Source organism: Mycobacterium botniense (genome assembly GCF_010723305.1).
GTDB classification, from domain to species: domain Bacteria; phylum Actinomycetota; class Actinomycetes; order Mycobacteriales; family Mycobacteriaceae; genus Mycobacterium; species Mycobacterium botniense.
On sequence record NZ_BLKW01000002.1, the window covers coordinates 741,925 to 799,595 of the forward strand.

44 protein-coding genes and 1 pseudogene (2 of these 45 only partly in view) are annotated in these 57,671 nt (G+C 68.0%); 23 read left to right on the top strand and 22 right to left on the bottom strand.

Annotation, left to right across the window (positions count from 1 at the left end):
* Positions 1 to 272: the end of a carboxymuconolactone decarboxylase family protein gene (locus tag G6N08_RS03805; RefSeq protein WP_163754504.1), read on the top strand. The gene continues 295 nt to the left of window position 1, outside the view; only the last 272 of its 567 coding nucleotides appear in the window; the start codon falls outside the window, past its left edge; it ends in the stop codon at positions 270 to 272.
* A 460-nt stretch (positions 273 to 732) separates the two neighbouring features.
* Complete coding sequence (locus tag G6N08_RS21245) at positions 733 to 6,333, top strand: PGRS repeat-containing protein (protein WP_163754506.1); 5,601 nt, start codon at positions 733 to 735, stop codon at positions 6,331 to 6,333.
* An 81-nt stretch (positions 6,334 to 6,414) separates the two neighbouring features.
* On the opposite strand, the gene G6N08_RS03815 is transcribed toward G6N08_RS21245, so the two are convergent.
* The 4 genes from G6N08_RS03815 to lpdA all read right to left on the bottom strand — a co-directional run bounded on the left by G6N08_RS03815 (position 6,415) and on the right by lpdA (position 12,294).
* Positions 6,415 to 9,438 (bottom strand): MMPL/RND family transporter, encoded by a 3,024-nt coding sequence (locus G6N08_RS03815; protein ID WP_246216686.1) that lies wholly within the window; start codon positions 9,436 to 9,438, stop codon positions 6,415 to 6,417.
* 91 nt (positions 9,439 to 9,529) lie between these two features.
* Positions 9,530 to 10,216: a TetR/AcrR family transcriptional regulator gene (locus tag G6N08_RS03820; RefSeq protein ID WP_163754512.1), complete on the bottom strand. Its 687-nt coding sequence runs from the start codon at positions 10,214 to 10,216 to the stop codon at positions 9,530 to 9,532.
* A gap of 396 nt (positions 10,217 to 10,612) precedes the next feature.
* Complete coding sequence (locus G6N08_RS03825) at positions 10,613 to 10,891, bottom strand: hypothetical protein (RefSeq protein WP_163754516.1); 279 nt, start codon at positions 10,889 to 10,891, stop codon at positions 10,613 to 10,615.
* An 8-nt stretch (positions 10,892 to 10,899) separates the two neighbouring features.
* Entirely contained in the window at positions 10,900 to 12,294 is a 1,395-nt protein-coding gene (gene lpdA, locus G6N08_RS03830) for a dihydrolipoyl dehydrogenase (RefSeq protein WP_163754519.1), read from the bottom strand.
* Between the two features lie 322 nt (positions 12,295 to 12,616).
* On the opposite strand from lpdA, the gene G6N08_RS03835 reads away from it, so the two are divergent.
* On the top strand, positions 12,617 to 14,677 hold the full coding sequence (locus G6N08_RS03835; protein WP_163756643.1) for an MMPL family transporter: 2,061 nt from the start codon (positions 12,617 to 12,619) through the stop codon (positions 14,675 to 14,677).
* Between the two features lie 350 nt (positions 14,678 to 15,027).
* Positions 15,028 to 15,369 (top strand): DUF3024 domain-containing protein, encoded by a 342-nt coding sequence (locus G6N08_RS03840; protein ID WP_246216557.1) that lies wholly within the window; start codon positions 15,028 to 15,030, stop codon positions 15,367 to 15,369.
* 13 nt (positions 15,370 to 15,382) lie between these two features.
* Here G6N08_RS03840 and G6N08_RS03845 read toward each other — a convergent pair whose 3' ends face one another.
* The 5 genes from G6N08_RS03845 to exaC are packed head-to-tail and all read right to left on the bottom strand — an operon-like array spanning position 15,383 to position 19,507.
* Positions 15,383 to 16,585, bottom strand: a complete 1,203-nt coding sequence (locus G6N08_RS03845; RefSeq protein ID WP_163753247.1) for an IS30 family transposase — start codon at positions 16,583 to 16,585, stop codon at positions 15,383 to 15,385.
* 51 nt (positions 16,586 to 16,636) lie between these two features.
* The gene (locus G6N08_RS03850) at positions 16,637 to 17,191 is read right to left on the bottom strand and encodes a hypothetical protein (RefSeq protein ID WP_163754522.1); all 555 of its coding nucleotides are present in this window, start codon (positions 17,189 to 17,191) and stop codon (positions 16,637 to 16,639) included.
* Positions 17,184 to 17,462 (bottom strand): putative holin, encoded by a 279-nt coding sequence (locus G6N08_RS03855; protein ID WP_174813246.1) that lies wholly within the window; start codon positions 17,460 to 17,462, stop codon positions 17,184 to 17,186. The genes G6N08_RS03850 and G6N08_RS03855 overlap by 8 nt, the downstream gene beginning before the upstream one ends.
* Positions 17,463 to 17,465: 3 nt before the next feature.
* Positions 17,466 to 17,984, bottom strand: coding sequence for a DUF779 domain-containing protein (locus G6N08_RS03860; protein ID WP_163754537.1), 519 nt, complete (start codon positions 17,982 to 17,984; stop codon positions 17,466 to 17,468).
* Positions 17,984 to 19,507 (bottom strand): acetaldehyde dehydrogenase ExaC, encoded by a 1,524-nt coding sequence (gene exaC / locus G6N08_RS03865; protein ID WP_163754538.1) that lies wholly within the window; start codon positions 19,505 to 19,507, stop codon positions 17,984 to 17,986. The genes G6N08_RS03860 and exaC overlap by 1 nt, the downstream gene beginning before the upstream one ends.
* 57 nt (positions 19,508 to 19,564) lie before the next feature.
* Here exaC and G6N08_RS03870 point away from each other — a divergent pair, with 57 nt between their 5' ends.
* From G6N08_RS03870 to G6N08_RS03880, 3 genes are all read left to right on the top strand, one after another.
* Complete coding sequence (locus G6N08_RS03870; protein WP_163754540.1) at positions 19,565 to 21,613, top strand: prolyl oligopeptidase family serine peptidase; 2,049 nt, start codon at positions 19,565 to 19,567, stop codon at positions 21,611 to 21,613.
* A 110-nt stretch (positions 21,614 to 21,723) separates the two neighbouring features.
* A complete protein-coding gene (locus G6N08_RS03875) occupies positions 21,724 to 22,173 on the top strand; it encodes a DUF5078 domain-containing protein (protein WP_174813247.1) in 450 nt (149 codons plus the stop codon).
* 408 nt (positions 22,174 to 22,581) lie between these two features.
* Entirely contained in the window at positions 22,582 to 24,447 is a 1,866-nt protein-coding gene (locus G6N08_RS03880) for a fatty acyl-AMP ligase (RefSeq protein ID WP_163754546.1), read from the top strand.
* A gap of 45 nt (positions 24,448 to 24,492) precedes the next feature.
* On the opposite strand, the gene G6N08_RS03885 is transcribed toward G6N08_RS03880, so the two are convergent.
* Positions 24,493 to 27,393, bottom strand: coding sequence for an MMPL/RND family transporter (locus tag G6N08_RS03885; protein ID WP_163754549.1), 2,901 nt, complete (start codon positions 27,391 to 27,393; stop codon positions 24,493 to 24,495).
* The gene (locus G6N08_RS03890; protein ID WP_163754552.1) at positions 27,390 to 27,821 is read right to left on the bottom strand and encodes an MmpS family transport accessory protein; all 432 of its coding nucleotides are present in this window, start codon (positions 27,819 to 27,821) and stop codon (positions 27,390 to 27,392) included. The genes G6N08_RS03885 and G6N08_RS03890 overlap by 4 nt, the downstream gene beginning before the upstream one ends.
* A gap of 1,082 nt (positions 27,822 to 28,903) precedes the next feature.
* Between G6N08_RS03890 and G6N08_RS03895 the strand changes: the two genes are divergently transcribed.
* Both G6N08_RS03895 and G6N08_RS03900 read left to right on the top strand, forming a co-directional pair.
* Positions 28,904 to 29,467: a sigma-70 family RNA polymerase sigma factor gene (locus G6N08_RS03895; protein ID WP_163754555.1), complete on the top strand. Its 564-nt coding sequence runs from the start codon at positions 28,904 to 28,906 to the stop codon at positions 29,465 to 29,467.
* The gene (locus G6N08_RS03900) at positions 29,464 to 30,153 is read left to right on the top strand and encodes an anti-sigma factor (RefSeq protein ID WP_163754558.1); all 690 of its coding nucleotides are present in this window, start codon (positions 29,464 to 29,466) and stop codon (positions 30,151 to 30,153) included. The genes G6N08_RS03895 and G6N08_RS03900 overlap by 4 nt, the downstream gene beginning before the upstream one ends.
* 62 nt (positions 30,154 to 30,215) lie before the next feature.
* Here the strand turns inward: G6N08_RS03900 and G6N08_RS03905 are convergent, their stop codons facing one another.
* Entirely contained in the window at positions 30,216 to 31,052 is an 837-nt protein-coding gene (locus G6N08_RS03905) for a hypothetical protein (protein ID WP_163754562.1), read from the bottom strand.
* A gap of 339 nt (positions 31,053 to 31,391) precedes the next feature.
* Positions 31,392 to 31,907: a mycothiol transferase gene (locus G6N08_RS03910; RefSeq protein WP_163754566.1), complete on the bottom strand. Its 516-nt coding sequence runs from the start codon at positions 31,905 to 31,907 to the stop codon at positions 31,392 to 31,394.
* Positions 31,908 to 32,085: 178 nt separating this feature from the next.
* On the opposite strand from G6N08_RS03910, the gene G6N08_RS03915 reads away from it, so the two are divergent.
* Together G6N08_RS03915 and G6N08_RS03920 are read left to right on the top strand one after the other, a co-directional pair.
* Positions 32,086 to 33,822, top strand: a complete 1,737-nt coding sequence (locus G6N08_RS03915; protein WP_163754570.1) for an N-acyl-D-amino-acid deacylase family protein — start codon at positions 32,086 to 32,088, stop codon at positions 33,820 to 33,822.
* A gap of 112 nt (positions 33,823 to 33,934) precedes the next feature.
* A complete protein-coding gene (locus G6N08_RS03920; protein WP_163754572.1) occupies positions 33,935 to 34,330 on the top strand; it encodes a pyridoxamine 5'-phosphate oxidase family protein in 396 nt (131 codons plus the stop codon).
* A 61-nt stretch (positions 34,331 to 34,391) separates the two neighbouring features.
* Here G6N08_RS03920 and G6N08_RS03925 read toward each other — a convergent pair whose 3' ends face one another.
* The 3 genes from G6N08_RS03925 to G6N08_RS03935 all read right to left on the bottom strand — a co-directional run bounded on the left by G6N08_RS03925 (position 34,392) and on the right by G6N08_RS03935 (position 38,708).
* On the bottom strand, positions 34,392 to 34,790 hold the full coding sequence (locus G6N08_RS03925) for a heme-binding protein (protein ID WP_163754575.1): 399 nt from the start codon (positions 34,788 to 34,790) through the stop codon (positions 34,392 to 34,394).
* Between the two features lie 341 nt (positions 34,791 to 35,131).
* On the bottom strand, positions 35,132 to 36,754 hold the full coding sequence (groL, locus tag G6N08_RS03930; protein WP_163754578.1) for a chaperonin GroEL: 1,623 nt from the start codon (positions 36,752 to 36,754) through the stop codon (positions 35,132 to 35,134).
* 241 nt (positions 36,755 to 36,995) lie between these two features.
* Entirely contained in the window at positions 36,996 to 38,708 is a 1,713-nt protein-coding gene (locus G6N08_RS03935; RefSeq protein WP_163754581.1) for a right-handed parallel beta-helix repeat-containing protein, read from the bottom strand.
* A gap of 370 nt (positions 38,709 to 39,078) precedes the next feature.
* Here G6N08_RS03935 and G6N08_RS20225 point away from each other — a divergent pair, with 370 nt between their 5' ends.
* The 6 genes from G6N08_RS20225 to G6N08_RS03965 all read left to right on the top strand — a co-directional run bounded on the left by G6N08_RS20225 (position 39,079) and on the right by G6N08_RS03965 (position 46,248).
* Positions 39,079 to 41,301 carry a PE family protein gene (locus G6N08_RS20225; RefSeq protein WP_163753150.1) on the top strand — a complete coding sequence of 741 codons (2,223 nt, stop codon included), beginning with the start codon at positions 39,079 to 39,081 and terminating at the stop codon, positions 41,299 to 41,301.
* A 169-nt stretch (positions 41,302 to 41,470) separates the two neighbouring features.
* Positions 41,471 to 42,394: an SDR family NAD(P)-dependent oxidoreductase gene (locus G6N08_RS03945; RefSeq protein WP_163754584.1), complete on the top strand. Its 924-nt coding sequence runs from the start codon at positions 41,471 to 41,473 to the stop codon at positions 42,392 to 42,394.
* A 32-nt stretch (positions 42,395 to 42,426) separates the two neighbouring features.
* Positions 42,427 to 43,641: a molybdopterin molybdotransferase MoeA gene (gene moeA, locus G6N08_RS03950; RefSeq protein ID WP_163754586.1), complete on the top strand. Its 1,215-nt coding sequence runs from the start codon at positions 42,427 to 42,429 to the stop codon at positions 43,639 to 43,641.
* A gap of 4 nt (positions 43,642 to 43,645) precedes the next feature.
* The gene (locus G6N08_RS03955) at positions 43,646 to 44,371 is read left to right on the top strand and encodes a phosphatidylserine decarboxylase (RefSeq protein ID WP_371868950.1); all 726 of its coding nucleotides are present in this window, start codon (positions 43,646 to 43,648) and stop codon (positions 44,369 to 44,371) included.
* Positions 44,368 to 45,222 (top strand): CDP-diacylglycerol--serine O-phosphatidyltransferase, encoded by an 855-nt coding sequence (gene pssA, locus G6N08_RS03960; RefSeq protein ID WP_163754589.1) that lies wholly within the window; start codon positions 44,368 to 44,370, stop codon positions 45,220 to 45,222. The genes G6N08_RS03955 and pssA overlap by 4 nt, the downstream gene beginning before the upstream one ends.
* Positions 45,223 to 45,468: 246 nt before the next feature.
* A complete protein-coding gene (locus G6N08_RS03965; RefSeq protein WP_163754592.1) occupies positions 45,469 to 46,248 on the top strand; it encodes an SAM-dependent methyltransferase in 780 nt (259 codons plus the stop codon).
* On the opposite strand, the gene G6N08_RS03970 is transcribed toward G6N08_RS03965, so the two are convergent.
* From G6N08_RS03970 to napA, 5 genes are all read right to left on the bottom strand, one after another.
* Positions 46,245 to 46,862: an LON peptidase substrate-binding domain-containing protein gene (locus G6N08_RS03970; protein WP_163756648.1), complete on the bottom strand. Its 618-nt coding sequence runs from the start codon at positions 46,860 to 46,862 to the stop codon at positions 46,245 to 46,247. The genes G6N08_RS03965 and G6N08_RS03970 overlap by 4 nt on opposite strands.
* 32 nt (positions 46,863 to 46,894) lie before the next feature.
* Positions 46,895 to 48,046, bottom strand: a complete 1,152-nt coding sequence (locus tag G6N08_RS03975; RefSeq protein WP_163754595.1) for a glutamate--cysteine ligase — start codon at positions 48,044 to 48,046, stop codon at positions 46,895 to 46,897.
* Positions 48,027 to 48,731: a superoxide dismutase[Cu-Zn] gene (gene sodC, locus G6N08_RS03980; protein ID WP_163754598.1), complete on the bottom strand. Its 705-nt coding sequence runs from the start codon at positions 48,729 to 48,731 to the stop codon at positions 48,027 to 48,029. Before sodC ends, G6N08_RS03975 begins: the two co-directional genes overlap by 20 nt.
* 141 nt (positions 48,732 to 48,872) lie before the next feature.
* The gene (locus G6N08_RS03985) at positions 48,873 to 49,346 is read right to left on the bottom strand and encodes a LytR C-terminal domain-containing protein (RefSeq protein ID WP_163754601.1); all 474 of its coding nucleotides are present in this window, start codon (positions 49,344 to 49,346) and stop codon (positions 48,873 to 48,875) included.
* 54 nt (positions 49,347 to 49,400) lie between these two features.
* On the bottom strand, positions 49,401 to 49,709 hold the full coding sequence (napA, locus tag G6N08_RS03990; protein ID WP_163754604.1) for a nucleoid-associated protein NapA: 309 nt from the start codon (positions 49,707 to 49,709) through the stop codon (positions 49,401 to 49,403).
* Positions 49,710 to 50,039: 330 nt separating this feature from the next.
* Between napA and G6N08_RS03995 the strand changes: the two genes are divergently transcribed.
* The 5 genes and pseudogenes from G6N08_RS03995 to G6N08_RS21250 all read left to right on the top strand — a co-directional run.
* On the top strand, positions 50,040 to 50,636 hold the full coding sequence (locus tag G6N08_RS03995; RefSeq protein WP_163754607.1) for a peptide deformylase: 597 nt from the start codon (positions 50,040 to 50,042) through the stop codon (positions 50,634 to 50,636).
* Positions 50,633 to 51,526, top strand: coding sequence for an N-acetylglutamate synthase, CG3035 family (locus tag G6N08_RS04000; RefSeq protein WP_163754610.1), 894 nt, complete (start codon positions 50,633 to 50,635; stop codon positions 51,524 to 51,526). The genes G6N08_RS03995 and G6N08_RS04000 overlap by 4 nt, the downstream gene beginning before the upstream one ends.
* A 10-nt stretch (positions 51,527 to 51,536) precedes the next feature.
* Positions 51,537 to 52,358 carry an exodeoxyribonuclease III gene (locus tag G6N08_RS04005; protein WP_163754613.1) on the top strand — a complete coding sequence of 274 codons (822 nt, stop codon included), beginning with the start codon at positions 51,537 to 51,539 and terminating at the stop codon, positions 52,356 to 52,358.
* 182 nt (positions 52,359 to 52,540) lie between these two features.
* Positions 52,541 to 52,954, top strand: a complete 414-nt coding sequence (locus tag G6N08_RS04010; protein WP_163754616.1) for a hypothetical protein — start codon at positions 52,541 to 52,543, stop codon at positions 52,952 to 52,954.
* Between the two features lie 2,141 nt (positions 52,955 to 55,095).
* Positions 55,096 to 57,255, top strand: a pseudogene (locus G6N08_RS21250) (cation-translocating P-type ATPase); the annotation flags it as partial.
* Positions 57,256 to 57,316: 61 nt separating this feature from the next.
* Here the strand turns inward: G6N08_RS21250 and G6N08_RS21255 are convergent.
* Positions 57,317 to 57,505, bottom strand: coding sequence for an Rv1535 domain-containing protein (locus tag G6N08_RS21255; RefSeq protein WP_371868989.1), 189 nt, complete (start codon positions 57,503 to 57,505; stop codon positions 57,317 to 57,319).
* A 63-nt stretch (positions 57,506 to 57,568) separates the two neighbouring features.
* Here G6N08_RS21255 and G6N08_RS04020 point away from each other — a divergent pair, with 63 nt between their 5' ends.
* A protein-coding gene (locus G6N08_RS04020; RefSeq protein ID WP_163756652.1) for a hypothetical protein crosses the window boundary here: on the top strand, positions 57,569 to 57,671 show its start. 173 nt of this gene lie beyond the right edge of the window; only the first 103 of its 276 coding nucleotides appear in the window; its start codon is at positions 57,569 to 57,571; its stop codon lies beyond the right edge, outside the window.

Sequence of the window (57,671 nt, forward strand, 5' to 3'; positions counted from 1 at the left end):
GCCGCCGGGGGCTGGATGACACGAGCCAAGACGCGATCTTCAGCTGGCCCCACAGCTCCGGCAGCCTCAGCCCCAGACAACGGGCGCTGTTGGCCGCCACCGACGAATTCGTCACCACCCGGTCGGTCAGCGAGGACGCGTGGAAGCAACTCTCAAATCATCTCGATCGGCGCCAGCTCATCGAATTCTGCATGCTCGCAGGCCAATACGACGGTCTGGCCGCAACAATGTCGGCCCTCGAGATCCCGTTGGACCATCCGGGTCACGGGTAGAGGCCCGTGTCGGCGTTGCCGGCACCGCACCAGGCGTACGCCAGATCACTTCGATAACCACGATGTATTGCGAGACTTGGGTTTAACCCGAAGTCCGCGTCAACTTCTGAACCCGTTTCACGGTGGGCGTGCGGGTTTGTTGACAGTGTGGCCACATCCGTGCGCTGTCTTCGGTGTCACCCGCGGGCGCGACGCTGGACGCGCCACCGCCCCACCGAGAACCGGGGCCGCGGCAGTAAGTCGAAAAGCAAAGCGATGCAATGGTTTTCTGTGATATTTCGGTGGGCGCTGTTCGCCTGCGGACCGCTCGTGGCCAGGCAACGGCAACAGCTTGGCGCGGATGTTCGTGGTGCCGGCCGCTGGGCAGGCTGCACCCAGGGATGATGGATGAGCCGACGCGAGCTCTTGACAGGTTCCGGCCACGTTGGTGAGACTGATCGAGCCGCCACGCAAATCACACATGGAGCCCGAATCCAAAGGAGCATCAGGGCTGGTGGGTGTGGTGTGGGCGCACAGGTGTGCTTGCCGGTTAGCCGCAGCGGCGGCGATGGTGGCGGCATGGGGGGTGCCGGCGTTGGCTGTCACGCGGCCGGCGCACGCCGATGTGATTGATCTGTTCATCGATCCGATCATCGAACCCCTGCAGGCGGCGTTAGCGGGTTTAACCGATTCGGCGGCGGGTTTGGATTCGGCCGCCAACGTGCCGGGGTTGGATCTGAGCAGTTCAGGCGCGGAAAACGCCGTGGTCAACACCGTGGTCGATCTGCTCGAAACCTATTGGGCGAGTGCGGATGCGGTGGACTCGGCGCTGACGGAAGCGTCGAGTTCTGCCGCGGCCACGATTCCCACGGTGCTGCACGCGTTGGAACAAGGTTGGATCAACAGTCCGCTGGGCACCCGGGTCGATACCGCGCTCAACGGGTTCTGGCACGACGTCGGTGGTCCCGGCATTGTGATCGGCAATGGCGCCAACGGTGTTGGGGGTGGAACGTTGGCCCAAGCCGATGGTGGTGCCGGTGGGTTGCTATTCGGTGATGGGGGCGCCGGGGCTACCGACGCGGCCGGTCAGGGCGGGGCCGGCGGGGCTGCAGGGTTGTTCGGTAACGGCGGGGCCGGCGGGGCCGGGGCCGACGCTGCGACCTCCGGTGTCGCCGGCGGTGACGGGGGCGCTGGCGGGGCGGGCGGGATTCTGGTCGGCGACGGCGGGCCCGGCGGCGCCGGCGGGGCCGGGGGGGTTGGTGCCGCCGGCGGTACCGGCGGGGCCGGCGGTGCTGCCATCGGGGTGTTGGGTGTGGGCGGTCACGGCGGTGCCGGTGGTAATGGCGGCGCCGGCGGTGCCGGGGGTGACGGGGGCACCGGCGCGGGGTTATTCGTCGACGGCGGCAACGGCGGCGCCGGCGGCGACGGCAGCAACCCCGCCGCGCTGCCCGCCCTGGGTGGGGCCGGCGGCACCGGCGGCGTGTTCGGCGTGTTGGGCAGCCACGGCGCCGTCGGCAACCCGGGCACCGTGCCCGGCGCCGCGTCGAGCGCCCAAACCGGCAGCGGAGTGCTGACCATCAGCACCACCGGCACCTGGCTGACCAACAGCGACGGCCAGGTCGTGATGCTGCACGGAACCAACCAGGCGGTCAAGGTGCCGCCGTTCGAGCCATCCGCTGACGGGTTCAACGCCCAAGACGCACAATTCTTGGAGGACAACGGCTTTAACTTTGTGCGGCTGGCTATTTACTGGGCCGCGATCGAGCCCGAGCCCGGCGTCTTCAACGAGGCCTACCTGGCCTCGGTCGCCCAGACCATCCAGATGCTGGCCGATCACCACATCTACGTGCTGCTCGGCGGCGCTGATGAGGACTCCTTCAGCAGCACGTTCATGGGCGAAGGTGCGCCGGCCTGGGCGACCGAAACCGGCGGGCTGCCCAATATCAACTTCGGTTTTCCGTATAACAACTTGATCGACCCCGCCAACCTCTACGCCTGGTCTGCGTTTTTTGCCAACGCGAAAGCACCGGATGGGGTGGGGCTGGAGGACAGTTACGCACAGATGTGGGAATACGTTGCCAACTACTTCAACGGCAACCCCGACATCGTCGGCTACGAGATCATGGACGAACCGTGGCCGGGCTTGTCGTGGCCGCTGATTCCGCTGGGCAGCCCGGCCTTCGGCGCCCAGGAGCTGACTCCGTTCTTCGATCAGGTGACCGCGGCGATGCGCGCCGTCGACCCGACCACCCCGGTGTTCACCGAACCCAACCTGCTCTACGAACTCGGGTTGACTCCCATCACCCAGGGCACGGTGAACTACCCGCACATTGTCTTCGGCTTCGAGGATTACTGCGTCCTCGGTATTTTCGGCATTACCAGCGGTTGCGGGGCGCTCACCGACGCCGTCGCGAATCATGCTGTGGCGTACGCCGACGCGCACAACATGCCGGCACTGTTGGAAGAATTCGGTGCCGGCGACAACCAAACCATCAACGCCGAGGGTGTGCACGCCGCCGACCGGGATTTGATCGGTTGGTCGGAGTGGGCGTTCACCGGCCAAGGGGACATCACGACCACGTCGTCTCCCTCGAGTTTGGAGTCGCTGGTGTACAACCCCAGCCAGCCGCCGGTGGGCGCCAATGTCAATACCGCAACCCTGGACACCCTCGCCGAGCCGTATCCGCAGACGATTTCGGGAACCCCGAATTCGTTTTCGTTTGACCATGGGGTTTTCCAGTTCAGCTACTCCACCGAAAGGGCTGACGGTCTGGGCAGTTTCCCGGTGGGCTCGCAGACCACCATCGCGGTGCCGACAATCGACTTCCCGCACGGCTATCAGGTGAGTGTGACTGGTGGGCAGGTGGTGTCGGCTCCCGATGCCCCGGAATTAGTGATCGTTTCCACCGGTAGCGCCCACACCGTCGATATCACGGTGAGCCCGGCGGGCGGGGCTAATCAGGTGGCGCCTGCGGTGTCGGGGTCGTTGGTTTCGGGGTTGACCGGCGTGTTCGACCGCGAGGTGTATACCCCGCTGCACACCGGTATTGAGGACTGGATTTCCAGCCCGGTCGGTCAGCGGGTCGACGGGTTCATCAATGAGGTGGCGGGCTCGTATGTGATCGGCAACGGCGCACCCGGCACAGCGGCTGACCCCAACGGCGGCGCCGCGGGGTGGTTGTTCGGCGATGGCGGAGCGGGCTGGAACAGCACAACGGCCGGGGTGGCCGGTGGTCACGGCGGAGCGGCCGGTCTCATCGGAAATGGTGGACCCGGCGGGGCCGGCGGAGTGGGCGCGGCCGGGGGTGCCGGGGGTGCGGGGGGATCGTTGATGGGTGTGGGCGGGGCCGGCGGGGAGGGCGGTGCCGGTGTTGCTGCGGGCGTGCAGGGCTCCGGTGGTACCGGTGGTGTGGGCGGCGCCGGCGGTAACGCGCCGGGCCTGGTGTTCGGGGTGGGCGGTGCCGGCGGTGCGGGCGGGGCCGGGGGCCACGGTGTCGACGGCGCGGCGGGCAGTTTCGCCAACGGCGGCAACGGTGATGGCGGCGCGGGGGGCAGTAACGGCGGCGATGGGGGCGCCGGCGGCGCCGGCGGTAACGCCACGGGACTGTTCGGCAGCGGCGGCGCCGGGGGCGCCGGCGGGGATGGCGGTGCCGGCGGTAATGGCGGCAACGGTGCCGCGGGCACCGCCGCGCACCCTGACGGCGGTAACGGCGGCGCGGGCGGCAACCCGGGTGGTCACGGCGGCCCGGGTGGGGCCGGCGGGACCGGCGGGCTGCTCGGCGGCCCCGGCGCAGCCGGCCGGGACGGGGTGATGGCCACCAGTGGGGGTAACGGCGGCAATGGGGGTAACGGGTTTAACGCCACCGCCACGGTCGGGCCCGGGAATGGGGGTAACGGCGGGCCCGGCGGGGCGGTCGGCAACGGTGGGAACGGCGGCAACGGCGGCGCGGGCGCGCCCGGGCAGGCCGGTACCGACGGTGTCACGCCGACGACCTTAGGTGCGGCCGGCACCAATGGGACCGCTGGGCACCCCGGTGGGAACGGCGGCGCCGGGGGTAACGGCGGCGCGGGCGGCTCGCAGTGGGGTTACGGCGGTCACGGCGGGGCCGGCGGGGCGGGCGGTCCCGGCGGGGCCGGCGGCAACGGTGGAGCCGGCGCGGCCGGCAACCCGGCCGGCAGCGGGACCGGCGGTACCGGTGGCGCCGGCGGGGCCGGGGGGGCCGGTGGTGCGGGCGGGCCCGGGGGTGCGGGCGGGGCGGCGGTCGATGGTGCCCACGGCCTCGGCGGGGTCGGCGGAGCCGGTGGGGCAGCCGGGCCCGGCGGCAACGGCGGAGCCGGCGGCCCGGGGGTCTTCACCACGGCCGGTGCCGCCGGCGCTGGCGGGACCGGCGGCATGGGCGGCAACCCCGGCGCCGCCGGGGCCGGCGGCCCGGGTGGCGGCAGCGGCGCCTTCCACGGCGCAGCGGGTGTGACCGGCGCCACGCCGCACGGGGGTAACGGCGGGGACGGCGGGGCCGGGGCGGGTTCCACCAACCCTGCTGTGGCCGGCGGCACCGGCGGGGCCGGCGGTGCGGGTGGCGCCTATGGTCACGGCGGCACCGGCGGGGCGGGCGGGGCCGGTGCGAACGGCAGCGTCACGCATCCCGATGGCGGCGCCGGCGGCGCCGGCGGAGCCGGCGGTTTGGGTGGGGCATTCGGTAACGGCGGTAACGGCGGGGCCGGCGGAGCCGGCGGCAACGCCGGTCCGGTCGGCGACGGCGGGAACGGCGGGGCCGGCGGGCCCGGCGCGCCCGGCACCGACGGCATGGCCGGCAGCACCGGCGGCGCCGGCAGCGCTCCGGCGGCCGGGGGTAACGGCACCAACGGCACCAACGGCGGGGCCGGCGGGGCCGGCGGGGCCGGGGGCGCGGGCGGCTCGATCTCGGGCAATGGCGGTGACGGTGGTGCGGGCGGGGCCGGCGGGGCCGGCGGGAACGGCGGTAACGGCGGGGCTGGCAGCAACGGCAGCACCGCCACTCTGTTGGGCAACGGCCACAACGGCGGTAACGGCGGTAACGGCGGCAACGGCGGGGCCGGTGGCGCGGGCGGGGCCGGCGGGGACGCCACGGCCGGGGTCAACGGCAACGGCGGGGCCGGCGGGCGCGGCGGTGACGCCGGTGACGCCGGGAACGGAGGAGCCGGCGGCGACTCGGTGATCGGCACCAACGGGGCTCCCGGGCAAGGCGGCTACGGCGGGAACGGCGGAAATGTCGGTGACCCCGGTGCGGGCGGGATCGGCGGGCCCGCCGGCACCGGCGGAACCGGCGGTACAGCCGGTGCACCCGGTGCGGCCGGGCAGGCCGGCAGCGGCGGCAACGGCGGTGACGGCGGCAACGGCGCCAACGCCGTCAACCCCCCGGGCTACCACGGAGCGGGCTTCCCCGGCGGTGACGGCGGCAACGGCGGCAACGGCGGCGATGTCGGCAACGGCGGCAACGGCGGGGCGGGCGGCAATGGTTCGCCCGGCGGTACGGGGGCCACCGGTGCGGCCGGCGGCCCCGGACAGCCCGGCCTGACCGGTGGCACCGGCGCATCCGGTGGCCGGGGCGGCTCGGGCGGTAACGGCGGCCTGGGCGGCTCGATATCGGGCAACGGCGGTGACGGTGGCGCGGGCGGCAACGGCGCCAGCGGCGGTGTCGGCGGCCCCGGCGGTGACGGCGGCGCCGGTAATCCCGCCACCACCGGTGACGGCGGCCCAGGCGGGCGCGGCGGTGTCGGCGGCACCGGCGGCCCCGGCGGTAACGGCGGTGATGGCGGCGGTGTCGCACCCGGCGGATCCGGGCACTCCGGCGACGGCGGGGCCGGCGGGCACGGCGGAGCCGGCGGCACCGGCGGTGACGGCGGTGACGGCGGCGCGGGCACCCTCACCACCACCGGACAGGTTGGCCACGCCGGAGCCGGCGGAGCCGGCGGAGCCGCCGGTATCGGCGCTCCCGGGGGAAGCGGCGGCAGCGGTGCCGTTACCGGCGCCACCGGCGCAAGCGGCGCGTCCGGTCACACGGGCACCGCCGCACCGGGCGGTGCCGCCCAGACCAGCGGCTGACCCGTCGTCGCCCGATGCCCCGGGGGGTTGTCGCCGGCGAAGATCCCGGCGTTGCGCGGCGGCACCATCTCGGTGCACCGCCTACGCCCGGTCAGCCCAGCGCCGGTGCGGCCACCAACTGGCATCGCGCAGCAGCGTCGCGATCGCCGGGACGGTGAGCGTGCGCACCACGAAAGTGTCGAGCAGCAGTCCGCACCCGACGATCAGTCCCGCCTGGATCATGATCGCGATCGAACCGGCCATGAGGCCGAACATGCTGGCGGCGAAGATGAGCCCGGCCGAGGTGATCACCGAGCCGGTGTTGGCCACGGTTCGCAGCACACCCACACGGATGTTGCGTGCCGACTCCTCGCGTAGCCGCGAAACCAGCAACATGTTGTAGTCGGCGCCGACTGCCACCAAGATGATGAACGCGACCAGCGGCACCGGCCAGGCGATCTGCTGCCCGAGCCCGTATTGAAAAACTAGCACCCCGATGCCAAGTGCGGCCGCGTAGTTGAGCACCACGGTGCCCAGCAGATAAAGCGGGGCCAGGACAGCGCGCAGCAGCAGGACCAAGATGACACCGACGATGACGAGGGTGGCGATAGCGAGCTGGTGAAAGTCGGCCGCAAGTAAGCGTTGAATGTCGGAGTTGACGGCCGGAAACCCGGCTATGGACACGGTCGCGTCGGCCAGCGAGGTGTTGGGCCGGGCCGCGTTGGCGACGTCGGTGATCGTGTGGGCGAGCGCCATCGCGTCACGGGTGTAGGGGTCGTAGGAGGATTCGATCGCGAAACGAGCGGTTTTGCCGTCTTCTGATAGGAATTGGCTTGCGACGTCGCTGAATTGGCGGTTCTCGAAGACGTTGTCCGGCAGGTAGAACCCGGTTGAGGAGTCTGATCCGGTACTGGCACGGGCCGCATTGTGCAGCTGGGCGGCAATCTGGCTCATCCCGGCCAGCAGCTGAATATTGCTGTCAGCCAACGCGTGGACTCCGCTGGCCAGTGCTTGTGCTCCAGCGGCGAGTTGGCTGACACCGTTTTGCAGCCGGTGCATGCTGTCGGCCACATCGGTCGGGCCGCCGATAGCTCCGAAGGCCGCATCAAGCGCGCCGACGGCGTTCTGCACCCCGGCCACCGTGGCCCCGACAGTGGCGTTCTGGCTGAATTGATCGGAAAGACAAGCGATTTCGTCGAAAAAGCCGGTATCGCGCAAGGCGACGAGGGCCTGGATGTGGTCGCGGATCTGTGCGCAGTGCGGCGTGGTCGCACACCATGGTGTGCTGTCAAGGGTTTTCGCCAGGGGGTCGATGGCGCCGATCGCCGTTTTGGCCTGCTCAGCCAGCGGGCGCAGTCCGGGACCCGACTGAAGCGCTTGGTCGATGGCGGGCGCCGCGGCGCCGAGTTGGCCCAGCAGCGGCCGGAAACGCTGCGCCTGTGCTCCGGCGTGCTGCATGTGGGTCAGCGTGTCGGCCAGCGGCGTGAGCACAGCGTGCAGCGTCGTGTCGAGCCGGGCCAGCCCGCTGGCGAGCTGGTCGGCGCCGCTGGTCAAGGTGGCCAGGTCACCGCGGTGCGCTTGGCCGTCGGCGACCGCGTCGGCGATCTTGTCGCCGATTCGGCGGTTCTGCCAGGACAGTTGAGCCTGTTCGAGGCGGGTACCGCCGGGGCGGGTCACACCCGATACTTTGGTGACCCCGGGTATCTGCGCGACCCGCGAGGCCATCTCGTCGAGGTCGGCCAGCCCCTTGCCGCTGCGCAGATCGGTCGGCGAGGTGACGACCAGAAATTCCGTGATGGTGGCGTCTTTGCGAAAGTGCCTGTCCAGCAGTCGATAGCCCTCATTGCTGGCGGTGGAAGCCGGTTGGCCTTTGCGATCGTCGTAGCTGATGCGCATCGTCACAGCCACCGAGCCCAACGCCGACAGCACGGCCAGGCTGGCGGCCAGCAGGCATACCGGCCGACGGACCACCGCCACAGCGATGCGGTTCCAGTAGTGGCGGGTCCGGTCGGGTTTGGGCTCACCAATGCCGCGGCAGGCGGCCAGTGCCAGTACCGGGGGAAGCAGCGTCACGGTGGCCATGAATCCGGCGAAAACCGCCACTGCGCACGCCGGCCCCAGCGCGGCGAATACCGGCAGACGTGCGAAAACCATTGCCAGGAGCGCGAATGCAACGGTAGCGGCCGATGCCAGGATCACCCGCCCGATAGTCGCGGTCGCGTTGACGACGGCGGTCTCCGCGGCGACACCCCGCCGCCGCTGCTCGTGGTATCGGCTGATCAAGAACACGGTGTAGTCGGTGCCGGCGCCCAGCAGGATCACGGTCATGAAGGCGATGGTGAACTGCGACACCGGCATGCCCAGCTCGCCCAGTGCGGACAGCGCGCCGCGGCCGACGGCCAGGCTCAACCCGATGACCAGCAGCGGCAGCAAGGCGGTGAACACTGACCGGTACACCACCAACAAGACCGCGGCGATCAACACCGCTGTGGCGACCGAGATGACGGCGAGATCCTTTTCAACGAAATCGATTTGGTCGTTGAAAGTGGCTGGTGGACCGGTGACGCGCACCCGTGTCGGCGTGCCGTCGAAGGTCCGGGCAGCGTGGTGGCGGACCGCCTGGACCGACGCGGCTGCGGTCGGATCCCCCAGTGTCCCAGCGATACCCACGGGCAGATACCAGGCTTTGCCGTCGTGGCTGACCGCTTGCGCGGCGGTCGCCGGATCAGCCAGCAGATCATGCACGGTCAGCACGTGTTTGGTGTCGGCGCGCAACCGCGACACCAGTGTGTTGTACCGGGCGCGCGCCACCGCCGTCAGCCCGGCGGGGTCTTCCAACGCGACGATGACCGTCGTTTTCGACCCTTGCTCGCCGAATGCCGTGCTCATCCGATCCAGCGCCTGAAACGAGGGAATATCGCGCGGGATCAAATCCACCGATTGCCGTTTGACGACGGTTTCCAGCTGCGGAAAGACCATTGCCAAGACGGCCGCCAACGTGATCCATCCGCCGATCACCAGTGCTTTGTGGGCAACGGTGAAGCGCGCCAGCGCGGCCAGCCCGGCGCTGTACTCACCGCTGCGCTCGGCTCGCGTCGTGAGCTTGTCCCGCAACCGCGGCACCATTGCCGCACCGGCGGCACGGAAGCGCTGCTCTGCCATGACACCTCCACCCCGACCAAGCGATACTAGCGATATCGCAACGATACTGGTAGTACTACTTGGCTGCCGGGTGTCCGGCGCGGGGCCGCCGACCCGGCTCCGGCCGCGGCCGGTGCGCCCGCAAAAAACCGTCGACGATGTGGACGCGGTCGCGGGAGGTCAGCGCTCTCATGCCGGTGAGTTTGGCGAAAACGATGGGGCCGACCAGCTGGATGATGGCCAGGGTGATGTCGATGTCGCCGAGTTCGGCACGGGCCTTCGGACTAGTCAGCAGCGTGTCGAACGGTTGCCGGTACTGGTCGATGACACGTTTACTGAGGCCCGCCAGTGGTTTGCGCCGGTCGCTGTCCGGACCGCCGGGCCCCAACGCGAGCCAGGCCAGCGCGGTCAGGTGCAGCGGCGCCTCGTCGATCAGCGCGGCCTGGCGGTGCACCAGGTCAATCAACTGTTGACGCAGGTCGCCGGTGGCAGGCGGCGGCGTGACCTGGGGCAGCAGCCGCTCGAAGGCGGCGGCCAGCAGGTGGGTGGTGCTGGTGAAGTGCCGATATAGCGTGGTGCGCGCCACCCTGGACAAGCGCGTGACCGCATCGACGGTGACCGCTTCGACCCCGCCGCTCACCAGTAACGACGTGGCCGCGTCCAATAACCTCGCGCGAGACCGGAGTTTCCGCGGGTCGACGTCGTCATCGGCGATGTCGTCAAACCCGGGTGCCGGCTCTCCGCCCGGATTGGCTGCGGCCATCGGCAGGTGCACTCCTGGCTAATGATTTGCCGTCATGAAACCGTCGGTCCTGCACGTAGCGTAGTGCTACCGGCACTGTTTCTGCGGACGCGAAACGACCGGTTGCGGTGCCGCTCGCCGGCGCGCGCCGAGAATCGCGGGAAGCCGCGGGCTCAGGCCGGAACCATCGGCCCGGATCCGCCGGGTCGATCGCCAGCAGGCGGCCTCATCCAGGCGCCGGCGCACTGCTGCCGGGGAGGCCCGCTGCCCGAGCCAGGCCACCAGGTGGGACAGCCACACACGCAGACGACCCGGGCGAGCTCGCGGTTCTCCTCGGTGGGTGCGCCGCCATTTCCTGCACCAGGTTTCCGGCGAGCTGGCCAAGACGGAGTTGTTCGACACACGTGAGAAGTGCACTCACAGGTAGGTGTCGGCCAGCACACCCACCGTGAGCAGCACCGGCAGAACCGGCAGTGCGAACGTAAAGGCGGCCCACGGATAGCTGCGGCGTCGACGAAGCCACCAGCCCCACGCGCCCGCGCAGATCGCCAGCACGGCCGACCACGCCAAGACGGCCCAGCTCCAGGTGCTCACCGTCGTCATAGCTTCTCCGACAGAAATCGCCACCAGCCACCCCATATAGCCGATGAGCACGCCGCCGAGCACACCCAGAACCGTCTCTCCGCGAATCATCATGAGCCGCTTCAGAAGTTGATCATGTGACCGACCAGACCGTGAAAACACTCCTGCAGGGCCTCCGACATCGTCGGGTGAGTATGGACGTTGCGTGCCAACTCATACGCCGTCAGATCCCACTTCTGCGCCACAGTGAGCTCCGGCAACAGCTCGGAGACATCGTGACCGATCAGATGTCCGCCGAGCAGTTCGCCATATTTGGCGTCGGCCACCAGCTTGACGAAGCCGCTGGGGTCTCCGAGACCGTGCGCCTTGCCGTTGGCGGTGAACGGAAACTTGGCGACCTTGACGTCATAACCTTCGTCGCGGGCCTGCTGTTCGGTGAGCCCGAAGCTGGCCACCTGGGGCTGGCAGAATGTCGCCCGGGGCAGCATGCGGTAATCACCGAGCGGCATCGTCTCTGCGCCGGCTATGGTTTCGGCGGCCACCACAGCCTGGGCTTCGGCAACATGCGCCAGCATCGCCTTGCCGGTTACATCCCCAATCGCATAGATATGGCCCACGTTGGTGCGCATGTAGTCGTCGATGCCTATGGCCTTCTGCCCGGTCAGCGCCACCCCGGCCTGATCCAGCCCGTAGCCCTCGACATTGGGCGCGAATCCGATGGCCTGCAAGACTTTTGCAGCCTTGAGCTCCTCGGGCTGGCCGTTTTTGCTGACGGTCACCGTCACCGCGGTACCTTCGTCGCGGATGGCTTCCACTTTGGTTCCGGTGAGGATTTTGACACCCAGCTTTTTGAACTGCCGCTCGATCTCCGTGGACACCTCGGCATCCTCGTTGGGCAGCGCTCTCGGCAGGAACTCCACAATGGTGACGTCGACACCGTAATTGCTGAGCACGTAGCCGAACTCCATGCCGATGGCGCCAGCGCCGGCGATGATGATCGACTCCGGCAGGTCCCGACTCAGAATCAGCTCCTGGTAGGTGACGACGTTCCGGCTCAGTGAGGTACCCGGAATCAACCGAGTGCTGCTGCCGGTGGCGATGATGGCGTTGTCGAAGGTGACGGTGGCGGTGCCGCCGTCATTGAGCTGCACCGACAGGGTGTTGGCGTCGGTGAAGCGGCCATACCCGTGGATTTCGGTGATCTTGTTTTTCGTCATCAAAAAGTGCACCCCGGCGACACGGCCCTCGGCCACCTTGCGGCTGCGGTCATAGGCCACGCCGTAGTCGAAGGTCACCTCGCCGCTGATGCCGAAGGTTTTGGCCTGCCTGGTGACAATGTGGACGAGTTCGGCGTTGCGCAGCAGGGCCTTGGACGGGATGCAGCCGACATTGAGGCAGACCCCGCCCCAGTACCTGGGTTCGACGATTGCGGTGTTCAAACCGAGTTGAGCGGCACGAATCGCCGCGACATACCCGCCGGGACCGGCTCCAAGGACAACGACGTCGTAGTGGGTCACGTGCCCACCCTAGTGGGGCGTGGGCATGCAGAACCGAATCACCCACGAACCGTCGGGTCCGGTGTGCGGAGACACCGGCGCTGTCATCCGCGCACCGCCGGAGTCCCGGTGCCGGCTCACCAACGCGGTCGTCTCGACCCCGATGGTGTCGTGGTGGGCGTCGATGAGGGACGCGGCACGCCGCCGGAACCCGACGCTGCCGGATTTTAATTTGATGAATATTTCAATTTCTGAAATAGTATCCGATGTGCACCGGCTGGACACTGAACGGCTGCCCCGCTGGGAGCGATTCTCCGCCGCGGTCACTGGCCCGCGCTGCTGGATGGCGGCGCTCGCGGTGACCCTGGTCGCGAGCACGTTCATCGCGGTGAGCGGGAGCAGCGACGCGGCCGATCGCTCACCGGTGTCGCTGCCCCCCGCCGCCGAGTCCGCACACGCCGACACCGCGCGCGCAGCTTTTCCCGGTGGCGACCGGATCCCGGTCATCCTGGTGGTCCGCCGCACCGACGGCTCGGCCCTCTCCGCCGCGGACCTTGACGCGGCCGCTCAGGCCCGGCGGCGGATGCTGATGGCCGCGGGTCAGCCGGTTGCAGCACCAGCGCTGGTGGTCTCCGGTGACCGGCAGGTTGCGCTGGCTTCAATACCGTTGAGCGCCAGTCTTTCCGGCTTCGCGCTCAGCGACGCCGTCCAGATGCTGCGCCGCGCCGCCGCAGCCGGGCTGCCGGGGGGCCTGCGCGCACACGTCACCGGTGGTCCGGCGTTCGGCGCAGACATCGCCAACGCGTTCACCAACGCCAACATCGCGCTGCTGGTGATCACCACGCTGGTGGTGGCGCTCCTGCTGATCGTCACCTACCGCTCCCCGATCCTGTGGGTGGTGCCGCTGACGGTGATCGGCTTCGCCGACCGGGTCTCAGCGGTCGTGGGCGCCGCGATCGCACGGCACGCCGGCCTGACCGTCGACGGAGCCACCGCGGGCATCACCAGCGTGCTGGTGTTCGGCGCCGGCACCAACTACGCGTTGTTGCTGATCTCGCGCTATCGCGAGGAGTTGGCCCGCACCCGGCAGCACCGCGCCGCGCTGCGCACCGCGGTCAGAACCGCCGGCCCGGCGATCGTGGCCAGCAACGCCACCGTGGTACTGGCGTTGCTGATGCTGCTGTTCGCGTCGTCGCCGAGCACCCGCAGCCTCGGTGTTCAGGGCAGCTGCGGGCTTGTGGTCGCGGCCCTTTTCGTGCTGGTCGTGCTGCCGCCGCTGCTTGCCGTCTTGGGGGTGCGGGTGTTCTGGCCGTTCATCCCCCGGCTGGGCAGCCCGGATTTGGCCACTGCGGGAGTGTGGCACCGCATCGCCGATCCGGTGACCCGCCACCCGGTTCGGGTGGCAGTGACCGCGATTGCCGCGCTTGCTCTGTTGACCACCGGGCTGGTGGGCACCCCGTTTGGCCTGACCCAGACCCAGCAGTTCCGGGTGCGCGCCGACTCGGTCGCCGGCTATGAGACACTGGCCGCGCATTTTCCCGGCGGTGTCAGCGATCCCGCTGTCGTCATCGGCGCAACCGACCGCGCGACCGCGATCCAACGCGCGATCACCGCCACGCCCGGCGTGGTATCGGTGACCAACGCCGGCCACACCGCCCAGGGCCTCACCCAATGGTCGGTGGTGATCGACGCCGCCCCCGCCTCCGGGCGCTCGTTCACCACTATTCGAGCTCTGCGAGCGGCGGTGAAAGCCGCCGACCCGCACGCCCTGGTGGGCGGGTCGGACGCGGCCGCCCTGGACACCCGCGACGCGGCCACCCGAGACCGTCTGGTGGTGATCCCGGCCATTCTGGCCGTTGTGCTCGCTGTGCTCTCCGCGCTGCTGCGCGCGGCACTGGCCCCGCCGATCCTGGTTGCGATCACCGCATTGAGCGCGGTGGCGGCGCTGGGCCTGGGCGGGTGGGCCAGCGTGCATGTCGTCGGGTTCCCCGCGCTGGACCAGACCACGCCACTGTTCGCGCTGCTATTCCTCATCGCGCTCGGCGTCGACTACACGATCTTCCTGGTCACCCGCGCCCGCGAAGAAACCCCCCAGCACGGCACGCGCGACGGCATCGTCCGCGCCGTGTCGGCCACCGGCGGGGTGATCACCAGCGCGGGAATCGTGCTGGCCGCGGTGTTCTGCGTGCTCGGCGTGCTCCCGCTGATCGTGCTGACCCAACTGGGCATCATCGTGGGGCTCGGTATCCTGCTGGACACCTTCGTGGTGCGCACATTAGTGGTTCCCGCGGTGTTCACCATGATCGGGCCGCCCATTTGGTGGCCTGCCCTGCAGACCGCCGCCCCGGCACCCGCGGCCACCGCGACCGCACCGGCTCCCCGGGAGCTCACGGACACGGAGTAAACATGCGCCGATCGCCACCGACTATGTGGCGCGCTCGGCGCCTCGACGCCGACGACCTCACCGGCACGCTCGACGACCTGCGCGCCGCGCGCCTGACCTGACATCTTTGCCGTCGGCTCTACACCGGCGCAGCAGCGGATGCCGCGGCAGCGTTTGTTGTGCGGAAACAGCAGCCCACCAGTTGCGATCGGCTGCTTGTTGTGACCACCCATCAGCGCGACCACAACGCGTGGACTGACCGTGCCCGCGGCGCGGACACCGTTGGTATCCTCGGCGAGCGCGTCAATAAGGGTCAATAAGGGGGCGGATTCCAGTGAACGTCGCAACGGGACGGTTGCAACACTAGTGGAGTGGAGGGTCTGCCGGAGATGGATGTGGCGCGGGTGCGGCGGTGGTGTCGGGACAGGGTGCCTGCCCAGATCCGTGACGGGGTCCGCGTTGAGGTCGACGTTGCTGAGCGTCATCTGACGATCGTGGAGTGCCGCCGGTCGTGGCGGGCGGATAAGGGCTCGGAGTGGACCCGGTTCCCGATCGCTCGGCTGCGCTACACGAAGACCACCGGCATGTGGTCGTTGTATTGGCGGGACCGCAACCTGCGCTTCCACATCTATGATCTGGTGTCGCCCACTGCCGGTGTCGAGGAGTTGTTGGCTGAGGTGGATCGTGATCCCACCGCGATCTTTTGGGGCTGATCAACCATGCGGCTTATGCGGTCCTGCCCGTGACGACGACGGCGTCGGTGATCAGGTCGGCGGGTCGGGCCCAGTCGAGGGTTTTGCGGGGCCGGTCGTTGAGTTCGTCGGCGACGCGTTGCAGTTCCTGGGGTGAGATATTGGCCAGGTCAGCGCCTTTGGGAAAGTAGTCGCGCAGCAAGCCGTTGGTGTTCTCGTTGGAGCCGCGCTGCCACGGTGAGTGCGCGTCACAGAAGAACACGCGTGTGCCGATGTGGGCGGTGATCTGTTGATGCAGCGCAAGTTCTTTGCCTTGATCCCAGGTCAGCGTCCGGCGCAGATGGGCGGGAAGAGCGCCCAGTGCGTCGATGACGCCATCGCGCATCGCCTCCGCGGTCGGTCGGCTCGTGGGCACGTGGACAAGGATGACAAAGCGCGTGACGCGTTCGACGAGAGTGCCGATCGCCGACCGGTTTCCAGCACCCATGAGGCAATCGCCCTCCCAATGCCCAACCTGCACCCGGGCCTCGACCTCGACCGGTCGATCAGCGATCATCGTCATAGCGGTGAGCCGACCACGGCGTTCCAGGCCCTGGATCCGGCGTCGGCGCCGCCGGCGCCGCCGTTTGGCCGGACGGGTTAACGCGGTCTTGGGATCATAGATCGCCTGGTAGATCGACTCGGTACACAGATGGCGCTCGGGCTGGTCAGGAAACCGCACCGGCAGTTCATGAGCCACCTGTTCAGGACTCCACCGCTTGCCTAACAGCTCGGCCACCACAGCGCATAGCTGCTCATCACGCGCTACGCGGCGCGTCCGCGACCGGGATTGCCGCTCGACAGTAAGCCGCTCCGCCGTAGCCGGCAGGTAGCGGCCCTGATCGTCGGCGTTGCGGCGTAGCTCCCGCGAGACCGTCGAGGCCGCCCTACCCAGCTCCTCGGCGATACCGCGCACGCTGACACCGCCGCGGTGTAAATCGGCGATCATCGTCCTCTCCGCCGACGACAAATATCGAGGATGGCGCGGCTTGGGTGCTGCAAGACTCACCGGTGGATAGTGCACCGGCTCGCCGGCAGTGTTGCGGATTGTGCGCCCGTAGCGCCAGCGTGTCCCGGTCCTGCGGTTGATTCCCACGATCCGGCACGCTTGGCGGTTGCTGACCCCTTGGGCAATCAGCCGACCGAACCACTGCTGCTTCTCCACGTCGCCGTGTCGGGTCTTTCGCTGTGCTCCCACCGCAACCTCCGCAGAGCCTTGGTGTTGCGACGTTCACTGGAATCCGCCGGGTCAATACGGAATGATCCCGGCCAGACAATGCGGCACTCGTTGGCAGTAGTAGTAGCCATACAGCGGTGCCGCGGCGGCCAGCGAGGCGAACACCGCCGAGATCACCGCGATTGCCAGCGCCGCAAGGAGCGGTTTGTCCTGCACCATCGCCAGCATCAACCCGCCGACGGTGCATAACACGACGTAGACGAGCACCGCGAACACCGTGGGCGTCTTGTCGGTCGAGTGATACCACCAGTAGAAAAGGCCCAGACCGATCGGCGCCGCGACAACCCACACCCCGGCGATGACCAGCACCAGCTTCCACCATTTCAGGTAGTGATATCGGCCGGGCACGGTGACCGACAGCGCCACCGGGGGGATTGGCTCACGTCGCGGTGCGTCACGGTGGGCGTCCTCGGGTTCGGTGCGCGGAATCGGCGTCGACGCCGGCGGCGCCTGCTCTCCGGTGTCCGCCGGTTCCGGCAGCTGCCGATGCTGGCCAGTGTCGAAAACCGGGGTGTACGGTTCGGTGGTCGGCTGGGATTCCCGGTCCTCGGAAGCTTCGTCAGGCACCGAACACCACCTGGATGGCGACCAGCACACCAAACCACCCGGGCGCCACCGCCACGGCAAACGCGCCCAGCGCCGTCACCCAGCGACGCCGGGAGAACACCAGCAGCACCAGCCCGATCGCGGTGGGCACACCGACGACGAGCGCAATGACGATATCGGGCCGGATGCGGGCATGCACCAGCAGGGTAGCTGCCACCCCAGCCACCAGCCCGGCCGCGGTGCCCACCAGCATGGCGCTGGTCAACAACCACGGACGCGGCAGCGGGATCACGGTCTACGAGATTACTGGGGCGCGCGGCCCGCCGGCACCCGATATGCCCGGCGCGCCCGCCGGCACCGGGCAGGCATCGGCCGCCTCGGCCACCACCGGAGCGCGCCCGGCGGGCCGCGCACCGCGCGCGTAGTCCGCGCCGGTGATCAGGCCAGCGGTGTGCAGCTGCGCGTTCTCCGCCTCGGTGAAAACCCGCCCGCGGGACAAAAACCGCATGCCCTCCGGCGCTTCCAGGCTGAACCCGCCACCCCGGCCGGGCACCACGTCGATAATCAGCTGGGTATGTTTCCAGGCCTCGAACTGCGGTCCGGAAATCCACACCGGCACACCGTCTGGCCCCACATCGAGCACACCCAACAACACGTCGCGGTCGCCGACGATGAACTCCCCGTCCGGATAACACATCGGCGAGGAACCGTCGCAGCAGCCACCGGACTGATGGAACATCACTGGGCCGTGGCGCTCCTGCAGCTGGTTCAACAGCGCCGCCGCGGCAGCGGTGATCAACACCCGGGCGACCATCAGAACAATCCGAGAGCCTTCTCGGAATAGGACACCATCAGGTTTTTGGTGTGCTGGTAGTGGTCGAGCATCATTTTATGGTTCTCCCGCCCGAATCCCGACTGCTTGTAGCCACCGAACGCGGCGTGGGCCGGGTAGACGTGGTAGCAGTTGACCCATACCCGGCCGGCCTGGATGTCGCGGCCGGCCCGGTAGGCGGTGTTGCCGTCGCGGCTCCACACTCCCGCGCCCAGCCCATAGAGAGTGTCGTTGGCGATGCTGATGGCGTCGTCGTAATCGCGGAACGACGTCACGGCCACCACCGGCCCGAAGATCTCCTCCTGGAAAATGCGCATCGCGTTGTCGCCGGTGAAGATCGTCGGCTGCACGTAGTAGCCGCCGGCCAGGTCGCCGCCCAAATCGGCGCGCTCGCCGCCGGTGATGATCGTGGCGCCCTCGCTTTTGCCGATCTCAATGTAGGACAACACCTTTTCCAGCTGGTCGTTGGAGGCCTGCGAGCCGATCATGGTCTGGGTGTCTAGCGGATCGCCCTGGCGAATGGCTTTCGTGCGGATCGCTGCCAGCTCCAGGAACTCGTCGTAGATGTCGGCCTGGATCAGGCTGCGCGACGGACACGTGCACACCTCGCCCTGGTTGAGGGCGAACATGGTGAACCCTTCCAGCGCCTTTTCCTGGAAGTCGTCGTGTGCGGCCATCACGTCGGAGAAGAAGATGTTGGGGCTCTTACCGCCGAGCTCCAGGGTGACCGGGATGATGTTGTGGCTGGCGTACTGCATGATCAGCCGGCCCGTGGTGGTCTCACCGGTGAACGCGACCTTGGCGATGCGGTTGCTGGAGGCCAGCGCCTTACCGGCCTCGGCGCCGAACCCGTTGACCACGTTGACCACACCCGGCGGCAGCAGGTCGCCGATCAGCGACATCAGGTAGAGAATCGACACCGGTGTCTGCTCGGCGGGCTTGAGCACCACGGTGTTACCGGCGGCGAGCGCCGGCGCCAGTTTCCACGACGCCATCAAGATCGGGAAGTTCCACGGAATGATCTGACCGACAACCCCTAACGGCTCATGGAAGTGATAGGCGACGGTGTGCTCGTCGATTTGCGACAGTGATCCTTCCTGGGCGCGGATCGCGGCAGCGAAGTAGCGGAAATGATCGACCGCCAATGGCAGATCGGCGTTCAGCGCCTCCCGGATCGGTTTACCGTTGTCCCAGACTTCAGCCAGGGCCAGCGCTTCGAGGTTGTCCTCGATGCGGTCGGCGATCTCGTTGAGGATCAGTGCCCGCTTGGCCGGCGCGGTCTTGCCCCAGGCCGGAGCCGCGGCATGCGCGGCATCGAGCGCCTTCTCGATGTCGGCGTCGTCGGAGCGCGGCACCTCGCAGAATATCTGGCCGGTCACCGGTGTCGGGTTCTCGAAGTACCGGCCATGCACGGGCGGCACCCACTCGCCCCCGATAAAGTTGTCGTAGCGGGATTCATACGACATCAGTGCGCCGGTGGAGCCCGGTCGTGCGTAGACGGTCATCGGCTCAGCTCCTCGTTCCTTTGATGTAATACCGCTCACACTACCGCCGCAGCCACAATGACTACATGTCGCATTTCTGGACTTCCAGTGACCGCTGACCAGCTCGACGACCCCTACCTGTGGCTGGAGGACATCACCGGTGAGCAGGCGCTGAACTGGGTGCGCGCACACAACGCGCCCACGCTGAAGGAGTACTGCGATGAGCAGTTCGAGCGGATGCGCGCCGAAGCGCTGGAGGTGCTCGATACCGATACGCGTATCCCCTACGTGCGCCGCCGCGGTGAGTTCCTCTACAACTTCTGGCGCGACGCCGTGCACCCGCGCGGGCTGTGGCGGCGCACCACACTGGACAGCTATCGCAGCGACTCCCCGGACTGGGACGTGCTCATCGACGTCGATCACGTGGGCCGGGTTGACGGCGAGAGCTGGGTGTGGGCCGGCGCCACGGTCCTCGAACCTGACCACACCCGCGCGCTGATCGGCCTGTCGCGTGGTGGCGCCGACGCCGTTGTTATCCGTGAATTCGACATGGTGGCGCGCGAATTCGTCGCCGACGGGTTCGTGCTGCCGGAGGCCAAGACTTATATCAGCTGGGCCGACCCGGACACCGTGCTGGTGGGCACCGACTTCGGTGACGACTCACTGACCGAATCCGGTTATCCGCGACTGGTCAAGCGGTGGCGGCGCGGCCAGCCGCTGGCTGAGGCCGAGACGCTTTTCGAAGGGGCCCGCACCGACGTCATGGTCGCGGCTTCTGTCGACCGCACACCCGGTTTCGAACGCACCCTGCTGCGGCGCGCCCTCGACTTTTTCAATGACGAGGTCTACGAGCTGCGCGGCTCGGAGCTGATCCGTATCGACGCCCCCACCGACGCAACGGTGTCTGTGCATCGGCAATGGCTTTTGATCGAGCTCCGCACCGACTGGGTCACCGGGGCCGCCGAATATAGCGCTGGCTCACTGCTGGCCGCCCCCTATGACGAGTTCCTCGCCGGCACAGCTCACGTGCAAGTCGTGTTCGAACCTGACGAGCACACCTGCCTGCATCAATACGCGTGGACCCGCGATCGGCTGCTGCTGGTCACACTGGCCGACGTGGCCAGCCGTGTCGAGATCGTCACACCCGACGACTGGGTGCGTGAGCCGGTGCCGGGCATTCCCGCGGCAACGAACACGGTGATCGTCGCCGCCGACCACACCGGCGACGAGTTCTACCTCGACTCCAGCGGATTCGACGCGCCGTCCCGGCTATTGCGCGGCACCCCCGGCGAGCCGCTGGAAAACATCAAGTCCGGGCCGGCCTTCTTTGATGCCCGAAACCTCAGTGTGGCACAGTATTTCGCGACTTCCGCAGACGGCACGCCGATCCCGTATTTCGTCGTGCGGCCGGCCGATGCGACTGCGCCGGGGCCGACGCTGCTTTCCGGCTACGGCGGATTCGAGGTGTCGCGAACCCCCGGATACGACGGGGTGCTGGGGCGGCTCTGGCTCAGTCGCGGCGGCACATACGCGCTGGCCAACATCCGCGGCGGTGGCGAATACGGTCCCCGGTGGCACACCCAGGCGATGCGGGCCGGACGGCACAAAGTGGCCGAAGACTTCGCTGCGGTGGCAACCGATCTGGTGAACCGCGGGATTACAACCGTCGGGCAGCTGGGCGCGCAAGGCGGCAGCAACGGCGGCCTGCTGATGGGTGTCATGCTGACCAAATACCCCCAGCTTTTCGGCGCGCTGGTGTGCCATGTGCCGCTGCTGGATATGCGCCGGTTCCATCTGCTCTCCGCCGGGGCGTCGTGGGTCGCCGAATATGGTGATCCGGACAACCCGGCCGATTGGCAGTTCATCGCCGAATACTCGCCCTACCACAATATTTCGGCGGAGGTCCGTTACCCGCCGGTGCTGATCACCACGTCCACCCGCGACGACCGCGTGCATCCGGGGCATGCCCGGAAGATGACCGCCGCGTTGGAGGCGGCGGGGCACCGCGTCTGGTACTACGAGAACATCGAAGGCGGGCACGCCGGTGCGGCCGACAACGCCCAGGTCGCGTTCAACTCGGCGCTGAGCTTTTCGTTTCTGTCGCGAATGCTCACCCCCGGGGACTGAGCCCCGTCAGCGCGGCACCGAGCAATGCCGGCTCGGATTTCATCGGCCGACCTGCACGGACAACAGAACCTCGCCGCCCGTGACGGGTGACGCAGTGTTAGGGTGTGCTTATGATGCGGCATCGAATTCTGCGGACCGGTGCGGCAGCCCTCGCCCTCGGCATCGCCGCTCTGGCATTCCCGAAGACGGCCACAGCCGACTCCACCGAGGACTTCCCGATACCTCGCCGGATGATTACGACCACCTGCACAGCCGAGCAGATACTGGCCGCCGCGCGAGACTATGCCCCGGTGTATTTCGAGCGTTACATGATCGACTACAACAATCACCCCAACGTTCAGCAGGCAGTCCAGGATAAGGTGCACTGGTTTTACTCGTTGTCGCCGGAGGAGCGCCGGAACTACTCGGAGAACTTTTACGCGCCCGTCGCTGACCCGCTGTGGCTGGCCTGGCCGAACCACATGAAGATCTTCTTCAACAACAAGGGCGTGGTCGCCAAGGAGACCGACAACTGCGCGCAGTATCCCCCCGGCGACATGTCGGTGTGGGGCTGGACCTGATTCGCGGGTTGAGCGGACCGCACCAGCTGGTCAGCAAAGCGCCCGATGTGCGGCGAACTCCGGTGACCCGCTGTCCGCTTGTGTGACTTGTGTGAAAAGTGGCGGGTTTAACCTCTCCCGTGCCGGCGATCAACCGAACGTCGGCGTGCGGTGATCGCCCATAAATCCGGCAAACCGCGCCATGCGGAAATCGTCCGACGGCATAACGCGCACCGAGGCCCGTAGCCCCGCGTACCGGCGCGGCGGACACGTCGGGCACATCGGCTTTCCCCAACCCGCCAGCAAACCACCTGACAGCCGAAACGACCTTTTACCCCGGCATGACAGGCCGCTCAGGTGCCCAGACTTTACGGACTTACCCGAGAGGCGGGACACGATCTCTTAGGGTATCTCTTAGAATTTTCACACATGAGCACTTTCGCATGCGATGCCGGTGGCATGCAAAATCCGCCGAGAGCGGAAGACTATCTCGATGCCAATGGTCGCATCGCCCTGCCGGATGGCGTCAGCCTGATCACATTTCTGAACCGCAGCATCACCTATTGCGGCGACGCTGTCGCGTATCGCTACCTGGATTACACCCACCATGCGGAGGGCACCGGCGTCGAGTTGACCTGGGCGGAGGTAGGCACCAAAACGCGCGCAATTGCCGCACGCCTGCAGCAGGTCACATCGCCCGGCGAACGCGTCGCAGTACTGGCACCGCAGGGTTTGGAGTACGTCGTTGGGTTCTTCGCCGCGATTATGGCCGGAAATATCGCCCTGCCGTTATTCGCGCCCGAGTTGCCGGGCCATGCTGAACGTCTCAATGCGATTCTCCAGGACGCACAGCCCACCGTTTTCTTGACGACTGCCGCGGCCAGCGAAGCGGTTCAGGCGTGTGTCCGAATGATCCCGCATGCCCGCAGGCCGCGGGTTATTGCGATCGATGAAATACCGGATTCGGTCGCTGCCACCTTCGCACCTGTCGCACTGGCCACTGACGACATCGCGTACCTGCAATACACCTCGGGCTCAACACGAACCCCGATGGGGGTGGAGATCACTCATCGTGCTGCCGGCACAAACCTGCTGCAGATGATCTTGTCGATCCGGTTGGATAACACCGACATCCATGGTGTGAGCTGGTTGCCGCTCTACCACGATATGGGCCTCATGATGATCGGTTTCCCGGCGCTGTACGGGGGACATCTCACCTTCATGTCGCCGATGGCGTTCGTCCGCAGGCCGCAACGGTGGATTCACGCATTGTCGGCGGGTTCGCGCCGCGGGCGCGTTGTCTCACCCGCACCCAACTTCGCGTTCGAATTGGTCGCACAGCGTGGCCTGCCCGCCGAGGGCGAGAACATCGATTTGAGCAATGTCATCCTGATCAACGGCTCCGAGCCAGTCAAGATCGATTCGATCAACCAGTTCACGAAGGCTTTCGAAGCGTACGGGCTGCCGAAAACGGCGATCAAGCCTTCCTACGGTATGGCTGAGGCGACGCTTTTCGTTTCGACCATCGATCCCAGCGCCGAGGCGACGGCCGTCTACCTCGACCGAGAGCACTTGGGCGCCGGGCACGCTGTGCGCGTCACCCCGGATGATCCCAACGCCGTGGCCTATGTGTCGTGTGGTCGGGTCGCGCGCTGCCAGTGGGCGGTGATCGTCGACCCGCAGACCCGGGCGGAATTACCCGACGGCGAGATCGGTGAGATCTGGTTGCACGGCGACAATATCGGTCGCGGCTACTGGGCGCGGACCGAGGAAACACGGGAAACTTTCGGCAACACGCTGCAGTCGCGGCTGCCGGTCGGCAGCCACGCTGAGGGCGCGCCGATCGATGGGCGGTGGATGCGAACGGGTGATCTCGGTGTGTACCTCGACGGCGAGCTCTACATCACCGGCCGCATCAAGGACCTGATCATCATCGACGGCCGTAATCATTACCCGCAGGACATCGAGGCCACCGCCGCCGCAGCATCACCGGCCGTGCGATCGGGTTATATCGCAGCATTCTCCGTGCCGGCCAACGAGATTCCGGGCACAACACGACACGACCGCGCCGAGAGCCTGGTCATCATCGCCGAGCGAGCACCCGGCGCGGGCCGCGTCGACCCGGAACCGGTGGTCCAGGCCATCCGGGCCGCGGTGTCGCGCCGGCACGGGTTACCGGTGGCAGACATACGACTGGTGACCGCGGGCACGGTCCCGCGCACCACCAGCGGAAAGTTAGCCCGTCGTGCATGCCGCGCCCTCTATCTGAGCGGTCAATTGGGTACGCGCAACTAACGGCGCCGCGGGGTGTTGGCGTGCCGCGCGCGAAAAGCAGGCGCGCTAGGTCCGCGCTTCCGCGAGCTCGCGGCTGATTGCGCGGGCCGGCGCTCCGTGATGCCGGGGAGGCCGGGTGCGTACCCGCTGTGGCCACCAGAACCACCGTCCCAGCAGCGCCGCGATCGACGGCGTCATGAACGAGCGCACGACGAGCGTGTCGAACAGCAGGCCCATGCCGATCGTGGTACCGACCTGGCCGATAACGCGCAGATCGCTGACCACCATGACCATCATGGTGAACGCGAACACCAGGCCGGCCGACGTGACAACAGACCCGCTGCCGCCCATCGCCCGGATGATGCCGGTGTTCAGCCCGGCGTGGATCTCTTCTTTGAATCGCGCCACCAGCAGCAGGTTGTAGTCCGAGCCGACCGCCAACAAGATGATGACCGACATCGCCAGCACCATCCAGTGCACATCAAGCCCGACCAGGTGCTGCCAGATCAGCACCGATAAACCGAAGGCGCTGCCCAGCGACAGCAACACGGTGCCGACGATGACCGCCGCGGCGATCACGCTGCGCGTGATCACCAGCATGACGATGAAAATTAAACACAGCGCCGAGATTCCGGCGATGATCAGGTCGTACATGGCCCCGGTGGACATGTCCTGGTAGATGGGCGCGGTGCCACCGAGGTAGATTTTCGAGCCTTCCAGCGGGGTCGCCTTGATCGCCTCATGCACCGCGTGCTTCATCGGTTCGACGCGCGAAATCCCTTCGGGCGAAGCGGGATCGCCCTCGTGGAAGATGATCATCCGAACCGCGTGACCGTCCGGTGACAGGAACATCTTGATACCGCGCTTGAAATCGGGGTTGTCGAAGGCTTCCGGGGGCAGGTAAAACGAGTCATCGTTTTTCGCCTTGTCGAACGCGTGGCCCATCGCCGACTGGTTTTCCATCATCGCCTTCATCTGATTCTGCAAGCCGCCCATGGTTTGCTGCATAGTCAGCGTGTAGGTCCGCATCGTCTTCATGGTGGCGATCATCGACGGTAACAACGTCAGCATCTGCGGTATCAACGAATCCAGCCGGTCCATATCCGGCAACAGAGTCTGAAAGTCGTCGGTCATCGTGTCGACACCGTCGAGCGCGTCGAAAATCGATCGCAGCGACCAGCAGATGGGAATGTCATAGCAGTGCTTTTCCCAGTAGAAATAGCTGCGAATCGGCCGCCAGAAATCGTCGAAATTCGCGATCTGATCTCGCAAATCCTCGATATCGGCGAACATACCGTGCATCTTGGTGTCCATGCTGTGGGTGGTCTGCGACATCTCGCGCATCAGGCCGAGCATTTTCTCCATCGTGTTGATCATCCGCTGCATGTCATCAGCCATTTTCAGCATGTCGTTCATGCGGTCCAGCATGTACTGCATATTGAGCTGCTGGGTGGTGCCCTGCATGCTGATCGCGAACGGGATCGACGCGTGATCAATTGGGGTGCCTAGGGGCCGGGTGATGGCCTGCACACGCCCGACGCCGGACACCCGGAAAACCGCCTTGGCTACTTTGTCGATGACCAGAAAATCAGCCGGATTGCGCATGTCATGATCGGTTTCCAGCAACAGCAAATCCGGGTTCATCCGGGCCTGGGAGAAATGCCGGTCTGCGGCCGCGTATCCCAGGTTCGCCGGAATATCGGCCGGCATGTAATTGCGATTGTCATAGCCGGGTCGGTAGCTGGGCAACGTGATCAGTCCGATCAACGCGACCGCCACCGTCGCGGCCAGCACCGGCAGCGGCCAGCGCACGACCGCTGCACCGATTTTCCGCCATCCGCGGATCCGCATCGCCCGCTTCGGCTCCAGCAAACCAAAATGACTGGCCACCACCACGACAGACGCCCCCAGGGTGAGGGCGGCGAAGACGACGACCAGCATGCCGATCGCCAGCGGGACACCGAGAGTCTGGAAGTACGGCAGCCGGGTGAAGCGCAGGCAGAAGGTGGCGCCGGCGATCGTCAGGCCCGAGCCGAGGATCACATGACCCGTCCCCCGATACATCGTGTAAAACGCCGATTCGCGATCCTGGCCGAGGGTGCGGGCTTCCTGATAGCGGCCGAACAAGAAGATCGCGTAGTCCGTCGACGCGGCGATCGCCATCATCACCAGCAGGTTGGTGGCGAACGTCGAGAGCCCGATGATTTTGTAGTAGCCCAGAAACGCGACCACGCCGCGGGCCGCCGCCAACTCCAGGAAGACCATTGCCATCACCAGCGCGACCGTGACGATCGAGCGGTAGACGAACAACAGCATGACGATGATGACGACGAAGGTCAGCCCGGTGATCAGCTTGAGGCTGCGGTCGCCGGCGATGCGCTGATCGGCCAGCAGCGGGGCCGCCCCGGTCACATAGGCCTTCAGCCCCGGCGGCGCCGGGACGCTGTTGACGATCTTCTGCACCGCCGCGACGGATTCGTTGGCCAGGCTCTCCCCTTGGTTGCCCGCCAGATACACCTGCACATAGGCGGCCTTGCCGTCAGGGCTCTGCGACCCAGCCGCGGTCAGCGGGTCACTCCAGAAGTCCTGGACGTTTTCGACGTGTTTGGTGTCCGCCCGCAGCTTGGCGACCACCGTGTCGTAGAAGCGGTGCGCGGCGTCGCCGAGGGGTTTCTGACCTTCCAGCACGATCATCGCCGAGCTGTCGGATTTGAACTCATGAAAGTCCTGTCCGACCCGCTTCATCGCGATCATCGACGGCGCATCCTGGGGGCTCATCGACACCGTGCGCATCTTCGCCACCTCGTCCAGTTGAGGGACGAGCACATTAAGCAGGACGGTGATCGCCAGCCAGACCAGGATGATCGGCACCGCCAGCCGGTGAATCCATAACGGCAGACGCGATCGCACCACCTCTACCGGAGCCGGGAGGATGTCGGTGGGCGCGTCGCTCGTCGTCGCGCTCATGCGGATTTCACCAAACAGAAGGTCTGAGCGTTCACGCCGTTGGAGATCCTTTCATCCTTGACCACACCATCGACGGTGATGCGGCAGCCGATGGTGTCGCTGCGGCCCTGCGCCACAATGATGGGGCTCACCGCCGGGTCGGTCGTCGACAATTCCAGCGACCACGGCAGCGGCGCCTTGTCCACCCGCTGGGGTGTGGCGTTGAGATCCAGGTAATTGATGTCCGCCACCGCTCCGTTCGGGCCGAAGATCTCGTAGATCACCACCTTGGGGCGAAACGGTTTGGTGTCTTCGAACCTGACCGACGAGCCCCCAGCGTTGCCGTGCGCACCGAAGTACCCACGAACCCGGTACACCGCGAACCCGGCGATGACGACGACGACGACGATGAGCAACGGCATCCACACCCGCTTGAGAACACCGAACATCGGAAACCACGCCCCTCTTCGCTAGCTTTGGTCGCCGACATCGACGCCGGTACCCGCGCGCTTCCCCCCGCGCCGGCCGACGGAATCGACCAGCGACCCCCGTGCACGCACCGGCGTCATCAGATCGTCCGTTACGTCAGCGGGTCCGCTCAGATGCGGCATGGTTGCGGTTGCCACTGCGATGCGACCTAAAAAGCCTGTCGGCCCATGGTTTTCTCCCCGTGGGCCCGGTCCCTGACATGTCGACCGTCCTCCTCACTGTGGGCATAGCTTAGTCCATCTAACGTAGTGCTCGCTATACATTAGCGTCGCTAATGTCTGAGCGCCACGCGGGTCCCGCGACACTGGCAGCACTGAGCGGATCGCCGTCGGCGCTGGGCGTTCCCGTCGTGATCGACCACGTTGAGCCCGGCGCCGCCACCGATGTGAACGGTTTGCCCGAGTGTTGCGGCCACCGGCCCCTCCCGTACCGCCGAGAAGGAATTTCGCTACGCTAAGTATCGTAGACAGTAGCGTATCTGACGGCGAGCGCAAGGCCGGCCGCATCGGCGTGGTGAGAACCCACGCGATCGCGGTTCAGCGCGCGGATCATGAGGCGGGCCCCACCACCGTTGATGCCCCCAGCCAGGATCCCGCTCCGATACTGTCCGTGAGCTCGCAACGCGGTGTCCGAACGACCAACCGCCGGGGCGTCGGCTGCGAATACCTCGTGACCAAGACCAAGTCGGCGCAGAAGCGGTCACCACACCCCGGTTGACGACACGAAAGGGTGCCAACCATGACACAGATCCAGCCACCGCAGGCCGCAGCTGGCCCGGCACCGATGCACCGTTGTCGCTTTCACATGCCGCCCGGCTCTCGGCGGCCGACGGGCTCGCGCGCGCGGAGGACCTCCTCGCCGGTGCACGCCGGCAGCGCACGTTTGCCCGAAAACGACATCGACACCCGGTGGGGCAACTCCCATTGCGGCAGAAGGCTTTCCGTGCACCACCGACCCGTTCGGCACCGCGATGATCCTCGCGGCTCATGACGGTTGCCGACCAAGCGCAGTGGCGGCACCGCTCGGGATAGGCTACCGCTCGATGATCGAAGTGCCGGGGCAACCACGCGACCTGGACGCCTTGCTGTGCCGGGTAGGGCGGGGCGACTCAGACGCGTTCGCCGCCTTCTACGACCGGACCAAAGCCCGGGTATACGGCGTGGTGACCCGGGTGGTTCGTGATTCCGGCTATAGCGACGAGATCACCCAGGAAGTCTATCTGCAGGTGTGGCGTACCGCGTCGGCATACGACCCCACCAAGGGTTCCGCGCTGGCGTGGGTGCTGACGATGGCGCACCGACGCGCCGTCGACCGGGTACGCGCCGAACAAGCCGGCAGTGTCCGCGAATCGCGTTACGGCGCAGTTAACCTCGACCCGTCGGCTGATGTCGTGGCGGATTCGGTGATCGCCAGCGACGAGCGGCGGCGGGTGAGCGAGTGCCTGAACACGTTAACCGACACGCAGCGCCAGTGCATCGAACTGGCCTATTACGGTGGTTTGACGTATCCCGAAGTGTCGCAGCAGCTAAGGGCTAACCTGTCGACGATCAAATCGCGTATGCGCGAGGCGCTGCGCAGCTTGCGTAAATGCCTGGGTGTGCCATGACCGAGCCCGCGGACTTCGAACTGCTCGAACTGGCCGCGCCGTATGCCCTGCACGCGGTCTCCGACGCGGAGCGGGCCGACATCGAGCGGCGGCTAGCCGCCGCTTCGCCCCCGGTCGCCCAGGCTTTCCGGGACGAGGTCCGCGCGGTCCGCGAGACGATGGCGGCGGTTTCGGCAGCAACCACCGCCGACCCACCGGCGCATCTGCGCGCGCGCATACTGGCTGCGGCCAAGTCGGGAAACCATCGAAATTTCAGTTGGCGCACAGTGTTTTTCGCTGCTGCTGCGTCGATTGTGGTGGGCCTGGCCGCGTTTGGCATCGGGATCGCCTTGCGGCCGTCGCCGGCTCCCCCGGTCGCTGAACAGGTGCTGGCCGCTCCGGATGTCCGTACCGTGTCCGGGGCGTTGGGTTCGGGTACCGCCACGCTGGTGTTCTCACGCGACCGCAATGCGGGTGTGCTGGTGATGAACAATGTCCCGCCGCCGTCACCGGGAAAGGTCTATCAGATATGGCTGGTCAGCACCCACGGGCCGAGGTCGGCGGGAACGATGGGCGCGCTGGCGCCGTCGGCGACCGCTGTGGTGTCCAACCTGAAAGGCTCGACCGCGCTGGCGTTCACCGTCGAACCCGGCCCCGGCTCACCCCAGCCGACCGGGGCGATCCTCGCCACCTTGCCGCTCAGCTGACGGCGCGCATCAGCAGACAATACGCTCGGCACGCACACCGGCAGAAGGCCCGCTCGACGACGCTAGCCGGCTCTGCGTAAGCCGCCCAGCATGGCAACAAACACACCGAACACCACCAGCACACCGCCCGCGGCCAGGGTGAGGTTCAGCCATTGGTGCAGGCTGTTTTCCGCGGTGCCGGTCATCGCCTCGGCGATCAGGCGGATATCACCGAAGGCGTGGTCGAGCGCGTCGTTGATGTAGCGCTGGGCCACCTCGATGCCTGCCCAGCCCGCCGCGCCCGCCAGCAGCGCCGAAACACCGTGGCTGCTGAGCGCCTTCCCACGGCTCCGCGCGACGGCCAGCGTCAGCAGCGCGCTGACACCGGTCAGCACCGTCGCGCCGACACTCAGCCATGGGCCCCAGGCGGTAAGCGGGCGTAGTTTTCCGGCTCGCAACCTTTTCGGCATGTCAACCGTCAACGGGACGGTCACCGTCGCGGGCACCTGGAGGTGGAAAACGTTCCACAACTCTGCGAAGGTGCGGTCGCGCAGCATCGGGGCCACATCGACCACCCAATCCTGCCCCGGCGGCGCGCCGGCGAAAATCCAGGCGTGTGCGGTCCTGTTTGCCTGCGCGAACTGCACCGGAAATTGCGGGCTCGCGGTGTATGCGCCGGCCACACCCTGCACCAGCGAACTGTCGACGGTATAACCCCGGTTAGTGATGAGTTCCATTGCACGAGTGGATAGTTCAGATGCCATCGCCGACCGCAAGGCGGGGTCAGCAGCAGCGTGTTGAGCCATCGCCGCGTAACCGTCGGCGTCGACGACATTTTTCTGCGCCCATGCGATGGGGATCGTCACTGCCAGCGCCACCGTGGTGGCCAGCCATAACAGCACCGTCGCCGCGAACCGCACGCCGCCCTCCTCACGCACACATGATGGCGCGTCCCGTGGCAGAACCTACCGACCGCGGGCGCTCTTCGGCGGTACGACGCGGCCACCGGCACCCATCCGGGGGCCGGCTCCGTGGGCCCGGTGTGCTGCGAGGCTGGGCCGCGCCGACACCGGTCCGGGGCTCGACGACCGCCTCGACGCGGGCAGAACGTGCGCGGTCCTGCTGATTGCACCGCAATCACACTGCAGCGCAACGTCTTGAGCACGCCTGACGTCGTGTGAGAGATCGAGGCGATCCCGTGCCGCGTGGACCGCCGATGGCGCCCGGGCACAGCAGGGCGGCGGCGGTTCGCAACCCTCCTACCCGAGGATCCCCCGCACGTAGGCGGCTTGCCCGAGGTGCTGCGCGCAGTCGTCGATAATGCTGACCAGCCGCACACTGGCCGTCACCGGCGGATCCCAGCGCCGGTCGACGATGCGGGACAGTTCGCCAGCACTGATGCCGGCAATGTAGTCCAGGGTCAGCGTGTGCACTGCGTGGTAGTACCCGGAGAGCAGTTCGGCGGGGGCACGCACCTTGGCCACATCCTGCGCGCTGTGCCCGTAGCCGGTGTCCTCACGCGGCAGCGGTAACGCGAACCTGTCGACCCAGCCGTCGCGGGTCCACACCTGCTCGACACCGGCGATATCAGCGACCTGCGCATCCTGCACCCGGGCGCTGTGCCAGATCAGCCACGCGATGCTGTTCGCGCGCGCAGCCGGCCGGTAGCCGGACATTTCGGCGGTCAACCCGTCGGTGAGCTCGTCGACGTGTTCGATCAGCCGGGTGAACGCGTCGCGGAGCACCTCCCGGGCTGCGGCGGCGGTATCGGCCATACCGCGACATTACGGGCCACCCCCAGCCCCGGGAAAGACGGGTTCAGCGGTTGTCGCCATCGGGCGGGAGTCAGGGTCGCCGGCCGCACCTGCAGCGGCCCGGGCGGCGCAGGGGCTGCCGCGACGGTCACGCGATTGATCCTGGCACCCGCCCCCGGCACGGTCGTAGATTGTTGAGGTGAGCTACGACCTGGTGATCCGCAACGGCAACATCGTCGACGGGTTAGGGGGTGAGCCGTACGTCGGCGACGTGGCCGTCAAAGACGGCGTCATCGTCGCGCTCGGCGCGCCGGGAGGCGTCGACGGCAGCGGTATCCGGGAGATCGACGCCACCGGGCTGCTGGTCACCCCGGGCTTTGTCGATCTGCACACCCACTACGACGGCCAGTCCATCTGGTCGGATCGGCTGAACCCCTCCTCGGCGCACGGGGTGACGACCGTGGTGATGGGCAACTGCGGGGTGGGTTTCGCGCCGTGCCGTCACGAAGACCACGACGTGCTGGTCGACGTGATGGCCGGTGTCGAGGACATTCCCGGGGTCGTGATGACCGACGGCCTGCCGTGGACCTGGGAAACCTTCCCCGAATACCTGGATGCGCTCGATGCGGGCAAACGCGATATCGATGTGGCCGTCTACCTGCCGCACTCGCCGCTGCGGGTGTACGCGATGGGCCAACGCGGCGCCGATCGTGAACCCGCCACGCCCGAAGACCTGGCCACGATGCGGGCCCTGGCCCGGGAGGCCATCGAGTGCGGCGCGCTGGGTTTTGCCTCGTCGCGGCTGATGATTCACAAGACCGCGAGCGGGGCGCCGATCCCAAGTTACGACGCCGCCCGCGAGGAGATCCTCGAGATCGCCAAGGGCGTCGTCGACGGCGGCGGCGGGCTGATCCAGTTCGTGCCCGACGTTCCCGCCGGCGGGTATCAGCCGGTGCTGCAGCAGGTGTTCGATGTCGCCGAGGACGTCGGCCTGCCGGTGACGTACACCCTGGCGATCGGCAACGCCGGCGAGCCGACGTGGCCGGATGCGATCACGATGACCGAGAACGCCAACAAGAGGGTGGGCGCGGGCTCGTTCACCGCCCAGTTGTTACCGCGCCCGATCGGGCTGGTGATCGGGCTGGAGCTGAGTGCCCACCCGTTCGTGCTCTACCCCAGCTACCATGAGATCGCTGACCTGCCGTTGCCTGAACGCGTCGCCGAGATGCGTAAACCCCAAGTGCGCGAACGGATTCTGGCCGACAAGCCGGGGCAGGGTCACCCGCTGATCTATCTGGCGCAGGCCTGGAACTGGATTTTCCCGCTGGGCGACGAGCCCAATTACGAGCCGCGGCACTCCGACAGCATCGCCGCCCGGGCCCGCGCTCGCGGTGTCCGACCGATCGAGGAGGCCTACGACCGGCTGCTCGACGACGACGGGCACGCCATGCTGCTCGTCACCACAAGCAATTTCGAGAACTATTCGCTGGACACCGTCGGCGCGTTGCTGCACCGCGATGATGTGGTGCTGGGTCTGGGCGACGGCGGTGCGCACTACGGAATGATCTGTGACGCCAGCTACCCGACCTACCTGCTGGCGTACTGGGCGCGTGACCGGGCCTCCGGGCGGTTCTCGGTGCCTGAAGCGGTCCGCGAGCTCACCTCGGTGCCGGCCCGGGTGGCGGGGTTGGGTGACCGCGGGCGGGTCGCCGTGGGCTACAAGGCCGACCTCAACGTCATCGACCACGCGGGGCTTCGCCTGCACAAGCCGGTGATCACCTATGACCTGCCCGCTGGCGGGCGCCGGCTCGACCAGACCGCCGACGGCTATGTCGCCACCATCGTCTCCGGTCAGGTGATCGCCGAGAACGGCGTGCCCACAAATGCCCGTCCGGGCAGGCTGATCCGCGGCCGGCGACCGGTGCCGACCGGGTAGGTCGCCGTCGGCGCACCGGCGGTATCCCACCCGGACGTTGATGACCGTGACCGGTGCGGTCGGCTCCCCGGGCCCTACACCGCGCGCCGGCGACGAGACCTAGGATGGTGATGTGGGCGCGACGAACGTTGACCTCGACCGTCTGGAAGCCGCCCTGCATGACTACGGGTTTGCCTACCTCCTCACCGTCGGCGACGACTATCACGTGCACACGGTGACAGTCGAGCCGGTACTGCGCGGCGGTGTCGTGGAAGTCGGGTTGATCGGGGGGCGTACCCGCAAAAACCTCACCAACCGCGGCGAGGCCACTCTGCTCTGGCCCCCGCGTGAGCCGGGTGGCTACTCGCTCATCGTGGACGGGCGGGCCCGGATCACCGGCTCAGATGACGAGACCGTTCAGCTTGCGATCACCCCGACCCGCGCGCTGTTGCACCGCAACGCCGATCCGAATTCCGCTGCAGCCGCCAAAGGCTGCCTGCATGACTGTGTGGTGCTTTCTGGGCGCTGACCGTCCCGGTGGACTGCCCGATCCAGAGTTGCCCGCCGACCCGGACCCACCCCCGATACCATCACCCGGTCAGGGCGTCGACGAGTGCAGCCAACTGCGCCGGGGACACCGACGTGTTGCACTGGCTGCGCAGGTCGGTCAGCGGCCGTGCGATGTTCTGCAGGTCCAGGAACTCGCTGGGGTGGGCCACAAAATAGCCGCGCACCGATGAGCGCGCCTCCGCCGGCGACTGGTTGACCGCCGCGGTCAGCACATTGTTGGCATCCGGGTGGTTGTCCAGATATCCGCCGGCCGCGCTGAGCACTCCGCTGGCCGTGGTCGCGAACCCGCTGGCTGTGCACGGCGCGGGCGCGGCATCAGCTGTTGACGAGACGGTGGCCGCCGCGGCCACAACGCCAAGAACACCCAAGGCTACTGTGCTCCACGCGAAGCGCCCTACCCAAGTCGCGGACGATTTCATAGCCGTGGTCCCTTCGTCCAGGTTTTTCGGGGGAATCCTGCAGTAACTCCCCCGTCAACGTACAACAACCCGGCACATCACCTCCGCGCCAAGGCGTCCCAGACCGTGTGCCCGTCCGGACTATTGCGGTTCGACCGACGCGCGGGCCGGGATCCGCAAAACGCGCCGAGTGTGCGGTTCGTTGATCCGGCTGATGGCAAACCGCCACGACTGATGATCGCCGCAGCCTGCCTTGGCGACGACAAACCCGATCCCGCGAAGGGATCGGGTTTGTCGTGAGCTAAGGACTTCTGTTGGGTTGTCCCGTTTGCCCGCGCGCCGCAGCGCGCATTGCCGGCCGACTAGAAGTCCATGTCGCCCATACCACCGCCGCCCGGGGTCGCCGCCTTCTCCTTCTCCGGCTTGTCGGCGACGACGGCCTCGGTGGTCAGGAACAGCCCCGCGATCGACGCCGCATTCTGCAGCGCTGACCGGGTCACCTTGACCGGGTCGGCAACACCGGCGGCGAGCAGATCCTCGTATTCCCCGGTCTGGGCGTTCAGGCCGTGGCCTGCAGGCAGGTTGCGCACCTTCTCAGCGACCACGCCCGGCTCCAGCCCGGAATTCGCCGCGATCTGCTTCAGCGGGGCCTCCAGCGCCACCTTGACAATGTTGGCGCCGGTGGCCTCGTCACCCTCGAGCTTGAGCTCATCCAGCGCCGGCGCGGCCTGCAGCAGCGTCACACCCCCGCCGGCGACGATGCCCTCCTCGACGGCGGCCTTGGCGTTGCGCACCGCGTCCTCGATGCGGTGCTTGCGCTCCTTGAGCTCCACCTCGGTGGCGGCCCCGGCCTTGATCACCGCGACGCCGCCGGCCAGCTTGGCCAGCCGCTCCTGCAGCTTCTCCCGGTCGTAGTCGGAGTCGCTGTTCTCGATCTCGGTGCGGATCTGGGCCACCCGCCCGGCGATGGCGTCGGGGTCACCGGCACCCTCGACGATGGTGGTCTCATCCTTGGTGACCACGACCTTGCGGGCCCGGCCCAGCAGCGACAGATCGGCGTTCTCCAGGGTGAGGCCGACCTCCTCGCTGATCACCTGGCCGCCGGTGAGGATCGCCATATCCTGCAGCATCGCCTTGCGGCGGTCACCGAAGCCGGGAGCCTTGACCGCCACCGACTTGAAGGTGCCGCGGATCTTGTTGACCACCAATGTCGACAGCGCCTCGCCCTCGACATCCTCGGCGATGACCAGCAGCGGCTTGCCGGACTGGATCACCTTCTCCAGCAGCGGCAGCAGATCCTTGATGGCCGACACCTTGGAGCTGACCAGCAGAATGTAAGGATCTTCGAGGACAGCTTCCTGACGCTCGGCGTCGGTGACGAAGTAGCCCGAGATGTAGCCCTTGTCGAAGCGCATACCCTCGGTGAGCTCCAGCTGCAGGCCGAAGGTGTTGGATTCCTCGACGGTGATCACACCCTCGTTGCCGACCTTGTCCATGGCCTCGGCGATCAAGTCGCCGATCGACTGGTCACCGGCGGAGATGGCCGCGGTGGCCGCGATCTGCTCTTTGGTCTCGACCTCCTTGGCGGTCTTGAGCAGCGTTTCGGTGACTTTTTCGACGGCTTTCTCGATTCCGCGCTTCAAACCCAGCGGGTTGGCACCGGCGGCCACGTTACGCAGACCCTCGTGCACCAGTGCCTGTGCCAGCACGGTGGCCGTCGTCGTACCGTCGCCGGCGACATCGTCGGTCTTCTTGGCGACTTCCTTGACCAGCTCAGCGCCGATTTTCTCGTAGGGGTCCTCCAACTCGATCTCCTTGGCGATGGACACACCATCGTTGGTGATCGTGGGAGCGCCCCACTTCTTCTCCAGGACGACGTTGCGGCCCTTGGGGCCCAGCGTCACCTTTACCGCGTCGGCGAGGCTGTTCAAACCCCGCTCGAGGCCCCGGCGGGCCTCTTCGTCGTACGCAATTATCTTGGCCATTGCGAAGTGCTTCCTCCGGATAGCGGATGACACGTCTGTGGCCGGGTGCAGTGCCCGCGACGGACGACCCTGAGCTGGGTCTCACCGTCCCGACCTAGCACTCACCGGTCGCGAGTGCCAACTGCATTCTTAGCACTCGGCCAGGGCGAGTGCAAGGCAACCGGGCAGCGGGATTGACTGATTGATTGGGCAGACTGCGATCACGTCGCTGGTTGCGCCACCGGATCCCGCGCCTGCCGCGTCAGGAAACGGGGGATCCCGGCACGGGATATGGCGGCTGGGTGACCGGGTTGGTGGGGCACCACGGGTTTTGCGGCACACCCACACACGGGTCGGGCATGCTCGGCTGTGGCGGTAACGGCATCATCTGGACCACCGTCTGCTTCGGGTAGTTCGTGAACGGGGTGGTCGGGCACGGGCCAAACTCCTGCGAGGCACACAGCAGCCCCACACCGAGGATGCTGGGCAGCGGTGCGCCGAAATCCGGGATCCCGCAGATGTTGTGCGGGAAGAACTGCAGAAGCGGCGGGGCGGTGGTGACCTGTTTGGTGCCGACCTGGATGCTCTTGGCGTTGACGGCCGCACCCGAGCTGTCGACGTTGCCGTGAAAGCAGTTGCCGGGAATGTGGAGGTTGGACATCTCCGCGAGGTCGCCGTTACTCGGGTTGCCGAAGGTGCCGTTGTCGCTCACCGTGTTGTTGGCGACCTCGTTGCCCCAGTCGTCGTAGTAGCAGAAATGCAGCACCCGGGCACCGACGCCGCCATGGCAGTTGGAGGAGTAGGACACGTAGGCGCGGGTGGAGACATCCGGAGCCAGCAGCACGCCCCACGACCCGTTGTTGTAGATGGTGTTGTCGACGATGGTGTCGAACCGGCCCCCCGAGACCAGGACCCCGGTCCCGATGGGAACGTGGGCGGGTTCGCCGACAGCGGGCACGTTGGGGTTGTTGTTGTCGTGCACCGAGTTGTGCCAGAACACCCAGCACGAATGCGTCCCGGTCGGGCCGGTCCCGTTATTGGGGCACGAGCCGTCCTGGGGCGATGGCGGGTCGGCGTCGTTTTGGCTGTTGGTGGAGAACCCCGCTCTGTTGTTGTTGAACTCGGAGTACTGGATGACCAGATTCCCGCCGGAGTTGGTTCCCGCATAGCCCTCGGCCGAGTTTTCGGCGTGGGCATGGTCGAGGATCGAGTTGCAGTTCGGGCAGGCGCCGATATAAAACGCCGAGTCGCTCTGGTTGTTGGCGTACACCTGCGTGAACAGTCCCGGCCCGTAGGTGTTGTTGGCGAAGAGCCCGTAGGTGGCCGTCGGCTGGCTGGCGCCGGCCCAATACGTCGAGGTCGCCGACAGGTACGCGCCGCGCCAACTTCCAATGTTGAATGTGCCGGTCTCATGGCCGCCGTTAAACCAGATCTCATTACCGCCCGCGCCAGCATTGGGTGCGGACAGGAAGTTGCAGACGGTCATGTTCTCGATGCTGACCCCGTTGACCTCGTAGACCTGGATACCCTGTCGCCCTTTGTTACCCGGGCCGATGTTCTGGTCGGCCGGCGCGGAGCTGCACTGCGGCGCCCCCGGATTGGTGCCGTCGAGCACGACGGTGTTGCGGTCCATGCCGCGGATCCAGATGTTGGGCGTGGTCACCAGCACGGCACTCCCCGGTGTGGTATCAGGCAGCCCCGGGGGCACGCGATTGCCGGTCTCGTGATAGTCGCCGGGTCCAATCAGTATCCAGTCCCCGGGTCGGGCGGCGTCGACTGCCGCCTGGATGCTCGAGAACTGCCCGGGAATCCCGTGATAAGTGCCGACACGCCACACCGCGGTCGCGGCGGTCGGAGCAGCCCCGGCCACACCCACACCGCCGACGACCAGCACGCACACTCCCCCCACGGCACCAGCGCGCCACCACCAGCGCATCGGCGTCATGCTGGTGCGATACTTCTCGCGGGTCGGCATGCTCTATTCCTCGGTTGGCACTATTCCTCGGTTGGCGCTATTCCTTGGTTGGCACTCCTCGCTTGACTGAAGTATGCTTCCGGCACTTCAGTAACGTCAGCAACGTTGATTAACTTTCGTCGCAGCGAGGACACGGCGCGGTTACCGTTTCGCCTCGATTGCGGCACCGGGCGGTGACTGCGGCGGGCAGGACCCGGGGTTCTGCTAGCCGTCGGGCCCCGCCGCCCATCCGCTCGGTGAGCGTGTGGCTCGCCGACGCTGAGGTCCCCTCCGCTCAGCCCGATCGCGCTGATCGACACCTGCGCAGCGTCAGAGCAGATTATGCTCAGCGCAGCAGGTCAGCGGTTTGCTATGTGGAAGGTGCCCACCCATGGCAAAAAACTCCCACCGGCGGGGCTTTTCCGCTACGCGCGGTGTCAGACGATTTGCCGGAGCCGGCACCACAGCCGCCGGTGCGATGGCCGCAGCGGTGCTGGCCCCGGCGATTCCGCCGGCCGACGCCGATGTGCTCGATCTGATTCTCGACCCGCTGATCAGCATGGCGGCGGCCGGCTCCGGGATTCCCGATGTGGTCGGGCCGGCCACCGATACGGCGGCCGCCGTCCCCGCATCCACGCTCTACCCGGTGGATTCGGCGCTGGTCTATACCGTCGGCGTCCTCAACAGCACGGTTAACGGGCTGGTCCAGGAGTGGATCACCGGCCCGGTCGGCCAAGCGCTGGATCCGATTATCAACGCGCCCACGGTGTTTTTGTTTGGGCGGGATTTGATCGGCAACGGCATCAACGACTTCAGCGGGGCCAACGATTCACTATTCGGTGGTTCGGGGATTTTCGGCAATCTCAGCGATGGTGGCTTCCTTGCCGGAAACGGGGGAACCGGGACCACCGGGGTGACGGGGGTCGACGGCGGGGCCGGCGGGGTCGGCGGCTCGGCCGGACTGATCGGCGACGGTGGCACGGGCGGAGCCGGCGCTCCCGGTGCTCCGGGCGGAGACGGCGGCACCGGCGGACTGTTGCTGGGCAACGGTGGTAACGGCGGCGCCGGTGGTGCCGCCGCGGTCGACGGCGGCACCGGCGGCACCGGCGGTGACGGCGGAGCCGCTGGGTTGTTCGGCAACGGCGGTATCGGGGGGGCCGGCGGGGCCGGCGCGACGGGGACACCAGGTCCGGAAGGCACGCCCGGTGCTGACGGCGTCAGCGGTGTTCACGGCGGTGCGGGCGGGCCCGGCGGCAGCGGCGGAGCCGGCGGGACCGGAGGGACCGGAGGTCTCGGGGGACCCGGCGGTAACGGCGGGGCCGCCGGGTTGATTATCGGTGACGGCGGCACCGGCGGCACCGGCGGTAACGGCGGCGACGGCGGTGCCGGGGGCCTCGGCGGTACCGGGGGTGTGGGCGGAGCCGGATATGACGGTGGCAGCACCGCTGCCGGCGGCACCGGCGGGGCCGGCGGATATGGCGGGGCCGGCGGCACCGGCGGGGACGGCGGTAACGGCGGGGCCGGCGGCAACGGCGGGGCCGGCGGCCTATTCGGCAACACCGGGGCCGGCGGCGGCGGCGGTCACGGCGGATATGGCGGGGCCGGCGGGGACGGCGGGCTCGGCGGCACCGGCGGGGCCGGCGGGGCCGGCATCACCGCCGGAAATGGCGGGGGCGGCGGTCAGGGCGGAAACGCCGGGGCCGGGGGGGCCGGCGGCACCGGCGGGTCTGCGGGCCTGGGTACACCCATCGGCCACCTCGGCGGGAACGGTGCTGCCGGCGACAGCGGCAACGGTGGCGACGGCGGGGCCGGCGGGCTCGGCGGCGCCACCGCCGTGACCGGTGGTACTGGCGGCACCGGCGGTACCGGCGGGGCCGGCGGCGAAGGTGCCGCCGGCGGGCTCGGCGGCGAAGGTGGGGCCGGCGGCGAAGCAACCGGTAACGGCGGCACCGGCGGAACCGGCGGAAATGGCGGTGACGGGGGCACCGGCAGCGTCGTCGGCGGCGCCGGGGGCACCGGCGGAACCGGCGGCGACGCAACGGGCACTGGCGGCACCGGCGGCACCGGCGGAAATGGGGGCACCGGAGGCGTCGGCGACGTCAACGTCGCCGGCGCCGGCGGCACCGGAGGCGCCGGGGGTCAAGCGACCGGCATCGACGGCACCGGCGGACATGGCGGTAACGGCGGCACCGGCGGCACCGGCGGGACGGCGGTCACCGGCGGGCTCGGCGGCACCGGCGGGGCCGGGGGCCAGGCGACCGGGACGGGCGGCACCGGTGGACATGGCGGTAACGGCGGCACCGGCGGCACCGGCGGCACCGGTACCACGCTCGGCGCCGACGGTGGTATGGGCGGTACCGGCGGCGTCGGCGGCACCGGTACCGCTGTCGGGGGTGACGGCGGCACCGGCGGCACCGGCGGCACCGGCGGTGCCGCCACCGAATCCAGCGGTATCGGCGGCACGGGCGGCACCGGCGGCACGGGTGGCCACGGAGGCACCGGCAACGGCGTGGCCGGGGAGCCCGGCCAGGCCGGTCAGCCCGGAGTGACGCCCACCGACGCAACCGGCGGCGCCGGCGGGGACGGCGGGGCTGGCGGGACCGGGGGCAGCTAAAGCCCCGTCGTGGGCGGTCACGTCTGGCCTTGCGCGGCAGGGCGGGGCTGCAGCGCGGACCTGCACGGGGCGGGTGACGATGCGCACCGGCGCACACCAAAAACCCGGCCTCCCCCAGTGAACGTCGGCTCCTACCTCGCGGCCGGGCCGGTGGGTATCGTTTCCCGCGATGAGTTCCGACGGCAAGTGGACCGCAGCGGACGTCCCGGATCAGAGCGGGCGCGTAGCGGTTGTGACCGGTTCTAACACTGGTATCGGCTACCACACGGCCGCGGTGCTCGCCCACCGGGGCGCGCATGTCGTGCTGGCGGTGCGCGATCTGGAGAAGGGCAACGCCGCCCTTGCGCGCATCAAGGCCGTCAACCCCCAGGCCGATGTCACGCTGCAGAAACTCGACTTGAGCGCCCTGGACTCGGTGCGCACCGCCGCCGACGCGCTGCGCTCGGCGTACCCGCGTATCGACTTGCTGATCAATAACGCCGGCGTGATGTGGACGCCCAAACAGGTGACCACCGACGGTTTCGAGTTACAGTTCGGCACCAACCACCTCGGTCATTTCGCGTTGACCGGTCTGCTGCTCGACCGGCTGCTGCCGGTGCGCGGGTCGCGCGTGGTGACGGTCAGCAGCCAGGCGCACCGGATCCGGGCACGCATCCACTTCGATGATCTGCACTGGGAACGCCGCTACGACCGGATCGCCGCCTACGGGCAATCCAAACTGGCCAACCTGTTGTTCACCTACGAGCTGCAGCGTCGACTGGCGGCGCAGGCCATGAACACCATCGCCGTCGCCGCGCACCCCGGCGGCTCCAACACCGAGCTAACCCGCAACCTGCCCGCCATCGTCAAGCCCGCGGTGACGGTGCTGGGCCCGCTGCTGTTCCAGAGCGCGGCGAGGGGTGCCTTGCCGACGCTGCGGGCTGCCACCGACCAGTCCGTGCAGGGCGGGCAGTATTACGGCCCCGACGGGCTCGGCGAGCAGCGCGGCCACCCCAAGCTCGTCGAGTCCAGCGCCCAGTCGCATGACGCGGAGTTGCAACGGCGGCTGTGGGCGGTTTCCGAAGAACTCACCGGCGTGACATTCCCGGTCTGAATACGCGCCGCGTCTCGGCCGATAATGGCGGGATGCGTTCGGTTGAGCAACACCAACGCGCGGTCGCCGAGCTGATCACCGCGCATGCACCCGCCGCGACGCCGCTTACCGACGCACACGGTCTGGTGTTGGCGCGCGACGTGACCGCGCCGGTACCGCTGCCGGTGTTCGACAACTCCGCGATGGACGGTTACGCGGTGCGGGCCCAAGACGTCGTCTCGGCGACCACTGAGCGGCCGGTGACCCTGCCGGTTGCCGACGACATTCCCGCGGGACGCACTGACATTCCCACGCTTAAACCGGGTACCGCGCACCGAATCATGACCGGGGCGCCGCTGCCGGTCGGGGCGACGGCGGTGGTTCCGGTCGAAGACACCGACGGGCGGACTGACACCGTGTCCATTCGGGTCCCCGCCGCCGCGGGCCGGCACATCCGCCACGCCGGTGAGGACGTTCCCGCGGGCACCACGGTGCTGCGCGCCGGGCAGGTCATCACCCCGGCCATGCTGGGCCTGGCCGCCGCGCTGGGATTAGCCGAGCTGACGGTGATTCCCCGTCAGCGGGTACTGGTGATCTCCACCGGATCGGAGCTGGTGCCGCCAGGCGCCCCGCTGCGGCCCGGGCAAATTTATGAGTCGAACTCGGTCATGCTGGCCGCCGCTGTGCGCGACGCGGGTGCGGCGGTGGTCGCCACGCCGACCGCCGGTGACGACGTCGCCCAGTTTGCCGCGGTGCTCGACCGATACGCCGCAGATGCCGACCTGATCATTACCAGCGGCGGTGTCAGCGCGGGCGCCTACGAGGTGGTCAAGGATACCTTCGGCCGCAGCGGCGACCGCGGGGTGGAGTTCGTCAAAGTGGCGATGCAACCAGGGATGCCCCAAGGTATCGGGCAGGTGGCCGGCACCCCGATCGTCACACTGCCCGGCAACCCGGTCAGCGCACTGGTGTCGTTCGAGGTGTTCATCCGGCCGGCGCTGCGGCGCGCCATGGGATTACCGGACCCGCAGCGGCCCCGGCGGACCGCGACGCTGACCGAGACGCTGAGCTCGCCGCGCGGGAAACGCCAGTTCCGGCGCGGCCTGTTTGACCCCGCCACCGGTACGGTCAGCGGTTACGGGCCACCAGGGTCACACCATCTGCGCTACCTGGCCACCGCAAACTGCTTGCTCGACATACCCGAGGATGTCCTGGAGGTGCCCGCCGGAACACAACTGCAGATCTGGGATCTGGGCTCCGTAAGATGACCGCGTGGCACGACGCCTCCGCCCCGCGGTTGCGGATCTGAGCCGAGCGCCGCGGGACAGCCGCCAGCGCCTGCTGGGGCTGGCGCGGTTGGCCGTCCCGCCGATACATCCGGCTGGGATGCCCTTCATCATGGCCGGTCTGGCCGTGGCCGCCGCCGGGCGCAACCACCGGCGGCTGCGGCAGGTGGGCCTGCTGGCGGCGGGGGCCTGCGCCGGCTTCTTCCGCCACCCACCGCGGGTCCCGCCCACCCGAGCCGGTGTCGTCGTCGCACCGGCGGACGGGGTGATCTGCCGCGTCGACTCCGCGCCCCCGCCGGCCGAAGTGGCGCTGCCCGACGCGCCGCGGCCGCGGGTCAGCATCTTCCTGTCGCTGCTGGACGCGCACGTGCAGCGAGCCCCGGTCGGCGGTGAAGTGATCACCGTAGAGCATCGGCCGGGCCGCTTCGGCCCGGCCGATCTGGGCGCCGCCAGTGACCATAACGAGCGCACCAGCATGCACATCCGCACGGAGACCGGCGCCGACGTCGTCGTGGTCCAGATTGCCGGGTTGCTGGCGCGCCGCATCGTCTGCGATGCGCGTACCGGCGACAGGCTGTCGGTCGGTGACACCTATGGGCTGATCCGGTTCGGCTCGCGGCTGGACACCTATTTGCCGGTCGGCGCACAGGTGCTGGTCACCGAGGGGCAACGCGCACTCGCCGGCGAAACTGTGCTGGCCGAGCTGCGATGACCACCTGGGCCCGTGGGAGGCGGGCAGTCAACCTGCGCATTCTGCCCAGTTCGATGAGCGTACTGGCAATCTGCGCGGGTCTCACCTCGATCAGGTTCGCGCTGGAACACCAGCCGCACGCCGCCATTGCGCTGATCGCCGCTGCCGCCATCCTCGACGGGCTGGACGGACGGGTGGCCCGCATCTTGGATGCCCAGACGCGGATGGGCGAAGAGATCGACTCGCTGGCCGACGCGGTGAACTTCGGGGTGGCGCCCGCGATGGTGGTCTATGTGTCGATGTTGTCCACCTCGCGGACCGGGTGGGTGGCGGTGCTGCTGTACGCGGTCTGCATTGTGCTGCGGCTGGCGCGGTTCAACGCGTTACTCGGCGATGCCAACCTGCCCGCCTACGAGCGAGAATTCTTCGTGGGCATGCCTGCCCCGGCGGCCGCCATCGCCGCGCTCGGCCCGCTGGCCGCCACACTACAGTTCGGCCAGGGCTGGTGGACCACGCCGGGGTTGGTCTGCGCCTGGCTGCTGGGCTGTTCGATGCTGGTGGTCAGCCGCATCCCGATGAAAAAGATGCACACCGTCTCGGTGCCGCCGAACCTGGCGGCGCTATTGCTGGCGGTCTTGGCCATCGTCGCGGCGGCCGCGGTCGTTGCACCCTACGTTTTGCTCATGGCGGGTATCGCCGCCTACCTGTGTCACATCCCGTTCGCTGTGCGCAGCCACCGTTGGCTGGTTGAGCATCCCGAGGCCCGGGGCGAGAAATCCACACAACGCCGTGCCGTGCGGCGCGCGAGCCGCCGCGCGCAACCTCACCGCCGGTCGGTGGCCCGGCTGGGGCTGCGCAAGCCGGGTGTCTGAGATGGCGGTGCACCGTGAGATCGCCAACCGCGCAACAGGTTTGCTGTCAACGAGCGGACTGCCCGGGTGGGTGAGGCGGCGTTGCGGGCCGGGCCGCAAGGCTCACCCGTCGCGTCGCGGCTGTGGCGCTTATCACTACGGCCGTGCTGGCGCATTGGGTCGAATCACCCGCAGATCGGGAACACCACGGGGTAAGTCCCCGTCGGCGGCGGCCGAACACCGACCAGCACCGAAGTGAGCAACGCCATGGCGACCACGGATCACCACGACATCACCGGCACTGCGGGTGCGGCGGCGCTCAATCGGGCGTTCCAGCGGGCCACCGAGACCACGTCCGAGTGTCCGCTCTTCACCGATCCGTACGCCCCGATGTTTGTCGATGCGGCGATCCAGCGCGGCTGGCGCCCACCCTCCGGGGAATTGGCCGAGCGGCTGCGCGCCCTGTCGGACTACACCGCGGCACGGACGAAGTATTGTGACGAGTTCCTCATCGCCGCAGGGGCTGTCGCGATCACACAAGCGGTGCTTGTGGGCTCGGGTCTGGACGCTCGCGCCTGGCGGCTCCCGTGGCTTGCTGACAGCGTGGTCTTTGACATCGACTGTCCGGAAATCTTGGAATTCAAACGCGCGACGCTGACCGCCTGCCGGGCTCAACCCGCCGCCAGATATGTCGGTGTCCCGATCGACCCCCAGTCGGACTGGTCCGCAGGCTTGCGCGGCGCCGGTTTCGATCCATCGCTACCCACCGCCTGGTGCACCGAGGAGCTGCTGGCACGGCTGCCTCCCGACGCGCTGGGCTCGCTGCTGGACCGCATCCGAAGCCTCAGCGCCCCCAGCAGCCGGGTAGCTGTCGAGGCGTTACCCGACCAGCGTGCCGGCCTCGTCGACCGGCTGCGGCAGCAAGGCTGGGCGGTCACCGTGACCCCGATCACCGAGCTGCTGGTCCGCTACCGGCGGGTGGCGCGCGAGGGTGTCGACCACGCGAGCGCGCCGAGCGTGTTGGTCGAGGGCCGGTTGCGCGGTTAATCCGAGAGGTGGAATTCCACCATCGCGACGACGGAATCCACGGCGTCGCTGAGCGCGGCCAGCCGCTGGGCGGCCGAGGGTGCCGATAACACCGCGTAGCGGTCCGCCGGGCCGATCGGGATCCGTGACGCCAGCGCGTAGAGGCGATCCCCGGCGTTGGCGTACGGACCGGAACCCAACAGCACATCACGGCCGGGCAGCGTCGCGCCGCGGGCGGCGGCGATCCGCTCGAACAACCCCATCACCCGCGCTTCCAGCTCGCGCAGCCGGTCGTCGGCGACCGGCTCGCCCGGCTCGTCGGGCCAGACCCGCACTATCGCCCGCGGATAGGGATCGTCGGGCAGCCACTCGCACACCCGGATCCGTGCCCCGGTGCGGCAGCGCAGCCGGTACCGGCCCGCACCCAGGTTGACGCATTCGCTGATGCTGGCCAGCACCCCCACGTCACAGCGCGAATCGCCGCCGCCGACCTCGCGGCCCCGCGAGATCAACACCACACCGAAGCGCGGATCGTCGGTGCGCATGCAGTCGGCCACCAGCATGGTGTAGCGCGGCTCGAAGATCCGCAGCGGCAGGTCTTCGCCCGGCAGCAGCGCCGATTCGAGCGGAAACATCGCCAGCTCTTCGGCACCTGGCGCAGCCACGATCAGATTTCCAGCTCACTGATCAGCGCGTCGACCACCGCCCGCAGGTCGCCGTCATGCTCGTCAGCCACTCGGCGCTGACGCTGATATGACGCGCCCAGTCGCGGAATGTCGGCGACCGCGGCCAGCTCGTCGGCACAGTGCAATGTTTTGGCCACCGGCTCCAGGCGGCTGAGCAGATCAGGAATGTCGTCGGTGACCAGGCGCTCGTTACTGTCGGCATCCAGAATGATCACCGCGTCCAGCCCGTAGCGTGCGGCCCGCCACTTGTTCTCCTGCACGTGCCAGGGCGGCATATTCGGCAGCGTCTCACCGGCATCCAGCCGGCGGTCGCAGTCGACGATCAGGCAGTGCGTGAGCGCCACCAGCGCGGCCAGCTCACGCAGATTGGACACCCCGTCGCAGACCCGGACCTCCAGGGTGCCTTTATGCGGCGATGGCCTGATGTCCCACCGGATCTCGTCAATGTGGTCGATGATCCCGGTCTTCTTCTGGTCATAGACGAAACCTTCGAATTCCGCCCAGGTCTGGAAATGAAACGGCAGCCCGGCGGTGGGCAACTGCTGAAACATCATCGCCCGGTTGCTGGCGTACCCGGTGTCCTCGCCGGCCCACCAGGGTGACGACGCCGACAACGCCAGCAGATGCGGATAGTACTGCAGCATCGCCGTCATGATCGGCATCACCTTGTGCGCCGAGCGAATCCCGACGTGCACATGCACCCCCCAGATCAGCATCTGCCGGCCCCACCACTGGGTGCGTTTGATCAGCTCGGCGTAGCGCGGCGCGTCGGTGAGTTTCTGGGCGGACCATTTCGCGAACGGGTGCGCGCCCGCGCAGAACAGCTCCATGCCGCGGTCTCGGACGATGCGGCGCGCGGTACGCAACGTGTCGCGCAGATCGTCCATCGCCTGTGCGGTGCACTCGCACACACCGCTGACAATTTCGACGGTGTTGCGCAGCAGTTCCTTGTGTACGCGCGGGTTATCGCCGATCTCGGCCATCACGGCAAGGGCTTCGTTGCTCAGGTCGCGGGTCTGGGCGTCGACCAGCGCGAACTCCCATTCCACACCGACGGTCGGCCGGGGCGAGCGGGCGAACTCGATGTGGGCATCGGCCCGGCTGACCGGCGGGCTAGTCGGCACCGATGACACCGCACGCCACCCGTTTGCCGGAATCACCCGTGGTCATCGTCGTCTCGTCGGGACCGGGTGTTCCGTTGACCTGGGTGTAGCGCTCCGCTGGGATATTGGCGAAGTTGTCCGGACCCCCGTGGATGATCAGCGCCTTCTTCTGGCCGGCCAACAGGTCCTCTTTGGTGAACATGTCGGTGGTGGTCACCAGCAGCGCTGCGCCGTCCTGCCGCACCTCCAGCGACGTCAGATCACCGCTCGCCGGCACCCCGGTATGCCCCGGAGCCTGGTAATGCCCACCGGCAGAAAGAAATGCGCCGCGCGGGCCGCCGGTCGGCGCTACCGAGTCGGGTTCGCACTTGCCCACCTTGTGGATATGCAGCCCGTGAAAGCCGGGTGATAGCAGACCAACACCGGTCGTCTGCACGGTCACGGTGACATAGCCGTGGTTGAACTCGAACGTGGCCGTCGCGACCTGGACGCCGTCGGGTGCCCGCAAGTGGGTCGTGATGCTTTCCGGCGGTATCGGCCCGCCACGCGGCGGGGTTTTTGTCGGGGCGGGAGCGCCGGTCCAGATCGACGGAGTGGTGCCAGGTGTCGACGACGGAGGCTCGTTAGGTGTGCAAGCGCTGAGCAGCACAGCGGGAGCGGCCACGACTGCGAGTGACATGACGGCAGCGACAACGTTGCTGGCAGGCTTTGGCATATCGAGAGCCTATCCCGGCGCCACTGTGGGCCGGAAAGACCCGAGGCGGAGCGGCATCGGCGGCTCCGGCCCGGACGCCGGACGGGCGGGCAGAGTCCGGCCCTGCGGGCACGTCACAGCGTCACGACCAGGGAGCCACCGTTACCCCGCCACCACCACGATGACCCCCGGCGGCTGGTCGGCCACCTCGGGAATCCGCGGCTCCACCCGCGCCGAGAGCTGCTTGCCCACCGCCTCGGCAGTCGCCCGCTCACCATCGGCGTCGGTGAAATACACCGTCGTCGCGGACACATCGGGCAAGGAGAGGTTGCCGATTTCGGTCACGGTGAAACCGGCGGCTTTAAGCCGGTCGGCGGTGCGGCCCGCGACACCCTCTTGCCCGGAGATGTTGTACACGCGCACGGCTGACTCATGAGCTGCGGCCGCCGTGGCAGTCGATGTCCGCGGCGTGGTGGCCGTGGTCACAGTCGACACCGCGGCCGAGTCCTCGTCGCTGTTGCCGCCGGAGCCCATCGCCTGCCAACCTAATAACAGGAAAATGACACCGAGAAACAGCAGCACCATCACCATGGCGCGCAGGGGTAGTCCAGATGAGTCTGGAACACGCTCGCTCATCGAGCCCACTGTATCGAGAAGTGGGGAGAGAAGCCGGAATGGCGGGGCGCGGCGTCAGGTGACCTCGAAACCGAGCCGACGTGCGGCCCGCGCCTTCTGCCGACTGGCCCGCAGCCGCCGCAGCCGTTTCACCAGCATCGGGTCGGCGGCCAGCGCCTCGGGCCGGTCGACCAGCGCGTTAAGCACCTGGTAGTAGCGCGTCGCCGACATTGAAAACAACTCTTTGATCGCTTCTTCCTTGGCGCCGGCGTATTTCCACCATTGGCGTTCGAATGCGAGGATCTCGTGTTCGCGGCGAGTTAGCCCATCGGCGATTTCAGAGTCGTCCCCTGATTGGTTTGCCCGCGCCATGGCGCTATCCATATCGCTTCTCCTGGACCCTTCCGGCGAATTGTCATAATACGGCTCTAGTTTCGGCGAATATTCAACCACGGCTTCAACTGTTGAGTCGTAATCTACGCCCGCGAGTCGCTGTCCCCCCGCCGCTGCGCGGCGCGCATCGTCGGCACGCACCACCCCACCGCGCGCCTCCTCCCCCCGCCGCTGCGCGGCGCGCATCGTCGGCACGCACCACCCCACCGCGCGCCTCCTCCCCGCCGCTGCGCGCATCGTCGGCACGCACCACCCCACCGCGCGCCTCCTCCCCCCGCCGCTGCGCGGCGCGCATCGTCGGCACGCCTAAGCTTGCCGAGCATGGCAGTCGTACCTATTCGCATCGTGGGCGACCCGGTCTTGCGCACTCCCACGAAACCGGTGCCTGTCGCCGCCGACGGTTCACTACCGGCGGATCTGGCCCAGTTGATCGCCGACCTGTACGACACCATGGACGCCGCATACGGGGTTGGCCTGGCCGCCAACCAAATCGGAGTTGGACTGCGGGTATTCGTCTACGACTGCGCCGACGAGCGTGGGCAGGCCGCCCGGCGCCGGGGCGTGGTCGTCAATCCGGTGCTGGAAACCTCGGAGATCCCTGAGACCATGCCGGACCCGGAGAACGACGTGGAGGGCTGCCTGTCGGTGCCCGGTGAGACCTTCCCCACCGGACGCGCGAAATGGGCGCGGGTCACCGGGCTCGACGCCGACGGCAACCCGGTCGCGATCGAGGGCACCGGACTGTTTGCGCGGATGCTGCAGCACGAAACCGGACACTTGGACGGATTCTTGTACCTGGATCGGCTCATCGGCCGCCACGCGCGCGCCGCGAAGCGGGCGGTGAAAGCCCACGGCTGGGGGGTTCCGGGGCTCTCGTGGACACCGGGCGAGGGGCCCGACCCGTTCGGTCACGGATGATCGCGTGGCCGGAGCCGGGGACGCGGGTGACGATACGGTACCGCCTACCCGCCGGGTCGATGCCGCCGCTGACCGACGTGGTGGGCCATCTGCTGACGGTCGACCCGGTGGTGCGGGTGCAGACCAAGACGGCGGGGATCGCCGAGATCGCGCCTGCCGATGTGGTGGCGCTGCGCGTTTTGACCGATGTGCCGGTCCGCACCGCTGATATCCGCGCGCTGGAGCACGCCGCGGCGCTGGCCTGGCCGGGTGTGGAACAGCAGTGGGTGCACGGCTGGCTGCTGCGCGCCGGGAGGGGTGCCACGTTGTGCGCTAATTCCGCTGTGCCACTGGATATTTCAGCCACAATAGACGCCATCCCGGCAATTGTCGCCTGGTATACGCAGCGTGGACTGACGCCGCGGCTTGCGATCCCCGACCGGCTCCTGCGGCTGTCCGGTGCAGCGGAATGCCCACACCGGGTGCTGGTGCGCGACGTGTCACACGGTGGGCCGGACCCGTCGGTCAGGCTCGCGGACCGCCCGGACGAGGGCTGGCTGCGCTGCTACCACCGTGACGTGCCCGTCGACGTGCTGACCTCCGTTGTGGACGGCGAGCTGGTGTTCGGCTCGCTCCCCGGCGTGGCGGTCGGGCGTGCGGCGGTGACCGACGCCCCGGACGGCACCCGTTGGGTGGGTCTGTCGTCGGTGCGGGTGGCCGACGAGGCGCATGGCCGGGGCCAGCAGGCGGCCAGGCTGTGTGAAACACTGCTGGACTGGGGCGCACGCCGCGGCGCAACCCGAGGCTACGTGCGGGTGTGCGATGACGATACCGCCTCCGCCCAGCTGTTCGGGTCACTGCGTTTCCGGCTGCACCATCGCGGCCGCTACCTGGCGGCGCGCCCCACGTAAGGTCGTAACCATGCCCGGCGGCGTGCTCCGGCTCGCGACCTGGAATGTGAATTCGATTCGCACACGCCTGGGCCGCGTGCTCGACTGGCTGGCCCGCGCCGACGTCGACGTGCTCGCGATGCAGGAAACCAAATGCGCCGACGACCAGTTCCCCAGCCTGCCGTTCCTCCACCTCGGCTATGAAGTTGCCCATGTCGGCTTCAACCAGTGGAACGGTGTGGCGATCGCCTCCCGCGTCGGGCTTGACGATATCGAGGTGGGATTCGACGGTCAGCCCACCTGGAGCAGCAGCCCCGGGGTCAAGGCCACCGCGGAGGCTCGCGCCTTGGCGGCCACCTGCGGCGGCGTTCGGGTGTGGAGCCTGTATGTGCCCAACGGGCGCGCCCTCGACGACCCGCACTACACCTATAAGCTGAATTGGCTTGCTGCGCTTCGTGATACAGCAGAGAGCTGGCTGCGCGAGGATCCACTGGCGCAGATCGCGCTGGCCGGTGACTGGAATATCGCACCCACCGACGACGACGTCTGGAGCACGGATTTCTACCGCGGCTGCACACACGTCTCAGCGCAGGAGCGTAAAGCCTTCACTGCTATCCTCGATGCCCAATTCACCGATGTGGTAAGACCTTTCACGCCCGGACCCGGCGTCTACACCTACTGGGACTACACAGCACTGCGATTCCCCAAGGGGCAGGGCATGCGCATCGACTTCATCCTGGCCTCGCCCGCGCTCGCGGCCCGGGTCACCCACGCACAGATCGTGCGCGAGGAGCGTAAGGGCAAGGCGCCCAGCGACCACGCTCCGGTGCTCGTCGACGTGCGCCGGGATTGAGGTCCCCGAGTTCACTGGTAGACAGCGGTGGATTAGCACAACCTTTCTTCGCTGCGGGTCTCGATTAATGCCAGTTGAACGGAATATCGTTGGTTTTGTGAACATTGCCCGTTTGCGGGTATAACGTCGCTCACCCAGACGGTGGCGGAGCGACTAGGGCCAACGAAGGCGCAGGAGTGATCATGGGTGTCGTCGACAACGCGGTACGCAGCGTGAGTCGGACGGTCGGTCGAGCAGCGACGATGACCACCTCGGCCGCGGGTGCAGTGGGCGGCGCCGCGGTCAACGGGGTGATCGGGGGAGTGAAAGGAGCCGCCGCCGGGGTGCAGCGTGGTCTCAGCAGCGGGAGCCACTCAACGGCGGCGGCCGCGTTGACGTTGGGTGCGCTGGGGGCCAGCGGCCTTGTGGAGTGGCCGGTGGTGCTGGCCGTCGGCGGTGCCGCGCTGATACTGCGGCAGTTGAACGGCCAACCCGACGCTCGGCAGCGCCAGGCGGCGGCACCCGCATCGGCGCCGGCTCAAGCACCACCGAAAAAGGCACCGGAGGCAGCCAAGCGGGCACCGGCGCGTCGGCCGCGTGGCCAGACCCGCGGTTAATCGGTGCCGCCGACGCGTTGAGTACCGTCAGATTCGTGCGAAACTTCATACCGTTGCGCGCTGTCGCTCTGGGCATCCAGGCGACCTCCGCGCTCGTCGGCGCATCGGTCCAGACAGCGGCAACCGCTGCGACATCGGTGGCCGCGGCCGGTATCAACATCGCCACCCTGCCGCTGCGGGCGGGGGTCCAGGCGTTCCCGCCAGAATCGCTGAGTCGACATTGCTGGCGAGGTGATCAGCGGGCCTGGATCGAGGTGCGCGGCCTCGAGGGTGCCGACGGTGCCGAACTGGGCCGAGTCGTGCTGGACGCGGTTCGAGCCCACCCGGGGGTCACCTCGGCCAGCCTGAATTACCCGTTGTCGCGGGTGGTGGTCAGCCTCGACGGGGATACGCCGCTGCGTGATCTTTGCCGCGCGGTCGAGAATGCCGAGCAGCGGGCCCGCGCCGAGCGGAAGCAGCCGCGCGACGCACGCCCGGCCCCGCTGCCGGGAGATGGGGCGCTGCTGGCGATCCGCATGGTGGAGGTGGGTGCCAGCGCCGCCGGACTGGGGATCGCCCTCACCGGGCGGGCGCTGCGGTGGCCGCGATTCCCCAGCACGGTGATGGCGGCCGTTGCGGTGGCGAACTGGCAGCCGCGGGTGCGCCGCCTGCTGGAAGAGCAACTGGGAAAACCCACCACCGACACCGTGCTGTCGCTGGCCACCGCCGTCGCCGAAACCCTGACTTTGTCGCCTGCCTCGCTTGCCGTGGACGTGGTGACACACACCCTCAAGGCCGCCGAGTGCCGGGCAGCCGCCCGGGCCTGGTCGCGGCATGAACCGCGATTGGCGCCGCACGCCGACCACCGGATCACCCACGCCCGGGTACGCCCGGTTCCGCCGCCGGCGGGACCCGTCGAGCGTCACACCGAGCGCAGCGCACTGGTCCAGGCGGTCAGTGCCGCACTGGTCGGGGCGGCCACCCGCAGCCTCGACCGGGCGGCCACCGCGGCGCTGGTTGCCGTGCCGAAGGCGGCCCGCACCACGCGTGAGTCGTTCGCCGCGACGCTTGGACGCGGACTGGCCGACCAGCATGCGGTATTGCCGTTGCACTTAGAAAGCCTGCGCCAACTGGACAAGGTTGACGCGCTGGTCATCGACCCGCGCGTGTTGTGCACTGACCGGTTGCGGGTGGTGCGCGTCCGAGGCGCCGACGAGGACGAGTTTCCCCAGGCATGGGCCCGCGCCCAGGAGCTGCTGGAAGACGGCGATGTGCGTGCGGGCTGGCATCCGGTTCCCGGGGACTGGCCGCGCCCCGACGGCCAATCCGCAGGTGTTCAGGCGCTGGTGTGTCCGGCCCATCACCCGTTGGCGTCGGCGGTAGTCACCGAGGCACGCCATTGCGGGGTAGAGCTGATCTCGCTGGACACCGAGGATCTCGGTGAGCTGCGGCACGCGTTCGACGAGATCCGGCCCCTGGGCGACGGATCGGTCGACGATGCACTCTGCGACGCGGTGACCGCCCGGCAGCTCAGCGGGCAGACCGTGGCCGTGTTGTCGTCTGTTGGCGCGCAAGCCCTGTCGGCGGCCGACTTGGCGCTGGGTGTGATGCCGGCCGGTGACACGCAGCCGCCGCCGTGGTACGCGGATTTACTGGTGCCCGACCTGGCCGGCGTGTGGCGGATTTTGCATGCTTTTCCGGCGGCCAAATCTGCGACCCGGCGCGGCATGGAGATCGCGGCGGGCGCGTCCGCGCTGGGTGCGCTTTTTATGCTGCCCGGTGTCCGCGGCCGCGGTCCGGGCCCGGTGACCACCGGTGCGGCAGCGGGCCTGGTGTCCGGGTATTTTCTCGCGCGCAACGTGCTTCAGGCACCCACTCCCCCCTCGGCGCCCATCCACGAGTGGCATGCGATGCCGGTCGAGCAAGTACGCAAACTGCTGCCGCCCCCCGACGCCGGTGAGACCGGCGAGGTGCGTGCCCGGCCCAGGGCCGCGCGCGCACTGGCAACCGCGCAGCGCGGCGCCGAAATCGCGGGGTCGCCGCGCCGAGCGGTCTGGCAGTTCCTCAAAGCAGTCCGCGCCGAATTGTCCGACCCGTTGACCCCGGTGCTGGCGCTGGGCTCAGCGGCCAGCGCGGTGCTGGGTTCGCCTGTCGACGCGGTGATGGTGGGCTCGGTGCTGACCGGTAATTCCATCCTGGCGGCGAGCCAGCGGCTGCGCGCCGAAAGCCGGCTCAACCGCTTGCTGGCTCAACAGATCCCGCCCGCCCGGAAAGTGACCATCCGCGCAGACGGGACGCGGGTCTACACCGACGTTATCGCCGAACAGCTGCGCCCCGGTGATGTGATCGAGGTACGCACTCATGAGGTGGTGCCCGCCGACGCCCGAGTGATCGACGAAGAAGACCTGGAGGTCGACGAATCCACGCTCACCGGCGAATCACTGTCGGTGGCCAAACAAGTCGATGCCACACCCGGCGCGGACCTGGCCGAGCGGCGCTGCATGCTCTACGCCGGAACCACTGTGGTGGCAGGCACCGCGGTCGCGCTGGTGACCGCGGTGGGCGCGGACACCGAGATTCGCCGTGCCGCCGAGCTGGTGTCCACCGAGCTCCCCGAAATCGGGCTGCAACACCAACTCAGTCAGCTCACCAACCGGGCCTGGCCGATCAGCGCCACCGGCGGCATCCTGGTCGGCGCACTGGGACTGTTACGGCGCAGAGGTTTGCGCGAAGCGGTGGCCAGCGGGATCGCCGTCACCGTGGCGGCGGTACCCGAAGGCATGCCGCTGGTGGCGACTCTCGCCCAGCAGGCGTCAGCACGGCAGCTGGCGAACTTCGGTGCGCTGGTGCGTGTTCCCCGTTCGGTAGAAGCACTCGGCCGCGTCGATGTGGTGTGCTTCGACAAGACCGGAACGCTGTCCGAGAACCGGCTGCGGGTGACACAGGTCCATCCGGTCGACGGGTACTCCCGCGAGGAGGTGCTGCGCTGCGCCGCACATGCCGCGCCGACGTCGAATGGGACCCCGCAGATCCATGCCACCGACAGCGCGATCATCGAGGCGGCGATGTCCGCTGACGGCTCGGGTCCTGCCGACGAACCCGACGCGCATCTGCCGTTCCGGTCGGGCAGGTCGTTCTCGGCGTCGGTGACCGACGACGAGCTGACTGTCAAGGGCGCCCCCGAGGTGGTGCTGGCGCGCTGCACCAACGTGGGCTCCGGTGTCGATGACAACGTGCGCCGGCTGGCGGCGAGCGGCCTGCGGGTGATCGCGGTGGCGCGCCGGCAGCTGACCCCTGACCAGATGCGCGCAGTCGATGACGACCCCGACGAGGCCGTCGCGCAATTGTGCGCCAGCCAGTTATCCCTGGTGGGCTTGCTCGGGCTGTCGGACACGCCGCGGCCCCAGGCGGCGGGCCTACTCGCCGAGCTGCGTCAACGCGACGTGGCCATCCGGCTGATCACGGGTGACCATCCGATCACTGCGACGGCGATCGCACGCGAGTTGGGCATTCCGGTGACTCCCGAGCAGGTGATCAGCGGAGCGGAATGGGACGCGCTGTCCCGCAAAGACCAGGAGCGCGCCGTTGCCGAGCGGGTGGTTTTTGCCCGGATGTCACCGGAGAACAAGGTGCAAATCGTGCAGACACTGGAACGCACCGGCAGCGTGTGCGCGATGGTCGGCGACGGCTCCAACGACGCGGCCGCGATCCGGGCCGCCACCGTAGGGATCGGTGTGGTTTCCCGGGGCAGCGACCCGGCGCGGGTGGCCGCTGACGTGGTGCTGGTGGACGGGCGGATCGAGTCGCTGTTGCCGGCGATCGAGGAAGGCCGTGAACTGTGGCGGCGGGTGCAAGCAGCGGTGTCGGTGCTGCTCGGTGGCAATGCCGGCGAGGTGGCGTTCGCCATCATCGGCAGCGCGATTACCGGACGTTCACCGCTGAACACCCGGCAGCTGCTGTTGGTGAACATGTTGACCGATGCGCTGCCGGCCGCTGCGCTCGCGGTCAGCCCAACCACCGGCGCCGGTGACCGGAGCGGGCGTGGGCCCGACGAGCCCGCCCTGTGGCGTGCGGTCGGTATTCGCGGGGCGACGACGGCGGCTGCGGCCACGGCAGCCTGGGCGATGGCCTCGCTCACCGGACGACCACAACGTGCCTCCACGACGGCACTGGTTGCGCTGGTGACGGCCCAGCTGGGCCAGACCTTGCTGGACTCGCACGCCCCGCTGGTCGTCATCACCGCCGGCGGGTCGCTGGCCGTGATGGCGACGTTGATCAGCATCCCCGGCATCAGCCATCTGCTCGGCTGCACACCGCTGGGGCCGTTGGCGTGGGCGCAGGGGCTGGGCGCAGCTACCGCCGCAACCGCTGCTGTGGCGGTTTCTACCCGGCTTGTCGCTGCTCGGCGTATACCTGAGTTGGAGTCGTCGGCGGAGACGTCTTCGACCGGTGCTGCCGAATCTCCACCAGACCAAGACGCCACAGCACCGCATACAGCTGGAGGAACGGCGCGATCAGCAGCTGAGCGAGCACCCGAGCAAGCGGGTCGGCGAGAGCGTCGGTCGTCGGCATATGCCCGACAGTGACCGCATGACCCAGCTCAACGGCAAACCCTCCGTTACCGAAAGGCAAACGATGGCCGAAAAGAAGTCTCCCAGAGCCGCGTCACAGAGCGAGGCGGTGAAGCGGATCCGTGAGGGGGAAACCTTCGCGATCAACCTGCCGATCATCGGGCAAA

Excerpts from the sequence above, each read along its gene's own strand:
- G6N08_RS20225 (WP_163753150.1), top strand. The coding sequence starts at position 39,079 with ATGGCAAAAAACTCCCACCGGCGGGGCTTTTCCGCTACGCGCGGTGTC.
- G6N08_RS03895 (WP_163754555.1), top strand. The coding sequence starts at position 28,904 with ATGATCGAAGTGCCGGGGCAACCACGCGACCTGGACGCCTTGCTGTGC.
- G6N08_RS04005 (WP_163754613.1), top strand. The coding sequence starts at position 51,537 with ATGCCCGGCGGCGTGCTCCGGCTCGCGACCTGGAATGTGAATTCGATT.
- G6N08_RS03890 (WP_163754552.1), bottom strand. The coding sequence starts at position 27,821 with ATGTTCGGTGTTCTCAAGCGGGTGTGGATGCCGTTGCTCATCGTCGTC.
- G6N08_RS03900 (WP_163754558.1), top strand. The coding sequence starts at position 29,464 with ATGACCGAGCCCGCGGACTTCGAACTGCTCGAACTGGCCGCGCCGTAT.
- G6N08_RS03815 (WP_246216686.1), bottom strand. The coding sequence starts at position 9,438 with ATGGTGCCGCGGTTGCGGGACAAGCTCACGACGCGAGCCGAGCGCAGC.
- G6N08_RS03935 (WP_163754581.1), bottom strand. The coding sequence starts at position 38,708 with ATGCCGACCCGCGAGAAGTATCGCACCAGCATGACGCCGATGCGCTGG.
- G6N08_RS03825 (WP_163754516.1), bottom strand. The coding sequence starts at position 10,891 with ATGATGATTCGCGGAGAGACGGTTCTGGGTGTGCTCGGCGGCGTGCTC.
- G6N08_RS03970 (WP_163756648.1), bottom strand. The coding sequence starts at position 46,862 with ATGTTTCCGCTCGAATCGGCGCTGCTGCCGGGCGAAGACCTGCCGCTG.
- G6N08_RS04000 (WP_163754610.1), top strand. The coding sequence starts at position 50,633 with ATGATCGCGTGGCCGGAGCCGGGGACGCGGGTGACGATACGGTACCGC.
- G6N08_RS03870 (WP_163754540.1), top strand. The coding sequence starts at position 19,565 with ATGACTACATGTCGCATTTCTGGACTTCCAGTGACCGCTGACCAGCTC.
- moeA (WP_163754586.1), top strand. The coding sequence starts at position 42,427 with ATGCGTTCGGTTGAGCAACACCAACGCGCGGTCGCCGAGCTGATCACC.
- pssA (WP_163754589.1), top strand. The coding sequence starts at position 44,368 with ATGACCACCTGGGCCCGTGGGAGGCGGGCAGTCAACCTGCGCATTCTG.
- groL (WP_163754578.1), bottom strand. The coding sequence starts at position 36,754 with ATGGCCAAGATAATTGCGTACGACGAAGAGGCCCGCCGGGGCCTCGAG.
- G6N08_RS03835 (WP_163756643.1), top strand. The coding sequence starts at position 12,617 with ATGGCGGCGCTCGCGGTGACCCTGGTCGCGAGCACGTTCATCGCGGTG.
- G6N08_RS04010 (WP_163754616.1), top strand. The coding sequence starts at position 52,541 with ATGGGTGTCGTCGACAACGCGGTACGCAGCGTGAGTCGGACGGTCGGT.
- G6N08_RS03875 (WP_174813247.1), top strand. The coding sequence starts at position 21,724 with ATGATGCGGCATCGAATTCTGCGGACCGGTGCGGCAGCCCTCGCCCTC.
- napA (WP_163754604.1), bottom strand. The coding sequence starts at position 49,709 with ATGGATAGCGCCATGGCGCGGGCAAACCAATCAGGGGACGACTCTGAA.
- G6N08_RS03945 (WP_163754584.1), top strand. The coding sequence starts at position 41,471 with ATGAGTTCCGACGGCAAGTGGACCGCAGCGGACGTCCCGGATCAGAGC.
- sodC (WP_163754598.1), bottom strand. The coding sequence starts at position 48,731 with ATGCCAAAGCCTGCCAGCAACGTTGTCGCTGCCGTCATGTCACTCGCA.
- G6N08_RS21245 (WP_163754506.1), top strand. The coding sequence starts at position 733 with ATGGAGCCCGAATCCAAAGGAGCATCAGGGCTGGTGGGTGTGGTGTGG.
- exaC (WP_163754538.1), bottom strand. The coding sequence starts at position 19,507 with ATGACCGTCTACGCACGACCGGGCTCCACCGGCGCACTGATGTCGTAT.
- G6N08_RS21255 (WP_371868989.1), bottom strand. The coding sequence starts at position 57,505 with ATGCCGACGACCGACGCTCTCGCCGACCCGCTTGCTCGGGTGCTCGCT.
- G6N08_RS03995 (WP_163754607.1), top strand. The coding sequence starts at position 50,040 with ATGGCAGTCGTACCTATTCGCATCGTGGGCGACCCGGTCTTGCGCACT.
- G6N08_RS03820 (WP_163754512.1), bottom strand. The coding sequence starts at position 10,216 with ATGGCCGCAGCCAATCCGGGCGGAGAGCCGGCACCCGGGTTTGACGAC.
- G6N08_RS03880 (WP_163754546.1), top strand. The coding sequence starts at position 22,582 with ATGAGCACTTTCGCATGCGATGCCGGTGGCATGCAAAATCCGCCGAGA.
- G6N08_RS03925 (WP_163754575.1), bottom strand. The coding sequence starts at position 34,790 with ATGAAATCGTCCGCGACTTGGGTAGGGCGCTTCGCGTGGAGCACAGTA.
- G6N08_RS03965 (WP_163754592.1), top strand. The coding sequence starts at position 45,469 with ATGGCGACCACGGATCACCACGACATCACCGGCACTGCGGGTGCGGCG.
- G6N08_RS03910 (WP_163754566.1), bottom strand. The coding sequence starts at position 31,907 with ATGGCCGATACCGCCGCCGCAGCCCGGGAGGTGCTCCGCGACGCGTTC.
- G6N08_RS03860 (WP_163754537.1), bottom strand. The coding sequence starts at position 17,984 with ATGGTCGCCCGGGTGTTGATCACCGCTGCCGCGGCGGCGCTGTTGAAC.
- G6N08_RS03985 (WP_163754601.1), bottom strand. The coding sequence starts at position 49,346 with ATGAGCGAGCGTGTTCCAGACTCATCTGGACTACCCCTGCGCGCCATG.
- G6N08_RS03885 (WP_163754549.1), bottom strand. The coding sequence starts at position 27,393 with ATGAGCGCGACGACGAGCGACGCGCCCACCGACATCCTCCCGGCTCCG.